Origin of the sequence: Mycobacterium sp. 852002-51971_SCH5477799-a (genome assembly GCF_001667145.1) — a bacterium.
Taxonomy (GTDB): domain Bacteria; phylum Actinomycetota; class Actinomycetes; order Mycobacteriales; family Mycobacteriaceae; genus Mycobacterium.
This window is the reverse complement of record NZ_LZIF01000116.1, coordinates 1-57,671: the sequence shown is the minus strand read 5'-3', so window position 1 is coordinate 57,671 and position 57,671 is coordinate 1. Positions and strand designations below refer to the sequence as shown.

At 66.9% G+C, this 57,671-nt stretch carries 50 protein-coding genes, 1 pseudogene and 1 riboswitch (1 of these 52 running past the window's edge); of the genes and pseudogenes, 15 read left to right on the top strand and 36 right to left on the bottom strand.

Annotation, left to right across the window (positions count from 1 at the left end; genetic code table 11):
• Nucleotides 1-757 carry the 5' portion of an ABC transporter permease gene (locus A5753_RS19330; protein WP_067131790.1) on the bottom strand. The gene continues 38 nt to the left of window position 1, outside the view, so 757 of the gene's 795 nt are visible here — the first part of the coding sequence; its start codon is at nt 755-757; the stop codon falls past the left edge of the window.
• A gap of 8 nt (nt 758-765) precedes the next feature.
• Complete coding sequence (gene modA / locus A5753_RS19325) at nt 766-1,542, bottom strand: molybdate ABC transporter substrate-binding protein (RefSeq protein WP_067131787.1); 777 nt, start codon at nt 1,540-1,542, stop codon at nt 766-768.
• Nucleotides 1,543-1,725: 183 nt separating this feature from the next.
• Here modA and A5753_RS19320 point away from each other — a divergent pair, with 183 nt between their 5' ends.
• From A5753_RS19320 to A5753_RS19310, 3 genes are all read left to right on the top strand, one after another.
• The gene (locus tag A5753_RS19320) at nt 1,726-2,397 is read left to right on the top strand and encodes an SDR family oxidoreductase (RefSeq protein WP_067131784.1); all 672 of its coding nucleotides are present in this window, start codon (nt 1,726-1,728) and stop codon (nt 2,395-2,397) included.
• Nucleotides 2,398-2,443: 46 nt separating this feature from the next.
• On the top strand, nt 2,444-3,367 hold the full coding sequence (locus A5753_RS19315) for an LLM class F420-dependent oxidoreductase (protein WP_197694753.1): 924 nt from the start codon (nt 2,444-2,446) through the stop codon (nt 3,365-3,367).
• Between the two features lie 182 nt (nt 3,368-3,549).
• Nucleotides 3,550-4,935, top strand: a complete 1,386-nt coding sequence (locus tag A5753_RS19310; RefSeq protein ID WP_067131778.1) for an NAD(P)/FAD-dependent oxidoreductase — start codon at nt 3,550-3,552, stop codon at nt 4,933-4,935.
• Nucleotides 4,936-5,001: 66 nt separating this feature from the next.
• On the opposite strand, the gene A5753_RS19305 is transcribed toward A5753_RS19310, so the two are convergent.
• Nucleotides 5,002-5,430 (bottom strand): PaaI family thioesterase, encoded by a 429-nt coding sequence (locus tag A5753_RS19305; protein ID WP_369829340.1) that lies wholly within the window; start codon nt 5,428-5,430, stop codon nt 5,002-5,004.
• Nucleotides 5,431-5,747: 317 nt separating this feature from the next.
• On the opposite strand from A5753_RS19305, the gene A5753_RS19300 reads away from it, so the two are divergent.
• The 10 genes from A5753_RS19300 (at nt 5,748) to A5753_RS19255 (ending at nt 19,335) form a co-directional block, all read left to right on the top strand.
• Nucleotides 5,748-6,167, top strand: coding sequence for a BlaI/MecI/CopY family transcriptional regulator (locus A5753_RS19300; protein WP_067131775.1), 420 nt, complete (start codon nt 5,748-5,750; stop codon nt 6,165-6,167).
• 14 nt (nt 6,168-6,181) lie between these two features.
• Nucleotides 6,182-7,132, top strand: a complete 951-nt coding sequence (locus A5753_RS19295; protein WP_067131772.1) for a M56 family metallopeptidase — start codon at nt 6,182-6,184, stop codon at nt 7,130-7,132.
• A 103-nt stretch (nt 7,133-7,235) separates the two neighbouring features.
• On the top strand, nt 7,236-8,705 hold the full coding sequence (gene gndA / locus A5753_RS19290) for an NADP-dependent phosphogluconate dehydrogenase (protein ID WP_067131769.1): 1,470 nt from the start codon (nt 7,236-7,238) through the stop codon (nt 8,703-8,705).
• Between the two features lie 52 nt (nt 8,706-8,757).
• Nucleotides 8,758-10,194, top strand: coding sequence for a GuaB1 family IMP dehydrogenase-related protein (locus A5753_RS19285; protein WP_067131766.1), 1,437 nt, complete (start codon nt 8,758-8,760; stop codon nt 10,192-10,194).
• 258 nt (nt 10,195-10,452) lie between these two features.
• On the top strand, nt 10,453-11,823 hold the full coding sequence (locus tag A5753_RS19280; RefSeq protein WP_067131763.1) for a hemolysin family protein: 1,371 nt from the start codon (nt 10,453-10,455) through the stop codon (nt 11,821-11,823).
• Complete coding sequence (locus tag A5753_RS19275) at nt 11,820-12,860, top strand: hemolysin family protein (RefSeq protein ID WP_067131761.1); 1,041 nt, start codon at nt 11,820-11,822, stop codon at nt 12,858-12,860. The genes A5753_RS19280 and A5753_RS19275 overlap by 4 nt, the downstream gene beginning before the upstream one ends.
• Nucleotides 12,861-13,140: 280 nt before the next feature.
• Complete coding sequence (locus A5753_RS19270; RefSeq protein WP_067131758.1) at nt 13,141-15,336, top strand: malate synthase G; 2,196 nt, start codon at nt 13,141-13,143, stop codon at nt 15,334-15,336.
• Between the two features lie 100 nt (nt 15,337-15,436).
• On the top strand, nt 15,437-17,560 hold the full coding sequence (locus A5753_RS19265) for a substrate-binding domain-containing protein (protein ID WP_067131755.1): 2,124 nt from the start codon (nt 15,437-15,439) through the stop codon (nt 17,558-17,560).
• Between the two features lie 192 nt (nt 17,561-17,752).
• Nucleotides 17,753-18,643, top strand: coding sequence for an oxygenase MpaB family protein (locus A5753_RS19260; RefSeq protein ID WP_067131752.1), 891 nt, complete (start codon nt 17,753-17,755; stop codon nt 18,641-18,643).
• A 47-nt stretch (nt 18,644-18,690) separates the two neighbouring features.
• On the top strand, nt 18,691-19,335 hold the full coding sequence (locus A5753_RS19255) for a TetR/AcrR family transcriptional regulator (RefSeq protein ID WP_067131749.1): 645 nt from the start codon (nt 18,691-18,693) through the stop codon (nt 19,333-19,335).
• A 19-nt stretch (nt 19,336-19,354) separates the two neighbouring features.
• Here the strand turns inward: A5753_RS19255 and gcvP are convergent, their stop codons facing one another.
• The 12 genes from gcvP to A5753_RS19195 all read right to left on the bottom strand — a co-directional run bounded on the left by gcvP (nt 19,355) and on the right by A5753_RS19195 (nt 32,969).
• Nucleotides 19,355-22,195: an aminomethyl-transferring glycine dehydrogenase gene (gcvP, locus tag A5753_RS19250; RefSeq protein ID WP_067131746.1), complete on the bottom strand. Its 2,841-nt coding sequence runs from the start codon at nt 22,193-22,195 to the stop codon at nt 19,355-19,357.
• Nucleotides 22,196-22,369: 174 nt separating this feature from the next.
• Nucleotides 22,370-22,467: riboswitch (glycine riboswitch) on the bottom strand.
• A 51-nt stretch (nt 22,468-22,518) separates the two neighbouring features.
• Nucleotides 22,519-23,148, bottom strand: a complete 630-nt coding sequence (locus tag A5753_RS19245) for a MerR family transcriptional regulator (protein ID WP_067131743.1) — start codon at nt 23,146-23,148, stop codon at nt 22,519-22,521.
• Nucleotides 23,149-23,424: 276 nt separating this feature from the next.
• Nucleotides 23,425-23,919: a bifunctional nuclease family protein gene (locus A5753_RS19240; protein ID WP_007771374.1), complete on the bottom strand. Its 495-nt coding sequence runs from the start codon at nt 23,917-23,919 to the stop codon at nt 23,425-23,427.
• A gap of 113 nt (nt 23,920-24,032) precedes the next feature.
• The gene (locus A5753_RS19235; RefSeq protein WP_067131740.1) at nt 24,033-24,779 is read right to left on the bottom strand and encodes a MerR family transcriptional regulator; all 747 of its coding nucleotides are present in this window, start codon (nt 24,777-24,779) and stop codon (nt 24,033-24,035) included.
• Nucleotides 24,779-25,240 (bottom strand): glycogen accumulation regulator GarA, encoded by a 462-nt coding sequence (garA, locus tag A5753_RS19230; RefSeq protein WP_007771376.1) that lies wholly within the window; start codon nt 25,238-25,240, stop codon nt 24,779-24,781. The genes A5753_RS19235 and garA overlap by 1 nt, the downstream gene beginning before the upstream one ends.
• A gap of 294 nt (nt 25,241-25,534) precedes the next feature.
• Nucleotides 25,535-25,933, bottom strand: a complete 399-nt coding sequence (gene gcvH / locus A5753_RS19225) for a glycine cleavage system protein GcvH (protein WP_067131737.1) — start codon at nt 25,931-25,933, stop codon at nt 25,535-25,537.
• 26 nt (nt 25,934-25,959) lie between these two features.
• On the bottom strand, nt 25,960-26,859 hold the full coding sequence (locus A5753_RS19220) for a DUF881 domain-containing protein (RefSeq protein ID WP_067131734.1): 900 nt from the start codon (nt 26,857-26,859) through the stop codon (nt 25,960-25,962).
• Between the two features lie 16 nt (nt 26,860-26,875).
• The gene (locus tag A5753_RS19215; protein ID WP_067131731.1) at nt 26,876-27,208 is read right to left on the bottom strand and encodes a small basic family protein; all 333 of its coding nucleotides are present in this window, start codon (nt 27,206-27,208) and stop codon (nt 26,876-26,878) included.
• A 55-nt stretch (nt 27,209-27,263) separates the two neighbouring features.
• A complete protein-coding gene (locus A5753_RS19210; protein ID WP_067131728.1) occupies nt 27,264-28,190 on the bottom strand; it encodes a DUF881 domain-containing protein in 927 nt (308 codons plus the stop codon).
• Complete coding sequence (locus tag A5753_RS19205; protein ID WP_067131725.1) at nt 28,183-28,812, bottom strand: CDP-alcohol phosphatidyltransferase family protein; 630 nt, start codon at nt 28,810-28,812, stop codon at nt 28,183-28,185. Before A5753_RS19205 ends, A5753_RS19210 begins: the two co-directional genes overlap by 8 nt.
• A 93-nt stretch (nt 28,813-28,905) precedes the next feature.
• Nucleotides 28,906-31,236 (bottom strand): accessory Sec system translocase SecA2, encoded by a 2,331-nt coding sequence (gene secA2, locus A5753_RS19200; RefSeq protein ID WP_067131722.1) that lies wholly within the window; start codon nt 31,234-31,236, stop codon nt 28,906-28,908.
• 89 nt (nt 31,237-31,325) lie between these two features.
• Nucleotides 31,326-32,969 carry an acetolactate synthase gene (locus tag A5753_RS19195; RefSeq protein WP_067131719.1) on the bottom strand — a complete coding sequence of 548 codons (1,644 nt, stop codon included), beginning with the start codon at nt 32,967-32,969 and terminating at the stop codon, nt 31,326-31,328.
• Nucleotides 32,970-33,040: 71 nt separating this feature from the next.
• On the opposite strand from A5753_RS19195, the gene A5753_RS19190 reads away from it, so the two are divergent.
• Nucleotides 33,041-34,960 (top strand): ABC transporter ATP-binding protein/permease, encoded by a 1,920-nt coding sequence (locus A5753_RS19190; RefSeq protein WP_067131716.1) that lies wholly within the window; start codon nt 33,041-33,043, stop codon nt 34,958-34,960.
• Nucleotides 34,961-34,966: 6 nt separating this feature from the next.
• Here the strand turns inward: A5753_RS19190 and A5753_RS19185 are convergent, their stop codons facing one another.
• From A5753_RS19185 to A5753_RS19175, 3 genes are all read right to left on the bottom strand, one after another.
• Complete coding sequence (locus A5753_RS19185; protein WP_067132502.1) at nt 34,967-36,460, bottom strand: FAD-binding protein; 1,494 nt, start codon at nt 36,458-36,460, stop codon at nt 34,967-34,969.
• 49 nt (nt 36,461-36,509) lie between these two features.
• A complete protein-coding gene (locus A5753_RS19180; protein WP_067131713.1) occupies nt 36,510-37,010 on the bottom strand; it encodes a VOC family protein in 501 nt (166 codons plus the stop codon).
• Between the two features lie 135 nt (nt 37,011-37,145).
• Nucleotides 37,146-37,829 (bottom strand): TetR/AcrR family transcriptional regulator, encoded by a 684-nt coding sequence (locus tag A5753_RS19175; RefSeq protein WP_197694748.1) that lies wholly within the window; start codon nt 37,827-37,829, stop codon nt 37,146-37,148.
• A 122-nt stretch (nt 37,830-37,951) separates the two neighbouring features.
• Between A5753_RS19175 and A5753_RS19170 the strand changes: the two genes are divergently transcribed.
• Entirely contained in the window at nt 37,952-38,407 is a 456-nt protein-coding gene (locus A5753_RS19170) for a nitroreductase/quinone reductase family protein (RefSeq protein ID WP_067131707.1), read from the top strand.
• A 6-nt stretch (nt 38,408-38,413) separates the two neighbouring features.
• On the opposite strand, the gene A5753_RS19165 is transcribed toward A5753_RS19170, so the two are convergent.
• From A5753_RS19165 to A5753_RS19080, 18 genes and pseudogenes are all read right to left on the bottom strand, one after another.
• Nucleotides 38,414-39,091 (bottom strand): hypothetical protein, encoded by a 678-nt coding sequence (locus tag A5753_RS19165; RefSeq protein WP_067131704.1) that lies wholly within the window; start codon nt 39,089-39,091, stop codon nt 38,414-38,416.
• A gap of 97 nt (nt 39,092-39,188) precedes the next feature.
• The gene (locus A5753_RS19160) at nt 39,189-40,133 is read right to left on the bottom strand and encodes a sterol desaturase family protein (protein ID WP_067131702.1); all 945 of its coding nucleotides are present in this window, start codon (nt 40,131-40,133) and stop codon (nt 39,189-39,191) included.
• Nucleotides 40,134-40,173: 40 nt separating this feature from the next.
• Nucleotides 40,174-40,890: an MgtC/SapB family protein gene (locus A5753_RS19155; protein ID WP_067131699.1), complete on the bottom strand. Its 717-nt coding sequence runs from the start codon at nt 40,888-40,890 to the stop codon at nt 40,174-40,176.
• Nucleotides 40,891-41,014: 124 nt separating this feature from the next.
• Nucleotides 41,015-41,332 carry a DUF732 domain-containing protein gene (locus A5753_RS19150; RefSeq protein ID WP_067131696.1) on the bottom strand — a complete coding sequence of 106 codons (318 nt, stop codon included), beginning with the start codon at nt 41,330-41,332 and terminating at the stop codon, nt 41,015-41,017.
• Nucleotides 41,329-42,729, bottom strand: coding sequence for a PPE family protein (locus A5753_RS19145; RefSeq protein ID WP_067131693.1), 1,401 nt, complete (start codon nt 42,727-42,729; stop codon nt 41,329-41,331). The genes A5753_RS19150 and A5753_RS19145 overlap by 4 nt, the downstream gene beginning before the upstream one ends.
• A gap of 181 nt (nt 42,730-42,910) precedes the next feature.
• Complete coding sequence (locus A5753_RS19140) at nt 42,911-44,149, bottom strand: PPE family protein (RefSeq protein ID WP_082971394.1); 1,239 nt, start codon at nt 44,147-44,149, stop codon at nt 42,911-42,913.
• 311 nt (nt 44,150-44,460) lie between these two features.
• Nucleotides 44,461-44,784 carry a DUF732 domain-containing protein gene (locus A5753_RS19135; protein ID WP_067131688.1) on the bottom strand — a complete coding sequence of 108 codons (324 nt, stop codon included), beginning with the start codon at nt 44,782-44,784 and terminating at the stop codon, nt 44,461-44,463.
• 121 nt (nt 44,785-44,905) lie between these two features.
• A complete protein-coding gene (locus A5753_RS19130; RefSeq protein WP_067131685.1) occupies nt 44,906-45,229 on the bottom strand; it encodes a DUF732 domain-containing protein in 324 nt (107 codons plus the stop codon).
• Between the two features lie 69 nt (nt 45,230-45,298).
• Nucleotides 45,299-46,693 carry a PPE family protein gene (locus A5753_RS19125; protein WP_067131682.1) on the bottom strand — a complete coding sequence of 465 codons (1,395 nt, stop codon included), beginning with the start codon at nt 46,691-46,693 and terminating at the stop codon, nt 45,299-45,301.
• Between the two features lie 68 nt (nt 46,694-46,761).
• Nucleotides 46,762-48,018, bottom strand: coding sequence for a PPE family protein (locus A5753_RS19120; RefSeq protein WP_067131679.1), 1,257 nt, complete (start codon nt 48,016-48,018; stop codon nt 46,762-46,764).
• Between the two features lie 839 nt (nt 48,019-48,857).
• Complete coding sequence (locus tag A5753_RS19115) at nt 48,858-49,202, bottom strand: DUF732 domain-containing protein (protein ID WP_067131676.1); 345 nt, start codon at nt 49,200-49,202, stop codon at nt 48,858-48,860.
• 16 nt (nt 49,203-49,218) lie between these two features.
• A complete protein-coding gene (locus tag A5753_RS19110; protein ID WP_231990111.1) occupies nt 49,219-49,758 on the bottom strand; it encodes a hypothetical protein in 540 nt (179 codons plus the stop codon).
• 147 nt (nt 49,759-49,905) lie between these two features.
• The gene (gene eccA5 / locus A5753_RS19105; protein WP_067131673.1) at nt 49,906-51,738 is read right to left on the bottom strand and encodes a type VII secretion system ESX-5 AAA family ATPase EccA5; all 1,833 of its coding nucleotides are present in this window, start codon (nt 51,736-51,738) and stop codon (nt 49,906-49,908) included.
• Nucleotides 51,735-52,931, bottom strand: coding sequence for a type VII secretion protein EccE (gene eccE / locus A5753_RS19100; RefSeq protein WP_067131670.1), 1,197 nt, complete (start codon nt 52,929-52,931; stop codon nt 51,735-51,737). Before eccE ends, eccA5 begins: the two co-directional genes overlap by 4 nt.
• 16 nt (nt 52,932-52,947) lie before the next feature.
• Nucleotides 52,948-54,825, bottom strand: a complete 1,878-nt coding sequence (locus A5753_RS19095; RefSeq protein WP_067131667.1) for a S8 family serine peptidase — start codon at nt 54,823-54,825, stop codon at nt 52,948-52,950.
• Nucleotides 54,803-56,314 carry a type VII secretion integral membrane protein EccD gene (gene eccD, locus A5753_RS19090; RefSeq protein WP_067132500.1) on the bottom strand — a complete coding sequence of 504 codons (1,512 nt, stop codon included), beginning with the start codon at nt 56,312-56,314 and terminating at the stop codon, nt 54,803-54,805. Before eccD ends, A5753_RS19095 begins: the two co-directional genes overlap by 23 nt.
• A gap of 261 nt (nt 56,315-56,575) precedes the next feature.
• Complete coding sequence (locus tag A5753_RS19085; protein WP_067131664.1) at nt 56,576-57,478, bottom strand: ESX secretion-associated protein EspG; 903 nt, start codon at nt 57,476-57,478, stop codon at nt 56,576-56,578.
• A gap of 104 nt (nt 57,479-57,582) precedes the next feature.
• Nucleotides 57,583-57,671, bottom strand: a pseudogene (locus tag A5753_RS19080) (type VII secretion protein EsxI); the annotation flags it as partial.

The window sequence follows — 57,671 nt, the reverse complement described above, 5'->3', positions numbered from 1 at the left end:
GGCCCAACACCACCAGGGCCGCCACCACCACCAGCAGGATCGACAGCGCCACAGCGGCATTGGCGTCGGTGACTCGTTGCAGGTAGATCTCGAGCGGCAGCGTTCGGGTCACCCCCTGCCGTGATCCGGCGAACGTCAGCGTCGCGCCGAACTCGCCCAGCGAACGGGCGAAGGCCAGCACCGCGCCCGAGACCACGCCCGGCAACAGCAGCGGCAGGGTGACGCGCCACCAGACGACGCTCGGACGCGCCCCCAGCGTCGCGGCCACCACCTCGAAATCGCCGCCCGCGGTGCGGGCGGCGCCCTCCAAAGAAATCACCAGGAACGGCAGCGAGACAAAGGTTTGTGCGAGCACCACGGCGGTGGTGCTGAACGCGATGCTCACACCGGCGGCTTCCAGGTAGCGCCCGAGCAAACCGAGCCGGCCGAACGCGTATAGCAGCGCGATTCCGCCCACCACCGGCGGCAGCACCAGAGGCAGCAGAATCAGCGGCCGAAGCAGCCGGATCACCCGCGCCGTACCGCGTGCCAGCACCAGCGCCATCGGCACCCCCAGCGCCACGCACAGCACCGTGCTGGCGGCGGCGGTCTTCAGGCTCAGCAACAACGCCGTACTCGACGATGAACTGGAGATCAGCGACCAGAAATGCGGCCAATCGACCTTGACCGCGATGGCCAGCAGCGGCAGCACCACGAAGAGGGTCCCAACCGTCGCGGGGACATATACCCACCGGGGCAGATCCGTCGGCCGGGGCATCCGCAGTCTCAGGGCTTCGCGAAGCCGGCCTGGGCCAGGACCTGCTCGCCGGCCGGTGACGTCACCAGGTCGACGAACTTCTGCGCTTGCGCGGCCATCGGGGCCTTCTTCAGCACCGCGATGGGATAGACGTTGACCGCGCTGGCAGCCTCCGGGAAGTTCACCGTCGCAACCTTGTTGCCGGCGGACTTGGCGTCTGTGACATAGACCAGCGCGGCGTCGGCCTGGCCGCTGGTGACCTTGTTGAGGGCATCCGTCACGCTGAGTTCCTCGCTGACCGGGTGCAGACGCACCTCAGTGCTGTCTTCGACGCGCTGCGCCGCCGCCCCGCACGGCACCGGTTGCTGGCAGATCACCACGTTGAGGCCTGGCTTGGCCAGATCGGCGAAGGAATTGATGGTCTTCGGGTTGCCCGGCGCCGTGACGATGACCAATGTGTTCGACGCGAAGTTCGTCGGGCCGCCGGTCAGCAAGCCGGCCCTGCTGACCTTGTCCATCTGGGCGGTGTCGGCCGACGCGAAGACGTCCGCGGTGGCACCCTGCGTCAACTGAGTGGCCAGGTCGGACGAACCGGCGAACTCGAAGTCGACGCCGATGCCGGGATTCTGGTTCTTGAACTGCTGGCCGATCTGGGTGAACGCGGGCTTGAGCGACGCCGCGGCGAACACCATGACCTTGCCGGATGCCGGAAAGGTCTGCGACGAGGGCGACTTCGGACTACACCCGACCAGTCCCGCCATCAGCGCAGCCGAAACCACCGCGGCCAGGATCCCGATCCGACGCATGGATGAACCCTAGCCCGCCGATGATGCGGCCGCCTTGCGGTTGAATCGCCGCAAGAAAGTAGCGGCCAAATAGTTACCCAAACGATCCGCGCGTCGCGCCGGGTAAAGTTTCGCCGACTAGCTACTGTCCAGTAACATATCTGGGACCGATGCCATAACGCGTGAACACGAGGAGGTCATGGCATGGAGGTGCTGGTTACCGGCGGAGACACGGACCTGGGGCGCACGGTAGCCGAGGGCTTCCGCGATGACGGCCACAAAGTGACCATCGTGGGCGCACGCAAGAGCGAGTTGGAGATCGCCGCCAAGGAGCTCGAGGTCGACGCGATCGTCTGCGACACCACCGACCCGGCCAGCCTCGAAGAGGCCCGTCCCCTGTTCCCGCACCATCTGGACACCATCGTCAACGTGCCGTCACCCACCTGGGACGCCGGCGACTCGCGCACCTATTCGATCGCCGACACGGCGAATGCCTGGCGCAACGCCCTTGACGCGACGGTGCTTTCGGCGGTGTTGACCGTGCAGGCCGTGGGCGACCACCTGCGTTCGGGCGGCTCCATCATCAGCGTGGTGCCCGAGAACCCACCGGCGGGAACCGCCGACGCCGCGATCAAGGCGACGTTGTCGAACTGGACCGCGGGCCAGGCAAGCGTTTTCGGCACCCGCGGTATCACGGTCAACGTCGTCGCGAGTGGACGCAGCGCCGAGGCAGGCTATGACGGACTCTCCCGCACGCCAGCGCCGGTGGCCGCCGAGGCCGCCCGGTTGGCGTTGTTCTTGACCACGTCGGCGGCTCGCCACATCACCGGCCAGACCTTGCATGTCAGCCACGGCGCGCTGGCTCGTTTCGCCTGAGGCGTAGCGCGCACCCTTCTCCGGGGCGAGGCCGATCGCTACGGTAATTCTCGTGGCTATTCGACTCGGTTTGCAGATTCCCAACTTCTCCTACGGCACCGGGGTTGAGCAACTCTTCCCCACCGTCATCGCCCAGGCCCGCGAAGCCGAATCCGCCGGATTCGATTCGGTTTTCGTGATGGATCACTTCTACCAACTGCCGATGTTGGGATCGCCCGATCAGCCGATGCTGGAGGCCTACACCGCCCTGGGCGCGCTGGCCACCGCCACCGAGCGGGTGCAGCTCGGCACGTTGGTGACGGGCAATTCGTACCGGAACCCGAGTCTGCTCGCGAAGACCATCACCACACTGGACGTGGTGAGCCAGGGCCGCGCGATTCTGGGAATCGGTACCGGTTGGTTTCAGCTCGAGCACGATCAATTGGGCTTCGAATTCGGCACTTTCACCGATCGGTTCAACCGCCTCGACGAGGCCCTGCAGATCATCCTGCCGATGATCAAGGGCGAGCGGGCCACCTTCTCGGGCAAGTGGTACCAAACCAGCGAGGCGTTCGCCAATCCCCGCTTCCGCGACCACATCCCGCTGATGATCGGGGGCAGCGGGGAGAAGAAGACAATCCCGCTCGCCGCAAGGCATTTCGACCACCTCAACGTGATCTCGGGTTTCGACGAGCTGCCGCGCAAGCTGGACGCGGTGCGCCGGTCCTGCGAGGAGGTGGGCCGCGACCCCGCCACCCTGGAAACCAGCACGCTGACCACCGTGATGATCGACGAAAACGCGAGCCTGGACCAGATTCCCGCCGAGATGACGCAGCGGATGGTGGTCGGCACGCCGGATTCGGTCGCCGATCAGATCAAGACCAAGGTGATCGACGCGGGCATCGACGGCGTGATCATCAATCTGCCCTTCTACACGCCCGGCATCATCGAGGCGGCCGGCGAAGCGCTGCGTCCGCTCGTGGGCCTGTAGGGCGTCAGTAGCAGCTCAGCGCACCGCCCGGTCGAACATGACGAGTATCACGTCCGGCGACCAGCAGTGATACTGGTGATGTGTTTGATTGCACATGTTGCCAGTTAGGTTTGCGGGTATTTGCCTGACTAGCGTGGTGGCTGAGTGCAGTCGCGTCCAGAAGCGTCAGGAGCAGCGGAAACATGAGCCCCCAGCCACAGACCCACGCTGGACCGGAGCGCCGTCACCAGGTCGTCATCATCGGCTCCGGCTTCGGTGGTCTGAACGCGGCCAAGAAACTCAAGCACGCCGACGTCGACATCAAACTGATCGCGCGCACCACCCATCACCTGTTCCAGCCGCTGCTGTACCAAGTGGCGACCGGCATTGTGTCCGAAGGCGATATCGCACCGCCGACCCGTGTTGTACTGCGCCGCCAGCGCAACGTTCAGGTGCTGCTCGGCGATGTCACCCACATCGATCTGGAGGGCAAGTTCGTGGTGTCCGACCTGCTTGGGCACACCTATGACACTCCCTACGACAGCTTGATCATCGCCGCGGGCGCCGGCCAGTCATATTTCGGCAACGACCATTTCGCCGAGTTCGCCCCGGGCATGAAGTCGATCGACGACGCACTCGAGGTGCGGGGCCGAATCCTGAGCGCGTTCGAACAGGCCGAGCGGTCCCGCGATCCGGAGCGACGTGCCAAGCTGCTGACGTTCACCGTGATCGGGGCCGGTCCCACCGGCGTCGAAATGGCCGGGCAGATCGCCGAATTGGCGTCCTACACGCTGAAAGGATCCTTCCGGCACATCGACTCGACGAGGGCGCGGGTGATCCTGCTCGACGCCGCGCCCGCCGTGCTACCACCGTTCGGCGACAAGCTGGGTCAGCGCGCCGCGGCCCGGCTGGAGAAGATGGGCGTAGAGATCCAGCTGGGCGCGATGGTGACCGACGTCGACCGCAATGGCATCACCGTCAAGGATTCCGACGGCACCGTCCGGCGTATCGAATCGGCCTGCAAGGTCTGGTCCGCCGGCGTATCGGCCAGCCCGCTGGGCCGCGACCTTGCCGATCAGTCGTCCGTCGAGCTGGACCGGGCCGGCCGGGTCAAGGTGCTGCCCGACCTGTCGGTTCCCGGCCACCCGAACGTGTTCGTCATCGGCGACCTCGCCGCCGTCGAAGGCGTGCCGGGAGTGGCGCAGGGCGCCATCCAGGGCGCCAAGTACGTCGCGAGCACCATCAAGGCCGAACTCGGCGGTGCCAACCCGGCCGAGCGGGAGCCATTCCAGTACTTCGACAAGGGCTCGATGGCCACGGTGTCGCGGTTCTCCGCGGTCGCCAAGATCGGTCCGGTCGAATTCAGCGGCCTGTTCGCGTGGTTCGCGTGGCTGGTGCTGCACCTGGTTTACCTGGTCGGGTTCAAGACCAAGATCAGCACGCTGCTGTCCTGGACTGTGACGTTCCTGAGCACCCGGCGCGGCCAGCTCACCATCACCGAGCAGCAGGCATTCGCACGCACCCGGCTCGAGCAGTTGGCCGTGCTCGCGGCCGAGACCAAGCGGCCGGCGGCCAGACGCGCCAGCTAGCCGCGGGCATCCTCCAATAAGGGTGCGGGAGAGCGTGTTTCACCAAGGGCCGCGCGCCGCGGCTGATCAGCCTTCGCGAATCTCGAGATTCTGCAGTCGCACTTGACCGCGGGCGACGACCCGGTCGTCGCTGTCGGTGATGGTGACCAACCACAATTGCTGGCTTCGGCCGCGGTGGATGGGCTCGACGCTGCCGTACACCATGCCCGAGCCGATGGAGCGCAGGAAGTCGGTGTTGTTGTTGACGCCCACCACATTTCCGCCGCCGCGGGTGGCCAACCACGTGTAGGCGGCCACGCTGGCCATGCTCTCGATCATCGAGCAGTAAACGCCACCGTGAACCAAACCCATCGGCTGCAACAGCTTGGGCGTCACCTCGAGCTGGGCGCGCGCGCCGTCGGGGCTGAGTTCCGTGAATTGCAGCCCGATCTCACGGTCGAAGGGTGCGGCGAAGTCCGGCGGGAGGATCGTTTTCTGCGGGTCTGGCACGTCCATGTGTCTACACCATGGCCGCCGCAAGCACGCTCGCGGCGGAAGGCGAGCTCCGAAAACGGCTGAGCCCCGCACCCTTAGGGCACGGGGCTCGCCGATCGAGTAGACCGGGGGTCGCTGCAGCCCTCAGGACACTCACACGGTCCGTATCGCTCGACTCGATAAGCATAGGCAAGGCTGCCCTAACTTTGCAAGCGGTATGGTTCTTGTGTTCGCGGCGGAGCCCACGGCGGCCGACACAGTGATTTGTCAGCCTTCCGTACGACCGTCGGTAGTAAGCCGGAGTACTCTTGATTCGACGCTCAGGAGATGAACGAACTATGGCCAAACTGACACGGCTGGGGGATCTGGAACGGGCCGTCATGGACCATCTGTGGTCCACGCCCGACCCTCAGACCGTTCGCCAGGTCCATGAGGCGTTGTCGGCACAGCGCGACCTGGCCTACACCACGATCATGACCGTGCTGCAGCGGTTGGCTAAAAAGAACCTGGTGTCCCAGATTCGCGACGATCGGGCGCACCGGTACGCACCGGTGCACGGTCGCGACGAATTGGTCGCCGGACTCATGGTCGACGCGCTGGCCCAGGCGGAAGACCCTGGCGGCAGAAAGGCCGCACTGGTGCACTTCGTCGAACGTGTCGGCGCCGACGAGGCGGAGGCGCTGCGGCGCGCACTGGCCGAACTGGAAGCCAATCAACGCAAGAACTCGACATCTGCTGGCGCTGGCCCGGAGGGCTGAGGGACACTGACAGTGTGTCCGCGCTGGCTTTCACCATCATCGCGGTGCTACTGACCGGCCCGGTGCCGGCGATGTTGGCACGCGCGCGCTGGCCGCTGCGCGCTCCCCGCGCCGCAATGGTGCTCTGGCAGGCCGTTGCACTGGCCGCGGTCCTGTCGGCGTTCAGCGCCGGCATCTCGATCGCCACCCGCTTGCTGGTGCCCGGCCGCGACGGGCGGCCCACGACCAGTATCGTCGGCGCGGCCGACCGCCTCGGCTGGCCGCTGTGGGCGCTCTACATCAGCGTGTTCGCCCTGACCTTGCTGGTCGGCGCCCGGCTGACGGTCGCGGTAGTCCAAGTGGCCATCGCCAACCGGAAGCGACGGGCCCACCACCGCATGGTCGTCGACCTGGTCGGGGTCGGCCACGGCGCCGCGAAGTCCCAGCCCTGCGCCCGCACCCGCGATCTGCGCGTGCTGGACGTCCCGCAACCGCTCGCCTACTGCCTGCCGGGCGTTCGCAGCCGCGTGGTGGTCAGCGAGGGAACGCTGAGCACGCTCGCAGATCCCGAAGTCGAGGCGATCCTCACCCACGAGCGCGCCCATCTGCGGGCGCGGCACGACCTGGTGCTGGAGGCGTTCACCGCCGTGCACGCGGCCTTCCCGCGGCTGGTCCGCAGCGCCAACGCGCTCGGTGCGGTCCAGCTTCTGGTCGAGCTGCTCGCCGACGATGCGGCGGTCCGCGCCGCGGGTCGCGCTCCCCTGGCCCGGGCGCTGGTCGCATGCGCATCGGGACGGGCCCCGTCGGGCGCACTCGCGGCCAGCGGCCCGAGCACGGTGCTCAGGGTGCGACGGCTCGGCGGCCGCGGCAACAGCCCGCTGTTGTCGGCGGCCGCATACCTGGCCGCGGCGGCGATATTCGTGGTGCCCACGATCGCGCTGGCCGTCCCGTGGCTCACCGAGCTGGAACGCTTGTTCAACCTCTGAGGCCGCCGAGAGCCGATCACCCCGGACGCCCGAGTGTTCGCTGTGCCACAGTGTCACCGAAGGCTTTTGCCGAAAGAGGTTCTCCTAATTGAGAGGCGAAAACATGAGTTCGTCGGATGCCCACTCCGGATCCAAGACCGGCAGCGCGCAGATCGGCGTCACGGGCCTGGCCGTGATGGGTTCCAACATCGCCCGCAACTTCGCCCGGCACGGCTACACCGTGGCGCTGCACAACCGCTCGATCGCCAAAACCGATGTGCTGCTCGAAGAGCACGGCGACGAGGGCAAGTTCGTGCGTTCGGAATCCATCGCGGAATTCCTGGATGCGCTGGAGAAGCCGCGCCGGGTGCTGATCATGGTCAAGGCCGGCGACCCCACTGATGCCGTCATCAACGAGCTCGCCGACGCCATGGAAGAAGGCGACATCATCATCGACGGCGGCAACGCCCTCTACACCGACACCATCCGCCGCGAGAAGGCGATGCGCGAGCGCGGGCTGCATTTCGTCGGCGCCGGCATCTCCGGCGGCGAGGAGGGAGCGCTGAACGGGCCGTCGATCATGCCGGGAGGCCCCGCCGAGTCCTACAAGTCGCTGGGCCCGCTGCTCGAGGAGATCTCTGCCCACGTCGACGGCGTGCCGTGCTGCACCCACATCGGCCCCGACGGCGCCGGGCACTTCGTCAAGATGGTGCACAACGGCATCGAGTACTCCGACATGCAGCTGATCGGCGAGGCCTACCAGTTGTTGCGCGACGGGCTGGGCAAGTCCGCCCCCGAGATCGCCGACGTGTTCGCCGAGTGGAACAAGGGTGACCTGGACAGCTTTTTGATCGAGATCACCGCCCAGGTGCTGCGCCAGACCGACGCCAAGACCGGCAAGCCACTGGTCGACCTCATCCTCGACGAGGCCGAGCAGAAGGGCACCGGACGCTGGACGGTGAAGTCGGCGCTCGATCTCGGTGTGCCGGTGACCGGCATCGCCGAGGCGGTGTTCGCCCGAGCCCTATCCGGCTCGGTCGCCCAGCGCAAGGCCACCACCGGCCTGGCCTCCGGCAAGCTGGGCGAAAAGCCAAGCGATGCAACGCAGTTCATCGATGACGTGAGCAAGGCGCTGTATGCGTCGAAGATCATCGCCTACGCTCAGGGCTTCAACCAGATCCAGGCGGGCAGCGTCGAGTACGACTGGGGCATCACCCCGGGCGACATGGCGACCATCTGGCGCGGCGGTTGCATCATCCGCGCAAAGTTCCTCAACAGGATCAAGGAGGCGTTCGACTCCGACGCCGACCTGCCGAGCCTGATCGTCGCGCCCTACTTCCGCAGCGCCATCGAGGAATCCATCGACAGCTGGCGCCGGGTGGTGGTGAAGGCCACCGAACTCGGCATCCCGATCCCGGGGTTTGCCTCGGCGCTGTCCTATTACGACGCGCTGCGCACCGAGCGGCTGCCCGCCGCGCTCACCCAGGGGTTGCGGGACTTCTTCGGCGCGCACACCTACGGCCGGATCGACGACGACCCGGAGAAGCGCTTCCACACACTGTGGAGCGGAGATCGCACCGAAGTGCCCGCGTAGCCGGGCGACACGCGAGGGCGTGAAGGGGGCTTGAATTGGTGGGACGACTGCGATGAGATTTCTCGACGGGCACAGTCCCGCATACGATTTGACCTACAACGACGTGTTCGTGATGCCGAACCGTTCGGAGGTCGCGTCCCGCTTTGACGTCGACCTGTCCACCACTGACGGCTCGGGCACGACGATCCCCATCATCGTCGCCAACATGACCGCGGTGGCGGGGCGCCGGATGGCCGAGACGATTGCGCGGCGCGGCGGCCTCGTCATCCTGCCGCAGGATCTCCCGATCACCGCGGTGCAGCAGACGGTGGGGTTCGTCAAGAGCCGCGACCTGGTGCTCGACACCCCGGTGGTGCTCGCGCCCGACGACTCGGTATCCGACGCGACGGCGCTGATCCACAAGCGCGCGCACGGTGTCGCCGTGGTCGCCTTCGAGGGCCGACCGCTGGGTCTGGTGAGCGAATCGTCGTGCCTGGGCGTGGATCGCTTCACCCGGGTGCGCGACGTCGCGCTCACCGACTTCGTCGCCGCCCCGGTGGGAACCGAGCCGCGCAAGGTCTTCGACCTGCTCGAGCAGTCGCCCATCGGCGTCGCGGTCGTGACGAATGCCGACGGAACGCTGGCCGGCGTGCTGACCCGTACCGGTGCCATCCGCGCGGGCCTGTATACCCCTGCCGTCGACGCCCGGGGCCGGCTGCGGGTGGGCGCGGCCGTAGGAATCAACGGCGATGTCGGAGCCAAGGCCCGATCGCTGGTCGAGGCAGGCATCGATCTATTGGTCATCGACACGGCGCACGGGCATCAGGTGAAGACGATCGAGGCGATCCGGACGGTCGCGGCGCTACAGCTGGGTGTGCCGCTTGCCGCTGGCAACGTGGTCTCGGCTGAGGGCACCCGCGATCTGCTGGGCGCCGGCGCGAACATCGTCAAGGTCGGTGTCGGCCCGGGCGCGATGTGCACCACCCGGATGATGACCGGCGTCGGCCGCCCGCAATTCTCCGCCATTGTCGAATGCGCTTCGGCGGCAAGAGAATTGGGCGGGCATGTGTGGGCCGACGGTGGCATCCGGCATCCGAGGGACGTGGCGCTGGCGCTGGCCGCCGGGGCATCCAACGTGATGATCGGGTCGTGGTTCGCCGGCACCTACGAGTCGCCCGGAGACCTGATGCGCGACCGCGACGACCAACCGTACAAGGAGAGCTACGGCATGGCCTCCAAACGGGCGGTGGTGGCACGCAGCGGCGCCGACACCGCGTTCGATCGGGCTCGCAAGGCGCTGTTCGAGGAAGGCATTTCGACGTCCCGGATGGGGCTGGATCCGGCCCGCGGCGGGGTCGAGGATTTGCTCGATCACATCACCTCGGGCGTGCGCAGCACCTGCACCTATGTCGGCGCCGCTAACCTGGTCCAGCTGCATGAGCGGGTCGTGGTCGGGGTGCAGTCGACGGCGGGCTTCGCCGAGGGGCATCCGCTACCGCTGGGGTGGTGACACGGCGTAGCGACGGCGTGGCCCGCACTGGGCAGCGCCGCGGGGGCGTGACCCGGGCTAGCATGAGACAGCAAAGACGGAAGTAACCGCGACCGCCCCACCACCAGGCAGCGAAAGGATCGACGTGCCGCAGGCACCCGTGCCAGCCAACGGCGTGCGGGCGCACGGACCGTCAGACGAATCGCCCGATGGGGAGCCTCCTGCGGCGCCGTCTCCGCGCATCAAGCCTGACCCCTCGGCCGGTGGGCGGCGCAGGCCATGAACGTCACGGTCACCGTTGTCAGCATTGCGGCGATCGCGGTGCTCATCTTCGGCAACGCCGTCTTCGTCGCCGCGGAGTTCTCGCTGACCACCCTGGACCGCAGCGCTGTCGAGGCGAACGCGCGCGGCGGTGGACGCCGCGACCGATGGATCCGCCGCGCGCACCACCGGCTGTCGTTCCAACTGTCGGGCGCCCAGTTGGGCATCTCGATCACCACGCTTGCGGCCGGTTACCTGACCGATCCAATGGTGGAAGACTTGCCGCACCCGTGGCTGGACGCGATCGGCATACCCGACAGGGTCGGCGACGCCGTCATGGCCTTCCTGGTGTTGCTGATCGTGACGTCGGTGTCGATGGTGTTCGGCGAGCTCGTTCCCAAATACCTGGCGGTGGCGCGTCCGCTGTCGTCGGCCCGTGCCGTCGTGAGCGCCCAGCTGTTGTTCTCGCTGCTGCTCACCCCGGCGATCCGGTTGACCAACGGTGCGGCGAACTGGATCGTGCGCCGGCTCGGCGTCGAACCGGCCGAAGAACTGCGGTCGGCTCGATCGCCGCAAGAGCTGTTGTCGCTGGTGCGTTCGTCTGCGCGCAGCGGCGCCCTGGACGCCGCCACGGCGGCCCTGGTGCGGCGATCGCTGCAGTTCGGCGCCCTGAGCGCCGAGGAATTGATGACACCCCGATCCAAGATCGTGGCGCTACAGACCGACGATACGGTCGCGGACCTGGTGACCGCGGCCGCCGAGTCCGGATTCTCTCGCTTCCCCATCGTCGACGGCGACCTCGACGAGACGGTCGGCATCGTGCACGTCAAGCAGGTGTTCGCCATCCCGCGGACCGAACGCGCCCGCACGCGGCTGATCACGGTGGCCCAACCCGTGCCGAAGGTGCCGTCAACTCTGGACGGCGACGCGGTGATGGCTGAGATCCGGGCCAACAGCCTGCAAACCGCGCTGGTCGTGGACGAATACGGCGGTACCGCCGGCATGGTGACCGTCGAGGACCTGATCGAGGAAATCGTCGGCGATGTTCGCGACGAGCACGACGACGCGACTCCGGACGTGGTGCCCGCGGGGACCGGCTGGCGGGTATCGGGTTTGCTGCGCATCGACGAGGTTGCCACCGCCATCGGTTTCCGGGCGCCCGAAGGCCCCTACGAGACCATCGGCGGATTGGTGCTGCGCGAGATCGGTCACATTCCGGTCGCCGGCGACACGATCACGCTGCCCGCGTTGGACGCGGACGGCTTGCTGGCTGAGGTGACGCGTTGGCAGGCAACGGTTATCCGGATGGACGGACGCCGGATCGACCTGGTCGAACTCGTCGAACTGAGCAGTCATGGTGAAGTCCCCGCGGCGGGGGCACACCGATGAGCGACACCTTGGGACTGCTGCTGGCCTGCCTGCTGATCGGGGTGAACGCGTTCTTTGTCGGCGCGGAGTTCTCGCTGATCTCCGCGCGGCGCGACCGCCTCGAGGCGCTGGCCGAACAGGGCAGAGCGGCGGCGGTCACCGTGATCCGCGCCGGAGAGCAACTGCCGTCCATGCTGGCCGGCGCCCAGTTGGGCGTTACGGCGGCGTCGCTGTTACTCGGGCGGATCGGCGAGTCCGCGGTGTCCAATTCCCTGCGAACGGCGCTGGGGCTCACCGGGATTCACCCGGCGCTGCTGCACACGCTGTCGTTCGCGATCGCCCTGGCCATCGTGGTGACGCTGCACGTGCTGCTGGGCGAGATGGTGCCGAAGAACATCGCACTGGCCGGCCCGGAGCGCACCGCGATGTTGCTCGTTCCGCCATATCTGGCCTACGTGCGCGCCGCCCGGCCGTTCATCGTGTTCTACAACAAGTGCGCCAGCGCGGTGGTGCGCGCGTTCGGCGTCGAACCCAAGGACGAGCTGGAGATCACAGTCTCCCCCGTGGAGCTCAGCGAGATGATCGCCGAATCGGAGTCCGAAGGCTTGCTGGACCGCGAGGAACGCACCCGGCTCACCCGGGCGCTGCAAATTCGTCACCGCGTCGTCGGTGACGTGGCGGTCCCGCTCGCCGACGTGCACGCCGTCCCGGTCGCCGCGGCGGGCTCGGGTCCGACCGTTGGGGCCGTCGAGCAAGCCCTGGCCCAGACCGGGTACTCCCGGTTCCCGGTGGCGAGCATCGGTGGCGCCTTCCTGGGATATCTGCACATCAAGGACGTGCTGACGCTCGGCGACGATCCGCACACGGTGATCGACCTTGCGATGGTGCGGGCGCTGCCGCGGCTGTCGCGATCACTGCCCCTGGCCGACGCCCTGTCGCGGATGCGGCGCAGCAACAGCCATCTGGCCTTGGTGACCGGCGAAGGCGGAGGCGTGGTCGCCATGGTGGCGATGGAAGACCTGGTTGAAGACCTAGTCGGCACCATGCGGGACGCCTAGTGACACTGGCCGGCCGGGGCGGCTGCGCGCAGCCCGTATGATCTTCACGGCTACCAGTTAAGAAAGTGCTGGAGGGCGCAGCACCGTTTGGGCGCGGAACATGCGTTGCTGGAACCGATCCCGGTGCTCGCCCGCAGCGTCGTTCGTGGGGCTGTCAGCGCGGCCTGACCTGCTGTGGCGGATCGTGCGGATAACGCTCACCAGGCTGCGCTCGGTAGGCTTATGACATTGCCAATCTGGCCCGACGATGGTCCGGTGCGGCCCGTGATGGAGGAGAATCATGACTGATCGCGTGTCGGCGGGGAACCTGCGCGTCGCCCGAGTGCTCTACGACTTCGTGAACAACGAGGCCTTGCCCGGCACCGACATCGACCCCGACAGTTTCTGGGCGGGCGTCGACAAGGTGGTCACCGACCTCACCCCCACGAACCAGGACCTGCTGCGTCGGCGTGACGAGCTGCAGGCACAGATCGACAAGTGGCACCGGCAGCGTGTCATCGAGCCGCTCGACATCGAGGCGTACCGTGAGTTCCTCGCCGAAATCGGTTACCTGCTACCCGAACCCGCGGACTTCACCATCACGACTTCCGGTGTGGACGACGAGATCACCACGACCGCCGGCCCGCAGCTGGTGGTGCCGGTGCTCAACGCGCGGTTCGCGCTGAACGCCGCAAACGCCCGTTGGGGCTCGCTCTACGACGCCCTCTACGGCACCGACGTCATCCCCGAGAGCGACGGCGCCGAAAAGGGCACGAGCTACAACAAGGTCCGCGGCTACAAGGTGATCGCCTACGCGCGCAAGTTCCTCGACGAGGCCGTGCCGCTGGAATCCGGGTCGTGGGCCGACGCAACGGGGCTCAGTGTCGACGACGGCCAGCTCCAGGTCGCGACCGCCGACGGCTCCGTCGGCCTGGCCGATGCGAAGCAGTTCGCCGGCTACACCGGCGAGCTCGGATCCCCCAACTGGTCGGTGTTGCTGGCCAACCACGGGCTACACATCGAGATCCTGATCGACCCGGAATCGCCGATCGGCAAGACCGACTCCGCGGGCATCAAGGACGTGGTCCTGGAATCGGCCATCACCACGATCATGGACTTCGAGGACTCGGTGGCCGCCGTCGACGCCGACGACAAGGTGCTCGGCTACCGCAACTGGCTCGGGCTGAACAAGGGCGATCTGTCCGAAGAGGTCAAGAAGGACGGCAAGACCTTCACCCGGGTGCTCAACGAGGACCGCACCTACAAGACACCCGACGGCGAGGGCGAGCTGACGCTGCCGGGCCGCAGCCTGCTGTTCGTCCGCAACGTCGGTCACCTGATGACCAACGACGCGATCGTCGACGCCGAGGGTAACGAGGTGTTCGAGGGCATCATTGACGCGCTGTTTACCGGGCTGACCGCGATCCACGGCCTCAAGACCGGTGACGCGAACGGCCCGCTGGCCAACAGCCGCACCGGGTCCATCTACATCGTCAAGCCCAAGATGCACGGACCCGACGAGGTCGCCTACACCTGCGAGCTGTTCAGCCGCGTCGAGGACGTCCTGGGCCTGCCGCAGGGCACCCTGAAGGTCGGCATCATGGACGAGGAACGGCGCACCACCGTCAACCTCAAGGCCTGCATCAAGGCCGCGGCCGACCGCGTCGTGTTCATCAACACTGGCTTCCTGGACCGCACCGGTGACGAGATCCACACCTCGATGGAGGCCGGGCCGATGATCCGCAAAGGTGCGATGAAGAGCACCGCGTGGATCAAGGCCTATGAGGACGCCAACGTCGACATCGGCCTGGCGGCCGGCTTCAAGGGCAAGGCCCAGATCGGCAAGGGCATGTGGGCGATGACCGAGCTGATGGCCGACATGGTCGAGCAGAAGATCGGCCAGCCGAAGGCCGGCGCGACGACCGCGTGGGTGCCGTCGCCGACGGCGGCCACACTGCACGCGATGCATTACCACTACGTCGACGTGGGCGCGGTGCAAGAGGAGCTGGCCGGCAAGAAGCGCACCAAGATCGAAGAGCTGCTGACCATCCCGCTGGCCAAGGAACTGGCCTGGGCGCCTGAGGAGATCCGCGAAGAGGTCGACAACAACTGCCAGTCCATCCTGGGCTACGTGGTGCGCTGGGTCGCGCAGGGCGTCGGGTGCTCGAAGGTGCCCGACATCCACGACGTGGCACTGATGGAAGACCGTGCCACGCTGCGCATTTCGAGCCAGCTATTGGCCAACTGGCTGCGTCACGGCGTGATCACCGAGGAGGATGTGCGGGCCAGCCTGGAGCGGATGGCCCCACTGGTCGACGAGCAGAACGCTAAGGACGCGGCGTACCTGCCGATGGCGCCGAACTTCGACGACAGCCTGGCCTTCCTCGCCGCGCAGGATTTGATCCTGACCGGGACGCAGCAACCCAACGGTTATACCGAGCCGATCCTGCATCGGCGCCGGCGCGAAGCCAAGGCACACGCCGCGCAGTCGAATTGAGCCTGCGCTCAAATCGGGTGCGAACGTGTCATAGTGCCGGCGATGACTAAAATCGGCGCCGAGTCAACGATGGATCGACGGAAAGGCCGCGGGCACTGCTATGGGTAGGCACAGTGCGCCCGACCCTGACGACTTCCTCGACGAACCTTCTCGCGACGACGTCGTCGACGAGCCGTCGCGAGGTGAAGAGGCGGGTTATCGCCACCGGAATCCCGGCGACGACGAGGAAGCCGACCTCTATTCGGATGAGGGTGACTATTCCGACGAGGGCGACTACTCGCAGGACGATCACTTTTCCGACGAGCGTCGCCATCGCGACGACGAGGGCTTCGCTTCGGACGACGACAGTCTCTACGCGGCTGAGGATTCATTCGTCGACGGCGCCGCCGATGACTACCCGGAGTTCCCGTCCCGGCGGGAGACCGCGCCGAGTTCGGAACCGCCGGCCTCATCGCCGTCGCTGTTCAGGGGCGGGCATCGTGGGCTGGCCGATCGGCTGGGCGGCCATCGCAGTAAGGGCGGCCGTCGCGGCGTCAGCATCGGCGTGATCGTCGCGCTGATCGCGGTCGTCGTCGTAGTGGGATCGGTGATCTTGTGGAGCTTCTTCGGTGACGCATTGTCCAAGCGCTCGCACACGGCCGCCGGCCGCTGCGTGGGAGGCCAGGAGACGGTGGCCGTTGTCGCCGACCCCTCCATCGCCGATCCCGTTCAGCAATTAGCGGAGAGTTACAACAAATCCGCCGGGCCGGTCGGTGACCACTGCATGGTGGTGAGCGTCAAGCCGGCCAACTCCGATGCCGTGCTGAACGGCTTCATCGGCAAGTGGCCCGCGGAGCTGGGCGGCCAGCCGGCCCTGTGGATTCCGAGCAGTTCGATCTCGGCCGCGCGGCTCGCCGGGGCGACGGCCCAAAAGACCGTCACCGAGAGCCATTCGCTGGTCACCTCGCCGGTGGTTCTGGCCATCCGGCCCCAACTCGCGCCGGCCCTGTCCAACCAGAACTGGGCGGCGCTGCCGGGCCTGCAAACCAACCCGAATGCGTTGGCTGGGTTGAACCTACCCGGGTGGGGTTCGCTGCGGTTGGCGCTGCCGATGAACGGCAACGGGGACGCATCTTTTCTGGCCGGAGAGGCGGTTGCGGCCGCCTCGGTACCGCCTGGCGCCCCTGCGACGCAAGGCACCGGCGCGGTGCGCAGCCTGTTGAGCGCACAACCCAAACTGGCGAACAACTCGCTGACCGAGGCGATGGACGTGCTGCTCGGACCCCCTGACGCGGCGACCGCACCGGTGCACGCGGTGGTCACCACCGAGCAGCAGCTGTTCCAGCGTGGTCAATCGTTGCCAGACGCCAAGGGCGCCTTGGGATTCTGGCTCCCACCGGGGTCTGCGGCGGTGGCTGACTACCCCACCGTGCTGCTCAGCGGTTCGTGGCTGAGCCGAGAACAGGCGTCGGCGGCCAGCGAGTTCTCGCGCTTCATGCACAAATCGGACCAACTGGCCAAGCTGGCGAAGGCGGGATTCCGCGTCAACGGCGTGACACCGCCGAGTAGTCCGGTCACGACCTTCCCGGCGCTGCCCGCTGCGCTGTCGGTGGGCGATGAGCCGATGCGGGCCACCCTCGCCGAGGCGATGGCGAGCCCGTCGAGCGGGCAGGCGACGACCATCATGCTCGACCAGTCGATGCCCGCGCAGGAAGGCGGCAAGTCCCGGCTGGCCAGTGTGGTGGGGGCGCTACAGGACAAGATCAAGGCGCTGCCCCCCACCGCGGTGGTCGGCCTGTGGACGTTCGACGGCCACGAGGGCCGCTCGGAGGTGGCGAGCGGCCCGCTGTCGGATGCCGTCAACGGCCAGCCTCGTGCGGCGGCGCTGGCCGCCGCCCTGGACAAGCAGTACTCGTCGGGTGGCGGTGCGGTGTCCTTCACCACCCTGCGGATGCTCTACCAGGATATGCAGACCAATTATCATGCGGGCCAAACGAATTCGATCTTGTTGATCACCGCAGGGCCACACACCGACCAGACGTTGGACGGGCCGGGGCTGCAGGACTTCATCCGGAAGAGCGCTGATCCTGCCAAGCCCATCGCGGTGAACGTCATCGATTTCGGAACGGACCCGGACCGGGCGACCTGGGAATCGGTCTCCCAACTCAGTGGCGGCAGCTATCAGAACCTCCCGACGTCGGCGTCCCCCGACCTCGCCGCGGCGGTGAACGCCTTTCTGAGCTGACGGCGTTCGTCGGCAGCACTGGCCTTTTGATGGCGGCCGGTGCCGGCGCACGTCGCCGATCCAATGTCGCCCGGTGAAACCTCGGCCGTTACACCGGCCCGGACGAATCCCTCGTCGTGTCTGTCCAACGGCCTCGGATTGTGCGAGACTCGACGATAGAATTTGTGTCGATTTCTATCAGAAGGCGGCGGCGTGGCCCATCCTTCACCCATCGATCCCGAACTCGCGACGGTCCGGCCGGATCGGCGCGCCCAGCGGGCGGATACCGATTCCGCGGACACCAGGTTTTTGGCCGAGGAGATGTCGCCCTGGTTGACCCCGGCGTATGGGGCGGCGAACGTCGTCATGCAACTGGCGAATTCGGGCGTGGCATATGGGGTGATGGAAAGCAAAGTCGACAGCGGCAACCTGCACAAGCACCCTTTTAAACGGGCCCGCACCACGTTCACATATATCGCCGTGGCCATCGCAGGCAATGCGCAGGACCGCAGGGTGTATCGGGACGCCGTCAATGCCGCGCACGCTCAGGTGCGCTCCGGTCCGCACAGCCCGGTGCGCTACAACGCGTTCGACCCCCAGTTACAGCTCTGGGTGGCCTCCTGCATGGCCGCCGTCTTCGAGGACACCCGCAAGCTGCGGGGTGGCCGGTCGCGCCGCGACCCCGAAGCGGTTCACCGGGCGGCATCGGTGTTCGCGACCACGCTGCAGGTGCCGCCGGAGATGTGGCCCGCCGACCGGGCGGCCGCCGGCCGCTACTGGCAGGACCAACTCGATCGACTCGACTTCGACGAGCGGATGCGCGGCTTTCTGATCGGCATCGCGCGCCTGAACTTCTTACCCGCTCCCATCCCGCGGATGTTCGGCAGCTGGAACCTGTTCATGACGCTGGGCTATCTGCCGGTGCAACTGCGCGACAAGCTCGGGTTCGGATGGTCGGACGCGCAGCAGCGCCGATTCGACCGCTGGCAGCGTTGCTTGGGAGTGCTGGACCTGTTCACGCCGCGGTTCTTGATGCGACTGGGTGCGCGAGCGGTGGTGTGGGACATGCGGTTGCGGCACATCACCGGCGCAACCGTGGTATGACGACCCAGAGGGAGCGACACGGCGATGCCCGACCACTTGTAGGCCAGATGGAAGACCCCGCGATGCTGCTGGGTGCGGTGCCCGACGGTCTGGTCACCCTGGATCCGACGGCGCGCACCATCGTCACCGCCGCACGCACCTGCTTCACCGAGCGCGGGTTCCAAAACACCACCATGCAGGACATCGCCGACACCGCCGGCGTCGGTGTGGCCACGGTCTACCGCCGCTTCCGGCACAAGCGAAACCTGGTGCGGCTGACCATCATGGACGAATCACTGCGACTGAGCATTCTGGTTTCCGAGGTTGCGGGCCGGGCGACGACACCGGAAGAAGGGATCGCCGAAGTCTTCGCGGCCTTCGTTCACGAGGCCTCCGCGCCCAAGCTGCTCACCCGCAGCATCCGCGAATCACCCGCCGCCGGTGAGCTTTCCGCCTACCTGACCGATGAGAATCTGATCGTCATGACCCGCGGCTACATCGCCACCTGGCTTCGCCGCTGGCAGGAACGCGGCGAACTGTCGGCCGATCTGGACACCGACGTGGTCGGCGAGGTGATCGGACGGCTGATCATCTCGCTGATCAACACGCCGAAGTCCGTTATCCCGATCTACAACCCGAGCCGGGCCCGTGACTTCGCCCGCCGCTTCCTGGTGCCGCTGGTGCTGCAGGCGCCCGCGACGACGCTCGGCTGAGTCTCGGCCGGCGGGATCGTCAGGCGAACGCCTCCACCGGCGGGCACGAGCACACCAGGTTGCGGTCGCCGTATGCCCCGTCGATGCGACGCACCGGCGGCCACACCTTGGGCCGAAACTCCTTACCCAGTGGGTAGGCCGCCTGCTCCCGGCTGTAGGGGTGGTCCCAATCGCCGATCACCAGGCACTCGGCCGTGTGCGGCGCGCCCCGCAACGGGTTGTCGTCGACGGGCCACTCCCCCGCGCCCACCCGGTCGATCTCGCCGCGAATGGCAATCATGGCGTCGCAGAATGCGTCGACCTCGGTCAGCGTCTCGCTCTCGGTGGGCTCCACCATTAGCGTGCCGGCCACCGGGAAACTCATGGTCGGAGCGTGAAAACCGTAGTCCGCCAAGCGCTTTGCCACGTCGTCGACGGTGACACCGGTGGACTTTGTGATCCCCCGAAGGTCCAGGATGCATTCGTGGGCGACCATCCCGTTCTCGCCGGTGTAGAGCACCGGGAAGTACTCGTCGAGGCGCCGGGCGATGTAGTTGGCTGAGGCGATCGCGGTCAGCGACGCCGCGCGTAAGCCCTCGGCGCCCATCATCCTGATGTAGGCCCAGCTGATCGGCAGGATCGAGGCCGACCCGTACGGTGCCGCCGACACCGGATGGCCCTGGGGCAATTCGGGTGCGTGCGGGTGCCCCGGCAGGAACGGCGCCAGGTGCGAGCGCACCGCCACCGGCCCGACGCCGGGTCCGCCGCCGCCGTGCGGAATGCAGAACGTCTTGTGCAGGTTCAGGTGGCTGACATCGCCGCCGAACCTGCCCGGCCGCGCCAGCCCCACCAGGGCGTTGAGGTTTGCGCCGTCGACGTAGACCTGCCCCCCGGCGTCGTGCACGGCCGCACAGATCTCGGCGATGTCGTGTTCGTAGACGCCGTGCGTGGACGGATACGTGATCATCAGCGTCGACAGCCGGTCGCGGTGTTCGCCGACTTTGGCGCGCAGGTCGTCGAGGTCCACGTCGCCGTTGGTGTGGCAGGCCACCACGACGACCCGCATGCCGGCCAGGGCCGCCGACGCCGCGTTGGTGCCGTGCGCACTGGACGGGATGAGGCAGATGTCGCGGTGCGGTTCCCCACGGCTGGCGTGGTAATCGTGAATGGCCAGCAGCCCGGCGTACTCGCCCTGCGAGCCGGCGTTGGGTTGCAGCGAGACGGCGTCATAGCCGGTGATCTGCACCAGCCAGGTCTCCAGGTCGGCGATCAGACGACGCAGGCCGGCGGTGTCCGACGCCGGCGCGAATGGGTGCTGACGGGCGAATTCCGGCCAGGTGATTGGCTCCATCTCCGCGGTCGCGTTCAGCTTCATGGTGCACGATCCGAGCGGGATCATGCTGCGGTCCAAGGCAATATCCTTGTCGGCCAGCGCACGCAGGTAGCGCATCATCGCCGTCTCGGTGCGGTACTGGGTGAACGCGGGATGGGTGAGGAACTCCGATGTGCGGGTGACGATGCCGGCGCGCCGGGGCTGGGCCGGTTGCACGCCGAAGGCCGCGAGCACCGCGGCGACATGCTCCTCGGTGGTGACCTCGTCGCAGGCCACCGACACGTGGTCGGCGTCGACCCGCCACACGTTGATGCCGTTGGCCTTGGCCGCGGCGATCACCTCGTCGGCGCGTCCGGGCACCCGGGCCAGGACGGTGTCGAAGTACTTGTCGTGGACCAACGCATCGCCGAGCGCGGCGGCGATTGCCTCGGCGTGACCGTGCACGCGGCGCGCCATCGCGGTCAGCCCCTCCGCGCCGTGGTAGCTGGCGTACATCGCGGCCATCACCGCCAGCAGCACCTGTGCGGTGCAGATATTGCTGGTCGCCTTGTCGCGGCGGATGTGTTGTTCGCGGGTCTGCAACGCGAGGCGGTAGGCGGGCGAGCCGTCGGCATCCAGCGACACACCGACCAGCCGGCCCGGTAGCTGACGGGCGTGGTTGGCGTGCACCGCCAGGTATCCGGCGTGTGGCCCACCGAATCCCATTGGCACGCTGAATCTTTGGGTAGTTCCGAAGGCGACGTCGGCGCCGATCTCACCCGGTGGCGTGATGAGCGTCATGGCCAGCAGGTCGGCGCCGATGGCGATCAGCGCGCCCCGGTCGTGCGCCTGCTCCACCAGATCCGACCAGTCGGTGACCCGGCCACTGGCCCCGGGCAACTGGGCGATGACGCCGAAGAAGTCACCGTCGGGAAGACCGCTGCGTAGGTCGGCGGTGACGATCTCGATGCCCAGCGGCTTGGCCCGGGTGGCCAGGATGGCGGCGGTTTGGGCGAAGACGTCAGCGTCGACCGCCAGGCGGTTGGCGCTGTTCTGCGACGCGCGACGCGTCGCGGATCGGTGCATCAACGTCATGGCCTCGGCCGCCGCCGTGCCCTCGTCGAGCATCGAGGCGTTGGCGACCTCGAGGCCGGTGAGGTCGGCGACCATCGTCTGGAAATTCAGCAGCGCCTCGAGCCGGCCCTGGCTGATCTCCGGCTGGTAGGGCGTGTAGGCGGTGTACCAGGCCGGGTTCTCCAAGATGTTGCGCAGCAACACCGGAGGCGTGAGCGTGTCGTAGTAACCCTGCCCGATCATCGACACGGCCACCGTGTTGGCCTCGGCCAACGACCGCAGCTCGGCCAGTGCCTCGGCCTCGCTGGCCGGAGGCGGCAGCCGGTCGAGACCGGGCGCGGCGCCACCGTCTGTCAGCCGGTCCAGGATGCCGTCCGGAACCGCCTTGGCGGCGAGCTCGTCCAGCGAGTCCACACCGATGACGGCGAGCATGGCGGCGACGGCGTGGCTGTCCGGACCGATGTGCCGAGCAGCGAAAGTGAATTGATCGGACACTGGAGCTCCTGAGTAGGCGAACGAAGACATATCACGGCAGAGGACTATCGGCCCTCTCCCTCTGTCTTCACCCGTTCGCCGGGCGCCTGAGAGATTCGGCGCCGATGCTGCCTGCGCGCCTTTCCCCATCGGCGGGTGCGGGCCGCAGGGCCCACACCGCTTTCCAGAGGCATCGAGATTCGCGCGGTCCGGGTGCCTGAGAGGTTGACGGAGAGGTGTTGCTCCTTCGGCGTTCGTGACTGGCAGCCACGAAACTCTCCCGCTCGAATGCGATGCGCAGCCCAGCTTACCCGGCTGCTCGAGGCGCGGGCGCGGGCGCGCCGTCAGCCGATCTTGCGGTCGCGGTGCTTGCGTCGGTGCGCCAGCTCGTCCTCTGGCTCGGCGATCGACTCGCCGCCGTCGGCCCGCTCGCCGGGAAAGTCGGCGATGACGCCGGTCAGCTCGCGCATGGCGCCCGACACGGCGATGCCGAAGACGCCCTGCCCGCCCTGCAGCAGGTCGACGACCTCTTCGGCGGACGTGCACTCGTAAACTGTGGTGCCGTCGGAGAACAGGGTGATGTTGGCCAGATCCTGGACACCACGCTGACGCAGATGATCGACCGCGACGCGGATGTTGTGCAACGAAATCCCGGTATCGAGCAACCGCTTGACGATCTTGAGGACCAGGATGTCCTTGAACGAATAGAGCCGCTGGCTGCCGGAGCCTGCCGCGCTGCGGATCGACGGGACCACCAGCGAGGTGCGTGCCCAGTAGTCCAGCTGTCGATACGTGATGCCGGCGATCTGGCAGGCACTCGGACCGCGGTAGCCGACCAGCTCGTCGGGCACGGAGTCGTCCGGGAAAAGTCCGGGCTGCACGGGTGCGCTGGCTACGGTGACGCTGCGGTCACTGGTCGCCGGGCTGCCGGTCTCAGCTAGATTGAGCTGCTCTTGGCGTGGCTGCTCGCTCACGGTGGTTCCTCTCCGCGATCGCGCTCTCGTCGTTAGCTGCGTCCCTGGCTGCTGTGCAGCCACGTTTGCTCAGGCCGAGTGCTAGTAGAGCTTACGCTTTCCGATAGCCGCCGCGCCTGTAGTCGCGAACAAAGTATGGCCGCCGCGAGGCGATGTGGGCGGGCTATCAACCAGCGTGTCGACATCTAGGTGTGGTTTGAGACGGATCCGTGATGTCGCTTTCCAGGCTAGACCAGCCGCCCCGCCGTCCCAAGTGCTGGTCGTAACGGGTTTGCGCTAGGTGGCTTTGAAATCGTCCGGAGACACGCTGTCGAGGAATTCCTTGAACTTCTCCACCTCGTCCTCGCGCACGGCGGTGCCGCCTTCCTCGTCGCTCTCGTCCGGGATCAAGAGCCCGGCCTGGGCGAGCACGCCTTCTTCGACGTAGATCGGAACGCCGACCCGCAGGGCGATCGCCACCGAGTCGGACGGACGGGCCGACACGGTGATGTTGCGGTCGAAAACCAGGTCGGCGTAGAAAGTGCCCTCTTGCAGATCGACGATCCGCACCTCTTTCAGCGAATGCCCAAGCGCGGCAATAACATCCCTGATCAGATCGTGCGTCAACGGGCGGGGGGGCTCGACGCCCTGCTGCTCGAGCGCGATGGCGGCGGCCTCCGACTGACCGATCCAGATCGGAAGGTAACGGTCACCGTTCGTTTCGCGCAGTAACAGCACCGGCTGGTTTTGCGGCTGCTCGACGCGAATGCCGACAACACGAACCTCACCCATTTGTGTCTGCCCTCCGCATTAGTGGCGCCGGTTGCATTGGTAGCCGCCAGGGACGGCGAGGTCAAAAGTCCGCCCTACTGCCGAAAACCAAGCTGTCGACCGAAGTCTAGTCCTCAGCGATCCAGAACGTCGCGAACGGCGGATTTGACCAACGACGTGTGCAACGTGATGGCGAGTGCCGCGACTTCGCGCGCCAAATCGTCGGCGCGATCGCGGGCGCCGGCCTTGCCGGCTTTGACTATCGGACCGGCAATTTGCGCGATCAGATCCGACTGCCGATCGGCGGCCGAGCGGAACGCGCGCAGATGCCGCGGCTCGACACCGTAATCCGACAGCGCCCGCGCGCATTGCAGGATGACGACGGCGTGCTCGTCGAAGAAACCGGCGGGTCCGGTGGTGATGACTCCGGCCTTGAGGAGCGCGGTGAGCAGGTCGTCGTCGACGCCGGCGCGATTCAGCAGTTCTTCGCGGCTCAGCCGGACGTGGGTCGGGGCCACCGCAGAGCTGTCCGAGCCCGAATCCGCGGCCTCCCCGGTTGCCGCTACGGACACCAGGCGCGGGGGGGAATACGACGTTCGGACGGGCGGCAGCTCGCCGTCGGGTTGGGCGTCCAGTTGCGCCCTGATGACCTTCAGTGGCAGGTAGTGATCACGTTGCGCGGTAAGGATGAACCGCAACCGCGCGCAGTCGTATGCGGTGAACCTTCGGTATCCCGACGCAGCCCGCTGCGGCGTCACCAGACCCTCGGCCTCCAGGAAGCGGATCTTGGAGATGGTGACATCGGGGAAGTCCGGCCTCAGCAGTTCCAGGACCGCCCCAATCGACATCCCGGCCAGTGCCGAGCTATCGGGTGCGCTCACTAGCCTGAAGATCCTCCATCCTCACCCTGCTTGGGTCCGGTCAGAAACACCAAGCGGAACTTGCCGATCTGCACTTCGTCACCGTTGGCAAGCACCGCCGAGTCCACGGGCTCACGGTTGACGTAAGTGCCGTTGAGACTACCAACGTCGACCACGCTGAATTCGTTGTTTTCCAACCTGAATTCGGCGTGCCGACGACTGACGGTTACGTCGTCGAGAAAAATGTCGCTGTCGGGATGGCGACCGGCGGACGTGGTGGGCTGGTCCAGCAAAAAGCGAGAACCCGCGTTCGGTCCCCGCTTGACGACCAGCAACGCCGAGCCGGCGGGGAGTCCCTCGACTCCGGATACCGCACTCTCGGTTCCCGCTTGTGCAGGAGCGTCCAGCTCGTTGAGGAAGTCGGCACGGAAGACAGAAGTCGTCTCTACCGTGACTTCGTCCGAATTCTGGTCGTTGTCCATGTCCGTCACCCGCTGCTCCTCACTGGCTGCTGTGGCGTTGTCTGTCCGGGCCGCTCGGCCGGCTTTCGCACCAGGTTTCTTTGCCCGGTATGCCGATTACTGCCGTCTTCTACTTGCAAGTGTCTTTCACGTGTCTTTCAGCGATCTACGAAGGTTCTCAAAGGTCGATGTGTCGACGGTACCGCGCACCGGCTTGCAATGCGCCCACCACCTGACGATCCGAAACTTCGACTCCCCCGCACCCCGGCCGCACCGCTCGCGCGCTGTGCGGGGCTGCAGGGACACTAGCAATCGTCATTCGGTCAGCGTTCCGCGGTAGGCCTCAGCGTCCAGTAGCGAAGCAATCGCCGACTCCAATTCGCCGACTTCGGAGACCTGCACATCCAGCAACCAGCCGGCCCCGTACGGGTCGGAGTTCACCAGTTGCGGGCTGCCGTCCAGATCGGTGTTGACCGCCGACACCGTGCCCGACACCGGGGCGTACAAGTCCGACACCGATTTCGTCGACTCGACCTCGCCGAAGGATTCGCCCGCGGTCACTTCGCTGCCCACGTCGGGCAACTGAACGAAGACGACATCGCCCAACGCCGACTGCGCAAAATCGGTGACGCCCACTCGCACGGTGTCATCCCCGCTGCGGCGAACCCATTCATGTTCGGCGGTGTAGCGCAGGTCGGGTGGGATATCGCTCACGGGTGATCCTGTTCTGTTGATGGCGCTCACTTGACGGGCTGAGCGTATTGGTGCGGTTTTGGTTGCCGCAAGGTGGTCACGTCCACGCGGTCGGCCTGCTGGACGGACATTCGCGCACCGACGCGTTTGACGGTGTCCTGCGCGCCACCGGGAATGTTCATGGCCGCGGCGAGGGTAGGCGGATCGCCAATCGCCAGAATCGAATACGACGGAGACAGTGTCTTGGTGTCGATGATCAGCGACCCAGGCGTACCTACCACCCACGTGTCGACACCCACTCGCACCGATTGGTGCGCGTCGTTGACTTCGATCGCCTCGGCGCCGGCGGCGCGCAACTCGTTGATCACGTCGAGCATCGCCTCGGGCGACACCCCGGGTGCGGGGTCGTCGATGGTGACCGTGACGCCAGGCCCGGTGGCGCCGACCGCCCCGACCAGAATGGACAGTGCCGCCAGCCGGGTCTGTGCGGATTGGATGGCGGCCTGGTCGTTGTTTCCGGACGCCTGCAATGAATTCAGCGTGTTCTGTAGCTCGTTCACCTCGGTGTTGAGCGTGCCTTCGCGCTGTCGCAACGAATCCAGCAGCACCAGAAGGTCTGCGGGACGGGCCGTCTCGAGTGAGTCACCCGACTCGGTCTGGCGGACCTGGGTGACGATGGCGAGGCCCAGAAGCAGACACAGCATGGCGGCCAGCGTGCCGAAGGCCATCCGGGACCGCCCGCCGCGCACCACGCCGGATAGCACGGTGCGGTGCACCGGGCCGATTTCGGGACGAGGACTTGTCGCGGCCAGTTCGTGGCGGCCGTGCGGCGCACCCGGCTCAGCCGTCGCATCGGTCCCCGAGCGACCGGGCTTGGTTGGCCCGTCACCACTTTGGCCGCCGCCGGCGCCCTGGCCGGCGGTGCTGTCTGGCGGATCCTGGCTCACGTTGACCTCAACTGCGTTACGCCCCAAACAGCCTACGGCGCAGGGCGGCGGCATTGCCGAAGATGCGGATACCCAGCACGACGATGATGGCCGTGGACAACTGCGTGCCCACGCCCAATTGATCGCCGACGTAGACGATCAGGGCAGCGACGAAGACGTTGAACACGAAGGAGATCACGAAGACCTTCGGGTCGAAAATCCGTTCCAGGTACGCACGTAATCCGCCGAACACCGCGTCCATCGCCGCGACCACCGCGATCGGCAGGTAGGGCTGGACGACTTCAGGCACCGCAGGGTGAAAAACCAGGCCCAGCACGATGCCGATCGCCAGCGCTGCGATACCGATCATGTTTGGTTTTCCGGTCGCATCTCACACAGGGGAACGTGTCTGTTGAGGACTTTTCTCACTGTGGCCCAATCTGCTTGGCGAACTTGACATCCCGTATCGATCCGGCAGGCAGCGTCAGACCGTCTGCGGCGTCCACCGTAACCACGACACCGTAGGAGATCTGTAGCAGCCTCAGCCGCTGCATGCCGGAGCTGTTGTCGAAGACATCGCGCATCGCCCGCGGCGGTCCGATCGCCAGGACGCTGTACGGACTGCTTGTCGGGCTGTTGTCGACCAGGATCGCGCCGCCGGCCTGCCGAATGGTCACATTCGGCCCGATCCGCACGCCGCCGACGGAAATGGCCTCGGCGCCGCTCGCCCACAACGAGTTGACCAGCAGCTGCAGATCGCGGTCCAGGATGATTTGCCTGCTGCCGTTGACCCGCTGCTTGGATACGTCGGACAGGTTCGGGCCGGCACCGGGATCGGTGACGGTCACCTTCAGGCCGGGCCCGATGACCGCGCTGCTGGCGGCCGCCAGGCTCAGCGCGTCAAGCCGTTTCAGCAGCCGTTGTCCCTCGGCGTCTTCGGCCAGGGCGTGGCGTCGCACGTCGTCGACGCGCGTCGCCAGCTCGCTGCGGCGCTGGTTCAGCTTGGCCGCGGAGCCTTCCGTCGACCGCACATTGCCCAACAGCAGCTGCTGGGCGGAGCGCACGCCGGGGGCCACCGAGCGGGCCTGCGCGACGGCGGCGGCGAAAACCGTCGCGATCAGCAACGCCGCCGCGGCCTGCCAGAGCCAACCGAAGACGCGCCGGCGTCCGCTGCGCGCTCGGCCGTCGGCGCCGCGTTTGGCCGCCGCCGCGGCATAGCCGGGATCGAGGTGCTCCGACAGCAGGGCGCGCAACAGCGACGGCACCGGGATCAGCGTGGGCCGCGACGCCACATGCGCGCCGCGACCGGCATGGGGGTCATAACCGCCGAGCAGGCGGTCCGCGTCAGCCATGGTCAGCCACCTTCGCCGCGGCCGACGGGCGAGAACCGCGGTCGACCTTGGGCATGCGTCGCAGCACGAGGGTCATCTGCACCGCATACTGCACGAACGCCCACAGGTACGCATACATACCCCAGATCAGGAAAGCCCAGCCGCAGGCCCCGATCACGCGGCTCCACAGCGCCTCCCAGGCGCCCAGCAGCACCAGCGGAAAGCCGGACATCAGCGCGAACGTCGCGGCCTTGCCGATGTAGGTGACCGGCAACGCGGACAGCCCCCGACTCCACAGCAGGGGCAAGGTGGTTGCCAACAGACCGTCGCGCGCGAGCAGGACGATGACGAACCACCACGGCACGATCCCGCCGAAGGCCAGCACGATGGGCACCGCGACCATGTAGAGCCTGTCGACCGCCGGGTCGAGCAGCACACCCAGCCGCGAGGACTGATTGAGCAGGCGCGCGATCTTGCCGTCCGCCCAGTCCGAGGCGCCGCTGAACATCAGAATCGCGACCGCCCACCCGTTGGCGTGCTCGAACACCAGGGCGTAGACGAAGACCGGGATCAGCGCCAGGCGGACAGCGCTGAGCACGTTGGGCACCGTCAGCACCCGGTTGGGCGGAAGCACCGGCTCCATGAGCCGTGACCTTAGCCCAACGGCGCGTGCGCGGCTGGCCGCAATTCGGGCGTCGGCATGCGGCCGCACGCACATTCGGCGCAGCTGCCGGCTTTAGCGGAACACCCCGGGCAGGCTCAGGGTGGACAGCGTGTCGTCCGACAGCGGGTTGTCGTTGACCATGTAGGTCCACGTCGACGTCGGCCGCGCCAGCTTGGACAGGTCCAATCCGGGCTCTTCCTCGAGCACGTTCGCGGTTTCGAACGTCTGCTGGGCCGCCTCGATCGCGTCCGCGGCCAGCGACGCGAACGCATCGACGGCCAACCGGTGGAATTCGTCCAGCGGGTTTTGCCGGCCCAGCGCCCGCAGATGGATGCTCTCCCGGATGTCGGCCAGGTACGCCAGATGGTCGGCCCAGCCGCGGTCGAGGTGATAGAGCATGATCTGGCGGCAGATCGTCTCCAGGCGCTTTTCGGAGATTCCGTCGGTCTCGGCCAGCTCCTCGTAGCGCTTGGGCGCCAGCGCGGCGAGTTCCTCACGCGCGGTCGCGGTGCGCAACAACGTATTACGGCGATCGACGATGATGGCGCGCTGCTGGGCGATCAACTGGTTGTAGCGCCAGGTGTTCGCGTGCACGTCCAGCATGCGGCCCTCCGCCACGCGCTGTGCGTGGTCGAGCAGGCCCGCCGCCTTGGGGCTGACGATCTTGCCGTCCTCGTCGGTTTCCGTCGGCAGCTTGTTGTGGTCGAGGTTGGCGGCCACCACGTCGTCTTCCCAACTCGAGAAGAACACCGACGACCCCGGGTCGCCTTGGCGCCCGGCGCGCCCGCGCAGCTGGTTGTCCAGACGCTGGGTGTGGTGTCGCCCGGTCCCGACGACGTGCAGCCCGCCAAGCTCGGCAACCCTGTCGTGGTCGGCTTCATCGGAGCCGCCGAGGCGGATGTCGGTGCCGCGCCCTGCCATCTGCGTCGAGACGGTGACGACGCCGAACTTGCCGGCCTCGGCGATCACCTGGGCTTCCTCGGCGTCGTTTTTGGCGTTCAGCACCACCGCGGGCACGCCGCGGCGCAGCAGCCGCTCATGCAGGTCCTCGGATTCGGCCACATCGCGGGTGCCCACCAGCACCGGTTGCCCGGTCTCGTTCACCTCGGCGATGTGGGCGACGATCGCGTCGTTCTTGGCCGCGGCGGTGATGTAGACCCGGTCGGATTCGTCTTCACGAATGTTGGGCTCATTCGGCGGAATTGGTGACACACCGAGCTTGTAGAACTGGCGCAGCTGCTCACCGGCGGCCAGCGCGGTGCCCGTCATGCCGCACACCGTGGCGTAGCGGTTGATCAGCGCCTGCACGGTGATGGTGTCCAGCACCTCGCCCGTCTCGGTGGTCTCGATGCCCTCCTTGGCCTCGACGGCGGCCTGCAGGCCATCGGGCCAGCGCTGCAGTTGCGCGATGCGCCCGCGCGCGGCGTTGATCAGGTGCACCGCGTCGTCGCGGACGATGTAGTGCACGTCGCGCTGCAGCAGCACGTGCGCGTGCAGCGCGACGTTGATCTCGGTCAGCGTGGTGACGACGTGTTCCTCGGAGTACAGATCGATTCCGCCGAGCGCCTTTTCCACCTTGCGGGCGCCGAGCTCGGTCAGGTGGACATTGCGGCTGTCGGCGTCGGTGTCGTAATCGGTGCCGGCCTCCAGCTGGCCGGCCAGCTCGATGATCTCCAGTCGCGGCGTCTCCCGGTGGGTGGTCCCGGCCAGCACGAGCGGCACCAGCGCCTCATCGACCAGCACCGAGTCGGCCTCATCGATCAGGGCCACGTCGGGATTGGGCGATACCAGGTCGGCGACGTCGGTCACCAGCTGATCGCGCAGCACGTCGAAGCCGATCTCGTTAACCGACGCGTAGGTCACGTTGCAGCCGTAGGCGGCCCGGCGTTCGTCGCTGGTGGACTCGGCGGTGATCCAGCCGACGGTCAGGCCCATCGCCTCGATGACGGGACCCATCCATTCCGCGTCACGGCGGGCCAGGTAATCATTGATGGTCACGACGTGCACGTGCCGCCCGGCCAGCGCGTACCCGGCCGCGGCGATCGCGCCCGCGAGCGTTTTGCCCTCACCGGTGGCCATCTCGATGACGTCGCCCGCCAGCATGCGCAAGGCGCCTAACAGCTGAACGTCGAACGGCCGCAATCCGCTCGCCCGCTCGCCCGCCTCCCGGGCGATGGCGAGGAACTGCGGGACGTCCTCGGAATCCGCGAGGTCATCGAGATTGAGCAGCCCGGCGGCCTTGCGCAGCTGCTCGTCGGTAAGACCGGCCGCCTCGTCGTCGTACTCCGACGAGTCGTTGACCTGGGTGAGGGAGCGGCTGCGATCCTTTTCGGTGCTGGCGCCGAGCAGCTTCCAAAAGCGGCTGCTCAGCCGGCCGGGTTGAGCGCGAGTCGTCTTAGGCACAGGTCAACGGTACGCGGTGGGCCGCCGCGTGGACTCAGGCCAGTCGGTGACGATGCAGGCCGCGAGCGGCGTGAGGAGGAGCCGACTCATCAGGCGAGGTTGGAGCGGCGTGGATAAGCGACGTCGGGGTCGGTGAGCACATTGACGACGGCGGGCAGCCCGCTGCCGAAGGCGCGGTCCAGCGCAGGCCGCAGCTCGCCGGGCGCGGCGACCAGTTCGCCGTGGCCGCCCAGGGCGCGCGCCACCTCGTCGTAGCGCGTCCCCGCGCGCAGCTCCGCCACCACCGAATAGCCGTACAAGGCCTCCATGGGGTGTTTCTCCAGACCCCAGATGCCGTTGTTGCCGATCACAGACACCACCGGCACGTTGTGCCGAACCAGGGTCTCCCATTCCATCCCGCTGAAGCCGAACGCGCCGTCGCCCTGCAGCAGCACCACCTGACGGTCCGGGCAGGCCAGCTTCGCCGCCAGTGCATAGCCGGGCCCCGAGCCCAGGCACCCGAAGGGCCCGCTGTCCAGCCAGCAACCCGGTTGATAGCTGTCGATCACACGTCCCGCGTACGACCCGAAATCGCCGGCGTCGATCACGACGATGGCGTCGCGATCCAGCATCGGTGCGAGTTCCGCATAGACCCGCATCGGATGCAGTGGGCTGCGATCGTCGGCGAGTTCGGCCTTTTCCTCGGCGCGCGACGCGGTCTCGGCGGTTCGCAATTCGTCGATCCACCCCTGATGGTCGGTGCTGGTGGCGGGGGCCAGCGCCGCGAGAATCGTCAACAGGTCGCCGTAGAGCTCGGCCTGCACCGGCCGCGGATGGCGCCGTTCGGGTTCGGCCCGGTCCACCACGATGAGCTGGGTCTGCGCCCCGAACACCGCGCCGAAGCCGAGCCGGAAATCCATGGGCACGCCGACGATCAGCGCAACGTCGGACTCCCCCAACGCTTTTCCGCGAACCCGGGAGAACGCCAACGGGTGATCGGCGGGAACGGCGCCGCGGGCCATCCCGTTCATCAGCACGGGGATCTGAAGTTCTTCGGCAAGGCGTAGGAGGGCCGCTTCGCCGTGCCCCCACCAGACGTTGGTGCCCGCCATGATCACCGGCCGCTTCGCCGCGGACAGCACGGCGGCGGCCCGGCCCAGGGAGTCGCCATCGGGTGCGGGCCCCGGCGGCAGGTCGACGAGGGCGCCGGGCCGGCCGTCATCGTCGGACATGGAAAACACGTGATCCATCGGGAAGTCGACGAAACTCACGCCCGAGGGCGCACCGACCGCGGCGCGCAGCGCCTCGTCAACGAACCGACCGGCCTCGTCCGCCGACTGCGCGGTGGCGGCGAAGCGGGCCAGCGGCGCCACGAATGGCACGTGGTCGATCTCCTGCAGCGAGCCCATTCCCCAGCGCTGCGCCGGGGCCCGGCCGCCCAGCACCACCAGCGGCGACTGGTTCTGCTGCGCCGCCGCCATCGCGCTCATCCCGTTGGTGACGCCCGGCCCCGCGGTCAGCGCGGCCACGCCGGGCGACCTCCTCACTTTCGACCAGCCTTCGGCGGCGAAGGTCGCGGTCTGTTCGTGGCGTGTATCGATCAGCCGGATGCCCTCATCGCGGCAGCCGTCGTAGATCGAGAACAGGTGACCGCCGGACAGCGTGAAGACGGTGTCGATTCCGCTGGCTTTGAGCCGGCGCGCGATGAGTCGGCCGGCATGTACGGTCTGGCTGGACGGAGCGTCGATGCTCATCTGCGCAGCCTATTCGAGAACCGCTCGGGTAGCTTGCGGGGAAGTGCCGACCGCAGAAGGAGACGCCGAAATTGGACTCGAAGCTGTTCAAACCGTCCATCGATTGGTCGTCGGCATTTCAGGATTCCCTGCGGTGGCTCGCCATCGCCTGGGCTATCGGTGCCGTCTGTCTGCTGGCCGCGCTGGTCGCCGCCCGGTATCTGACCCCGTGGGGCCGCCAATTCTGGCGGATCACGCGCGGCTACTTCGTCGGGCCGACCAGCGTCAAGGCATGGCTGGGGCTCGGTGTGCTGTTGCTGCTGGTGCTGTTCTCGGTCCGGCTCAACGTGCTGTTCAGCTACCAGAGCAACGACATGTACACGGCGCTGCAGGTGGCATTAAAAGGGCTCGCCACGGACAACAACGCGGTCAAACAGTCCGGGATCCACAACTTTTGGGTCTCGCTCGGGATTTTCATCCTGCTGGCGGCCATCTTCATCGCCCGGGTGATCCTCGACATCTACCTGACGCAGCGGTTCATCATCGCCTGGCGCATGTGGCTGACGGGCCATCTCACCGACGACTGGCTCGCGGGCCGGGCCTATTACCGGGATCTGTTCATCGACAACACCATTGACAACCCCGACCAGCGCATCCAACAAGACGTCGACATCTTCACCGCCGGGGTGGGCGGTACCCCGAACATCCCGTCCAACGGGACGACCAACACCCTGTTGTTCGGGGCCGTCAATGCGGTGGCATCGGTGATCTCGTTCGCCGCGATCCTGTGGAATTTGTCCGGGGACTTCGATCTTTTCGGCGTGACCGTGCCGCGTGCGATGTTCTGGACTGTCCTGATCTATGTCTTGATCGTGACGGTGGTCGCGATTTGGCTTGGGCGCCCGCTGATTTGGCTGAGCTTCAACAACGAGAAACTCAACGCCGCGTTCCGTTACGCCCTGGTGCGGTTGCGCGACGCCGCGGAGGCAGTGGGCTTCTACCGCGGCGAGCGCGTCGAGCGTACGCAATTGTGGCGACGCTTCACGCCGGTCATCGACAACTACCGCAGGTTCGTCCGCCGGACCATCATCTTCAACGGATGGAACTGGTCGGCGACGCAGACCATCATTCCGCTGCCGTTGGCAATTCAGGCGCCGCGCCTGTTCGCCGGGGAGATCGCCTTCGGCGACGTCACCCAGACCGCGCAGGCTTTCGGCAACATCAACGACTCACTGTCGTTCTTCCGCAACAACTATGACGCGTTCGCGGCCTTCCGGGCGGCGATCATCCGGTTGCACGGCCTCGTCGACGCCAACAGCAAGGGCCGCGCGCTGCCCACCATCTTGGTCAAGCCCAGCGAGGAGACCACGGTGGAGCTCCGCGGCATCGAGGTGCGCACGCCCGAAGGCGACCAGCTGGTCGACTCGCTGGACATCCAGCTCGATTTGGGCGACAGCCTGGTGATCACCGGCCGCTCGGGAGCCGGCAAGACGACGCTGCTGCGCAGCCTTGCCGAACTGTGGCCGTACGCCTCCGGGACGCTGTGCCGACCGGGCGGCGACAACGAGACGATGTTCTTGTCGCAGTTGCCGTATGTGCCGCTCGGCACTTTGCGCACGGTGGTGTGTTACCCGAATTCACCGGACGGCTTCGCCGATGACCAGCTGCACGACGTGCTCACCAAAGTGGCGCTGGCGCCGCTGATCAACCGGCTGGACGAGGACCACGATTGGGCCAAGGTGCTCTCGCCCGGCGAGCAGCAGCGCGTCGCCTTCGCGCGTATTTTGCTCACCAAACCAAAGGCGGTCTTCCTCGACGAGGCCACCTCCGCGCTGGACGAGGGCCTGGAATTCGCGCTCTATCAATTGATTCGGGGCGAGCTGCCGGAGTGCGTCATGGTCAGCGTGAGCCACCGCCCCACGGTCGAGCAACACCACGAGCAGCAGCTGCACCTGCTCGGCGGCGGCCCGTGGCAGCTGGGCCCGGTCGACAAGGAACCCGCGCAGGTCTAGCGGCGACTACGCTCCCCCGGCGCGTGCGGCCGCGTGCGCTCCGGCGCGGCGCCCGAAGAACGAACCCTCCCCCAGCTGCGTTCCGCTCGCGTAGCCCTTGCCGTCCTGGGCGAGGTTGGACGCGCACGCGCCCGCGGCATACAAACCAGGCACCACGGTGCCGTCGGCACGCTGCACCTCGCCATCGAGCGTCACCGCGAGGCCGCCGATGGTGAATCCCGAATACATCGCCCGCCCGAGCGACAGATCGAACACCGCCCAAGGCCCGTTGTCTTGTGGCGCAAGGAATTCCGGCCGTTTATGGAAATCCGGGTCCTCGCCCGCGGCGGCGTGCGTGTTATAGCGATCCAGCGTGGCCGCGAGGTTGCCCGCCGGAATGCCAAGCGCGGCTTCCATTTCCGCAATGGTTTCGTATCCGTCGAGGAAGCGGATCAGCGGCATGGCCGGCATCTCGGTGTGCGCCTCGTCGACGATAAGGTATGCCGTCTGGTCGGGCTGCTCCAAGACGAAAGCCGAAGTGCGCGAGTGGTAGGAGTCCTCGGTGACGAAACGCCGGCCCTCTTTGTTGACGATCACACCGGTGAGCAGAATCTCGGGCGGATACGCCGCCGCGGTGATGAACAGCTCGTCCATGTTCTTGGTCGCGCCGCCCGCCGACACGCCCATCCGGATGCCCAGTCCGTCGTCGTTGGGGTTGCCCAGGATGTAGGGGGCCACGACGCCGTGATGCTTGGTGCGCCGCTCCTGACCCAGCGCGGGCGTGTGCTCGGCGACCATTTCCGGGTTCATCGCGAATCCGCCCGCCGCGATGATGACGGATTTGGCCTTGATCGCGCCGGTGTCGGTGAAGTGCTTCCACGCAACGCCGACCACAGTGCCCTCGTGGTTCAGGACCAGGTTGGTGGCGCCGGTCTCGTAGCGGATTTGCACGCCCAGCGCGTCCGCGCGCTTGAGTAGCAGGTCGACAACCATGCTGGCGCCGCCCAATTCGCCGGGCACCGGCACCGAGTGTCCGCGCGGTGCCGGCTTGGCCCGCTCACAGAAGGGCCAGACCTTTTCATTGCCGGTGTAGCTCAGTCCCTCGGTGCCCGGCGGAACGACGACCTTGCCCGGGTAGTAGCTGCGTTCGAACTGAAAACCCAGGTCTTCCAGCCATTTGAAATGCTCGACGCTGCCATCGCAGTAGGCCCGGATCTTGTCGAGTTCGGGTTCGCGCGACACCTCGACCAGATACTTGTACATCTCCTCGACGGAATCGTCTTGACCGGTCGCCTGCTGCACCGCCGTCCCGCCACCGAGGTAAAAGTGGCCCCCGGCAAGCGAAGTGGTGCCGCCCGAGGCGGCCGCGCGTTCGAGCACCAGCACGCGCGCGCCGGCGGCCGCCGCGCTGACGGCAGCGCAGCCGCCCGCGATGCCAAACCCGATCACCAGGACGTCGACGTCATCCGACCATGTGGTCACCTCGTCCGCACTGACTGTTGCCGGTATCTCCGTGCTCACTGGCGCCACTCCTCCTCATCGCGGCGCCGCGCACCGTCGTCGGCGTGGCTCACCGCTGCTCCTGTTTGATGTAGTCGTAAAACGCCCTCATTTCGGGCGAAACATACGCAAGCTCGACATACGGCACGCCTGCCTGCGGCGCTGAGAGGTAGACGAATTCGATGCCGCCGGGCATCACGCCTCGCTGAACGACCGCGGCGCCCCGCCCGGCGGCCTCGGCCACCGCTGCCTCGAGTTGCTCGGGGCTTTCGACCTCCATGCAGATGTGGTGCAGACCCGGGCCGCCATCGGCCAAGAAGTCACTATAGATGTTCTCACCGCGCAGGGGTTGGATCAGTTCCAGTTGCATGTCTGCGAGGTAGCTCAGCGAGATGCTGGCAAAGAAGTCGGCGGGCTTGCCACGGTAGCTGCACGTATCGGGAGCAAAGTGCACGTCGGGTATGCGGACCCACTTCGGCACGCCTAACAAGCCGGTGAGGGCCGTTTCGGTGGCATCGAGGTCCGCGGTGACCCAGGCGATCTGCGCCGGTGATCCAACGGGAAGCGTCATCGTCTCGCACAATAGTCCAGTCGCGGCTCCGTCAGAAAGGGCCTATCCGACTTTGCCATGGCGAGTCCGCCCAGCCGAGAAATCGGTGGGTGAACACGTTCTAATTCTGGTTTGCCCGTAGCCGCCGGCAAGCCATCAATGCCGGCTCAGGACGTCGACCAGCAGTCGCAGCTGGGCCTCGAAGACGGATTCTGGGTCGGTCAGAGTGTCGGCGCCGTATTGGCCGAACACCTCTAGGCTGATGGCGCCCAGCACCGCGGCCCACAGCAGGAAGCACTTGGCCAGGACCTGGTCATCACCGGGGAACCCGAATTCGTGGCGGATCCGTTCGAAGTCGGATGACATCGGTTGCGGGGCAAGGTCATTCGTCAGCCGGATATCACCTGTGGCGATCCCGGCCGCCACCGCGTCGAACAGCACCGCGACAACCCGCGTGCCGACCGCGACCGTTCGCTCTGGCGGTGCGTCATATCCGGGAACGGGACTGCCGTACAACAGCGCCCAACCGGCCGGGTTTGCGACGGCCCAGCCCCGGGCGGCCCGCGCGATGGCGACGACATCGTCGCTCCACAGGTCTCCGACCGTCTCGCGGGCGCGATCCACGGTGTCGGCCAGGTCGGAATAGGCGTCGACCAGCAGCAAGGTCAGCAGTTCGTCGCGGCTGGACACGTAGCGGTATACCGCCGAGGAGACCATTCCCAGGTCGCGGGCAATAGCGCGCACCGACAATCCGTCCGCGCCGCGCTCGACCAGCTGACGGCGACCCAGCTCGATGATGCGTGCCTCAATCTGCTCGCGCGATTCCTGGCGTTTGCCCACGCGGCCAGTCTGGCACAACCGAGAACACCGCTCTTGCTTTCCGTCGCGGCTTGTGGCAGCGTGTTCGATTCAGAGAGCACCGCTCTCGCAAGTTCGACCAGGATTCGCCGAGAGGCCGCATCATGCCCACCCGATACGAAGAACCGAACCGGGCCGCCCGCGCCGCGAACGGAGTCGTCCGCCGGCTCGCCGAGGTGGGGATCAGCATCGCCGGGACGCGAGCGCTGCGCGTCCGCGGCCGCAAATCCGGCAAGCAACGCGCGGTGGTGATCAACCTGTTGACCGTCGACGGCGTGGACTACCTGGTATCGCCGCGCGGCAATACCCAGTGGGCGCGCAATGTCCGGGCCGCATCCGTCGTCGAGGTGGGTCCCCGCTGGCGGCGGCGGCGCATGCGGGCGGGCGAGATCGACGACGCGGCCAAGCCGGAGCTGCTGCGGCGTTATCTGGCCAAGTGGTATTGGCAGGTCAAGGGCTACGTCGCCGGGTTGACCCCGGACAGCACCGACGAGCAGTTTCGCGCCGCCGCACCTTCGATTCCGGTGTTCGCGCTGACCCCGGCGGGCACCGGCGGCTGACCGCCCCTAGTGCGCGTTGTCGCGTACTCCGAGATCCTCGCGCGCCTCTTGCGTCGTGGCTCCCCACGACACCGCGGCCGGGAAATCACCCCACACGCTGTTGAAGATGCCGACGAGCTGTCCGGGCCCGCCGTTGGGCGCCAGGTAGACGGGTCCCCCCGAATCGCCGTTGTGGCTCTGCACGCCGTGCGACATGGTGAACCAGCCGTTGTTCACGCTCTCCACCGTCCCGCAGGTTTCCCCGGTGATCACGCCGAAATGGCAGACGGGCTGACCAGGCGCGAGCGCCAGACCGGGGTCCGAGACCAGCGGCCGACCGCCCGGCAGCACGTTGTTCGGCGTAACGCTGTTGTCCAGCACGATCGCTTCGTAATCGCTGATCGTCTCGGTCGTGGACACCGTCGTTCCGGAAGGGGTGTTGTCCCGGAAGGCCGCCATCTGGCCGATGACGGCGCCGCCGCGGTCCGTCACCACTCCGGTGCCGCCCCGGCAGTGTCCCGCGGTGAACGCGATCTTCAGGGCGGGGTCGACATATCCCAGCGTGCACACGCGGTTGCCCTGGCGGATTTCCATGCCCGGATACACGACGACGTCGGCGTGCGCCGGCGCACCCGGCAGCAAGGAGGCCAACGCTGCGACAGCTGTCGACGCCGCAACTGCGCGCCCTGCCAGACGACGATGCACCCTGAACTCCGATCCATCGGGCCGATACCGACGGGAGGCCGAGGTCACGGCGTAACCGTCCTCCCCGCTCAGCTTTTCGCGCCCGCCTGGGCGAATGTTACAGCGAGGTCACGGCCGGGCTGGTGGTAGCGGTTAGACGGGCCGCTCGCGGCAGCCAGCCGGGCGGCCCAAACACGTAACCCAATCGGTCACGCAGGCGCCGCGCCGATCGCCAGTCGCGGGCGATCGCAACGTATTCGCGGGTCTGCAACGTCCAGATGTTGAACGTATCCACGCGTTTGGTGAGGCCATAATGCGGCCGGAACAGCTCGGCCTGAAACGTTCCGAAGAGCCGGTCCCAGACGATAAAAATGCCGCCGTAGTTTTTGTCGAGATACACCTGGTCCATCCCGTGGTGCACCCGGTGATGCGATGGCGTGTTGAACAGGAACTCGAACGGCCGTGGCAGCTTGTCGATCCGCTCGGTGTGTATCCAGAACTGGTAAATCAAGTTCAGGGAGAAGCTGAAGAACACCATCCACGGCGGAATCCCCAACAGCGGCAACGGAATCCACATCAAGACTTCTCCGCTGTTGTTCCACTTCTGGCGCAGCGCGGTGGCGAAGTTGTAGTACTCGCTGGAGTGATGGGCCTGGTGCGTCGCCCAGATCAATCGGACCCGGTGCGCGATCCGGTGATAGGCGTAATAGAGCAGGTCCACACCGAGAATCGCGATGGTCCAGGTGTACCAATGCGCCGCCGACAGGTGCCACGGCGCCAGGTACGCATAGATCGCCGCATAGCCCAGCAGCGCCAGGCTCTTCCAGCCGGCGGTGGTCGCGACCGAAACCAGTCCCATCGAGATGCTGGCCATCGAGTCGCGGGTGAAGTGCGCCCCCGACGGCGGTCGCGCCGGGTCGGCGGCCCCGGCCGTGAGGTGTTCCAGTTTTCGGGCCGCGGTCCATTCGAGGGTCAACAGCAGCAGGAAAAACGGGATGGCGAACAGCACGGGATCGCGCATCTGCGGCGGCAGCGCGGACAGGAAGCCGGACAGGGCACTCACACCGGTAAGACTACGACGCGAGCCCGGGGCCAGTGCGCCCTCAACGACGATCGTCGGACTGTGCTTCGTCTCCGGCATACCACTGCACCGCGCGGACACCGGGAAGCAGCGACAGTTCGGCCACCAACCGCTCCAGGCGGGCCGGGGCGTCGCCGTTCATCAGCAGGTGAGCGGTCAGGGTGACCTCATCGCCGGCCGGGTTGCCGGTGTGGATCCCGCGAAGTGTGATGTCGTTGCTGCCGGCGTGCTGAACGATCTGCGCCCGCGCGTACTTCTCGTGTTTGGCACGGCAGACCACCTGCACGAGGTAGGGCATCAGGCTCTCGTCTTCTTCGGCGCTGTTGTCGCGGTCGATCAGCCGGCCGAGCGGGCGCCCCAGCAGATGGATGCCGATGACGGTGCCGGTGCCGATCAGGGCGAACACCAGGTGACCGGAAGCCGCCAGCACGCCGATCGCCGCCGAGCACCACAGGGTTGCGGCGGTGTTGAGGCCCCGTACGTTGACGCCCTCCCGCAGGATCACCCCACCGCCGAGGAACCCGATGCCGGAGACGACGTAGGACGCGACCCGGGTGGGGCTGGCATCGGAGGTGGCCGCCGCATAGAGGACGAACAGTGTCGCGCCGCCGGCGACCAGTGCGTTGGTGCGCAGGCCGGCCCGGCGGGCCCGCCATTGCCGTTCCAGGCCGATGAGCGCGCCGCAGCCCACGCCGACCCCCAGCCGGAGCGTGAAATCGACAGCGTTCAGCGTCTCCAACGACTCACTCCTTCCCCTGGTGCCAGACGGCGAAGGGAGCTAACCAAATCCGGGTTAACCGCAAGTGGAGCCCGACTGAACCGCCGACGCCGGAAGCGTCTCCCCGCGCGCGGCGAGTGCCAGGCTAACCGGATTTGGGCGTCAGGTGGTGGGGGCAGTACGCGCTCGATGCGAGCGCCGCGAATGTGGCCGCGGCGTCCATCGTCATGCCGGGGTTTTGATCCTTGATGTCACTGACAACCTGCAAACCCGTTTCGCCCCTGCCCATCAACCCGCACACGGCTTTGGCGGAAGCGATGACTTGACCGGGACTGCTGTAGGTGATGCCGGAATTGCCGAGGTTGGCCAGGAACGCCGCATCGTCGCCCTCCGGCTCCGCGTGCGCGAGCGCCGTGAAACCGCTGGCGGCGAAAGCGCCGAGCAGCGCAAGTAGGCGCCTCATACCGTCCCCGCCTTTCCGAGGTGGGCGTCGGGCAAGGTCACTGTGGGCTTGTCTGCGCTGGAGACATGCACCGCATGGATGCCGGGTTTTTTGGACAATCGGTCGAGTAGCGCGTCGAGTCCGGCCTTGTCGACGTTCCAGTGCTGCACTGCTTCCGGCTGCTTTTGCAGCTTCGCGATGACGTCGTCGAGTTTGACGGGCTCTGCGGGCTTCGTCGCACCGCCGGCGCGGACCCGGGCCCCCCGCCCGCTCACGACTTCCGGCGCGACGGCGCCGAGGGCGCCTCCGGTCAGGCTTCCCAGCGCCATCTGACCGAGCAGGTTTCCCGGGATCCCGGCCGTGGGGGTCGCGGCCAGACTGGCGGTGGGCAGGCTGCTGGCCAACCGGATGGCGGGGGTCGCCGACGCCCAGGTCGGCGGCACCGATAACTTGCCTACCACGTTCGCCTCGCCCAGGCCGGCCGATACCGCGCTGGTCAGGCCCGCGGCGGCGGAACGCACGCCGAGCCCGGCGCCGAGCGCGGACTTCGGGATCTCCAGGCCCTCGACCGGGGGCTTGTAGAACATCTTGAACTCGGTCATGGCGAGGTTGATCGGGCTCATGCTGTCGTTGGCGACCGTGCTGAACCGGCCGATGTCGGCGAGGATCCCGAAGGTGTTCTGCCACGTCGCCCCGGCCAGCGGGGAGCCCGTGAGGCTATTGAGCACTCCATCCCAGAACTCCATGTAACCGCGGGAAGCGTTGCCGAGGGCCTCGAGCAGCTCGCTGATGACACCGGACGTCGGGGCAGCGGCGGCCGCGGCCCCACCGGTACAGCTGGCCAGGGCGCTGGCCTGGCCCAGCGCGGCCGACTGAGCGGCGATTCCCGTCGCATTGGTGGTCTGGGGCGGCTCGGCGAATGGGGCCAGTCGCGTCGCGGCCGCAGACGCGGTGGCGTAGCCGAACATTGCGGTGGCGTCCTGCGCCCACATTTCGCCGTATTCGGCCTCGGTGACCGCGATTGCGGCGGTGTTCTGCCCGAAAACGTTGGTTGCGGACAGCATCGCCAGCCGCATGCGGTTCGTCGCGATCTCGGCTGGCGGCACCACCGCAGCAAAGGCGGTCTCGTAGGCACCCGCGGCCGCCGTGGCTTGGACGCCCGCGTTCTTGGCTTGTGCGGAAGTCGCCGACAGCCATGCCGCGTAGGGCGCGGCCGCGGCGGCCATGGCGGCTGCCGATGGGCCGGCCCACGCCTCGTTGCCCAGACCCTCGACGATCGAGTGGTAGGACGACGCAGCGGACTGCAATTCGGCCGCCAGGGCGTCCCACGCGGCGGCGGCCGTCAGCATCGGTCCCGCCCCCGGACCTAGGTACATCTGGCCGGAGGTGATTTCGGGTGGCTGGAACGCGAAGTTCATCCCTGTGCCCTCACCGCGCCGGCCGCACCGGTGACTGCCTGCAACGGGTGGGCCCCGGTCACCGCAGTGCCGGCAAACGCCCTGAGCGGCGGTGGCGTTTGCGGCTGCGCAGTCCAAGAAGGTGTGGATTGTCCGGTCCGTTGGATCAGTGCCGTTTGCGAGGTCATTGTCGAATGCCCCGTCAATCCGCCGGAACCACGATGATCGTGGCCGTGGTGGCAACGCCATCGGCCACCACGGCAGTGGCGCCGGTCGTGCCGTTGCCGGCGGTGCGCACACCGACGCCCGCCAAAGTACGTCCGGCTAGGCTCGCCGCGGCCATTTCGCCGAACGCGGCTCCCTGCGAGGTTGCCGGAATCGCCGGGACAGCCCCCCAACTCGTCCCGGGCAGCACCGAAGCGACCGTCTTCATCACGGGTGCGGCCGTGGCCCAGCCCTGCGGGACCGACAGCGATCCCACCATCGTCGCGCGGCCCATCGATCCCGCCACCCCGCCTATCTCTGGCGTCACCGCGGAGATGTAGCCACCCCGCAACGGCGCCAGCGGCGATAGCCCGCCGGCGATGGCCTTTCCGCCGCCGAGCAGTTCGGCGACACCCGGCGAGTTCTGGGCCAGACCCAAGGCCTGCAAAGACAGCAGCCACCAGCCGCCCGGCAGGATGATTGCGCCAATCGGGCTGTAAGCGCCGGTAAGCGCGGCGAAAAATGGCCTGAGGGCGGCCGTGATGGGGTAAATGGCTTCGATGATCGATGCCACCGGCGTCGCCGCCGAAGGGGTCGCTGCCAGGGCTTGCAGCATCGTGGGCGTTGAGGTGATCAGCGCGGACAGCTGCGATGAGCTGTCCGACGCGGCACTTTGCGCCATCGCGGCGGATTGTCTTGCCACCCCGGACGGATCGGTGGTCTGGGGCGGCTCAGTGAAGGGTGCTAGCTGCGTGGCCGCCGCCGACGCGGCGGCGTAGGCATACATCGCTGCGGCATCCTGGGCCCACATTTCGGCATACTCAGCTTCGGCGGCCGCGATGGCGGCGGTGTTCTGGCCAAGGATGTTGGTGGCGATCAGGGTCATCAACAGGCTGCGGTTGGCGGCGATCACCGGTGGCGGCACAGTGGCTGCGAACGCCGTCTCGTAAGCTGCGGCAGCGAGTTTCGCCTGCATCGCCGCCTGCTCTGCCTGCGCCGCCGACTCGGTCGCCCACGCCACGTACGGGGCAACCGCGGCGCTCATCGACGTCGCTGCCGGTCCTAGCCAGGACCCCACGGTCATGCCCAAGATCGTCGAGCCATAGGCCGCCGCGTACGAATGCAGTTCGGCTCCCAGCGCATCCCATGCCGCGGCGGCGGCCAGCAAGGGTCCCGATCCGGCACCCACGTACATCCGTCCTGAATTGACCTCTGGTGGCAGCGCCCCGAAGTCCACCCCGTTGCCTCCGTCCTGCTCTGACGCCAGGGTAGGAGCGGATATGCGACCAGCCCGCAAATGAACTGCGGCTCAAATGAAATTCATGAGATCCCTCGGGTGGACATATTTGTGTTTCATGTGCCTACTGACAGCGCTGCTCACCGTCCGTCGGCTGAAAGCTGCTCAGGATCGGCTTCTGGCGAGGGCTTTTGGCGACTGCAGCAGAAATTAAAGATCAAGCTATTTGTTGGTGAAACCGAAATCCGCTCGTCGGCAACGGTTCTGCGCCACGCGCTGGCGCGAGCAGACCACCGCCGCCTGGTCCTGCGCTACCGCTTGTTGAGTCGCTGCGGGCAATAGTATTTCGCCGCGATCGCCACGAACGATGTTGCGTGATCGTTGGTTAGCCCGGGGTTCTCGCTCTTGAGTTCGTCAACCATTCGAGGGCCGAACTCGGCGTTGCCCAGGGATACGCACACAGCTTCGGCGAACTTGATCGCACCATCGGGGGTCGAGTAGGTGATGCCCGCACTCCGCAGCGAGGCAAGGAAACCGGGCTCGTCGGCCCCGGGCGTCCCCGGGTCCGCATCCGCGAGCGGGGCTACTCCGATCGCGGCCGAAACGAGCACGCTGAGCGCCGGCATCAGTCTCACGGCTGCTCACTGACTGATGACGCGGCGTCGTTCGCGCCGACCTCTGGTATTTCGCAGTTGTGTTCAGCCGCAGGGCGTTCGAGCTCAGCGGTGCCCGCGATCCCCACCCGCACGCCGCGGCTCACGCCTTGGAGAGCTGCTGAGGGCAGTAGTACTTCGCCGAAAGCACAGCGAAGTTCGACGCCATTTCCATGTCCATCCCGGGATTGTGAGTTTTCACGTCATGCACCAGCTCCAACCCCGACTCGCCGTTGTTCAGGCAGGAGCACACCGCCCTGCCGGCGGCGACCGCCGAACCCGCGCTGTTGAAGCTGAAACCCGCTTGCTGCAAGGCGGCGACGAAGCCTCCATCGTCGCCGTCCGGCGCGGGCGGAGGATCGGCGTGTGCCGGGGCGGCGAGGCCGATCATCGCCAACACAACAAGTAGCGCCACTAGTCGTTTCATCTTTTACCCTTTCCGTTGCGAGCCGGAAACGTATTGCTTTGCCGGGCTGATTTGTCTTGTCCCCCAACCTCACTGGGCATCGGCGGGGATGACCCTCGACTTCTCGCCCTTCTTCAGGTGCACCGCATGGATGCCCGGCTTCTTGGCCAGCTGCTCGAGAAGCGCGTCGAGATTCTCTTGATCGACGTTGTGGTGCTGTACGGTTTCGGGCTTGTCCGAGATCTGGGCGACAAGGCGTTTCAGCTGTTCCGGCGATTGTTTGTCTTTGAGGTCTTTGATCGGAGTCATCCGATTGCGCACACCCGCGCGCGCCACGGTGGGCCCGCCAGAGCCGACGGCACTGCCCAGCATCCCGGCCAGCCCCATCGAACTGAACAGACTCCCCTGGCCCAACGCGGCCGCTGGCACGGCTTCGGATCCGGCCGCCGACAGGGCGGCAGCGACGGTCCTGATGGCGGGTGTGGACGTGGCCCAGCTAGGCGGGATCGAGAGCTTGCCGACCAGGGTTCCGGCATTGCCCATGCCGGCGATCGGGCTGACCGAGCCGTACAGCGTGCCGCGGCCAAAGCCCAGTGCACCCAGCCCGGCGCCCAGCGCGTCTTTCGGCAGCGCCCCATACCCGACGGGCGGGGCGAACTTGAGCCACTGTGACAAGGGAAAGTTGATCAGCAATCCGACGTCGTTGAATTGGGTGGTCAGGCCCAGCGGCACCTTTACGGCGTTGTACATGGCCGTGTAGAAGCTGGCCCCACCCGGGACGGTGTTGAACAGATCGGTCATGAACGTCTGGTAGAGGTAGGCCAAGTTAGCCGGACCGGAAAAGGGCCCGCTGTACGGCAAGGTGGTGGCCGCCGATGCCGCGGCGTTGGCGACATTGGCGCCCGGGGTGCTCGCCGCCGAACTCGCCGCGGCTGCCTGCGTCGCCTCGGCGGCATCATTGGTGGCTTTCGGCGCCGGGCTGAATTGCATCAATTTGTTGGATGCGGTTGCCGACGAGGCGAAGTAGGTGTCCATCGCCGTGGCGTCCTGAGCCCAAAATTCGCTGTATTGGGCCTCATTCGCGGCGATCGCGGAAGTGTTCTGCCCGAACAGGTTTGTCGCCACCAGCTGTGTGAGCAGCGCGCGATTCTCTGCGATCACCGCAGGCGGTACGTGCGCGGCGAACGCCGTCTCGTAGGCGGCGGCCGCGTCGATAGCCTGGGCCGCGGACTGTGCGGCCTCCGCGGCGGTTTGCTGCATCCAGGCCACGTAGGGCGCGGCTGCGCTCGCCATCGCGATCGAGGACGGGCCCAGCCAGGGCCCGGCCGTCAGGCTCGACAGTACGGATGAGTACGACGTTGCGGTGGACTGCAATTCGATGGCCAGGTTCTGCCAGGCCGTTGCCGCGGCCACCAAGGATCCCGCTCCCGGACCGCTGTACATCCGGCCCGAGTTGAATTCCGGCGGAAAGGCTCCGTAAAACATCCTTGGTACCTCCTACCTGGCTGCCTGGGTCGACAGCGCTTGGCTGCCATACGGTTTGGTCATCGCCGTCACTCCTCGACGTAAGGGATCACGATGATGGTGGCCGCGGCCGGATCAGCCTCGGCGGCCACGCCGCCCAACGAACCCGCCATCGAGGCGGCGCCGCCGACCGGCCGAGTCGCGGCGGCCGCGACGGCGCGTCCGGCCAGGCTGGACAGGGCCATCTGGCTGAACACCCCCTCCTCACCGGCTATCGCGGCAGGCGCCGCTGAAATGCTGGCCGGCAGCGCCTGCGACAGTGTTCGGATCGCCGGGGCGGCTTCGGTCCAGCCCTGCGGCACCGACATGCTGCCCACGACGGCGGCTTTGCCCATCGACCCCGACACCTGCCCCGCCCCCACCGCGGAGCTGAGCATGGGCTTGGCAGCATTGGCGCCACTGGTCAGGGGCGCCAACGCGCCGGAAATGGCTTTCGGCCCAGCCAGATACGCTGCCGCACCCTGACCGTTCTGCCCCCAGGCATACGCCTGGCCGAACGACAGGAACGGACCGCCGGGGATGGTGCTCCATGACTGGGGCGAGAAGGGCCCGGTGACCACCGACCAGAATTCGTTCCAGTTGGTGATGAAACTCGGTACGGTAAGTCCGCTGCCCGATGTCGGATCAGCCGCTGTGGTTGCGGCTTGTGCCGCCGGCTGCATGGTGGTGCTCAGCTGCGACACCTGAGCAGCGCTGTTCGAACTCGTTTGCGCAGTGCTTCGACTGACCGCGGCAGCTTGCGAAGGACCGGCCGAGTCGTTGGTGGTCCGCGGTGGCTCGGCGAACGGAGTGAGCTGCGAGGCACTCGCCGACGACCCGGCGTACGCATACATCGCGGCGGCATCCTGAGCCCACATCTCCATGTAGTGCGCCTCGGTGGCGGCGATCGCCGGGGTGTTCTGGCCGAGGATGTTGGTGGCGACCAGCATCGCGAGCAACGAGCGGTTAGCGGCGATCACCGGCGGCGGAACCGTCGCCGCGAACGCGGCCTCGTAAGCACCGGCTGCGAGTTTGGCCTGGGTACCCGCCTGCTCGGCTTGCGTGCCGGTGGCGTGGATCCACGCCACATACGGTGCTGCCGCGGCTGCCATTGCGATGGACGAGGGACCCGTCCACGGACCCGTCGTTAGAGTTTCGATAGTCGAGCTGTACGACGCCCCAGTGCTTTGCAGCTCCGCTGCCAATTCATCCCACGCCGCCGCAGCGGCCAGCAGTGGCCCCGATCCCGCTCCGACGTACATGCGGCCCGAGTTGTATTCCGGCGGATAAGCCCCGAAATCCAACATTTAAAACCTCCGGTCCCTGTTTCGGCGGCCGTGGTAGGCACCGCTTCGCAACCCCGGCATCGACATAGGCGCAGAATTCATCGAATCTGCTAACGGATCACATGTGCGGATTCCCTGTGTTGCAGATAACAAAGCCATGCTGCTCCCAGCTCTGAATCGGCGCCTAAATGGCGTGCGAACGACTAGTCAAGCAACGCTGCTATCGCACTGACGATGGTGCCCAAGTCTTATTTCACGGAGCGTTCCTGTCAGGTAAATCGCTGTAAAAAATATGTGTTCGCACGACCTTGACCAGTGTGAGATCGAGCCGTAGCGGCGGTTTGAATAGTGGTGTAAATCACGGCAAGGCACGTGTGGGCAGCATTCGATATCGGATCAACGCAATCATTCCGTCAATCCGAAGGTGCAATGGATGCCGATGGCGATCCGCCATTCTTTTGCGCCGATAAACCGCGTCAGAACTTATCGCTGTTGTGCCAGATCGCGAAACCCTGGCAACCTCCTATATCGATTCAGGGAAAGTGCTCAACCGGTTTGCCGGAATCGCACTCTATTGTGCTGCCGGCGAGCTCAGTCGATGCGGTTCGGCACTACTGCGGTGGGTAACTGGACTTGGCGACAGCGCTCCATGGGCCCGGCAACGGGCGGCACATCACGAACGACTGCTTATCTTCAGCCTCCGTAAGCGCGGCTCGGGCGCGGATCGGGGCACCAGGGGCGTCTACATCGCCCAATACGTAAATGACAGTCACACCCTTCGGCTCGAGTTCACCTACATGAGTAGACGCGGCAAGTCTGCTGTAGCTCTGGTCAGCAACTGGCAGTTTCCTGCAAGGCGTTCAATGGCACCGCGCTGTGGTGGTGCGCGCCTCAGGGACCCAGGCTGGTGGATAGACGTTCGGGCAGTAAGCGCCGGCGACGGCCTGGACGAACAGGGCGGCTTTACCCATCGCGAATGCCGGATTGAACTCGTGCAGATCCTTGATGATCTCGGCCTCTGAGGTGCCAGAGTTTGCCAAATCGCACACCTTTTGGGCCGCCCTTATCGCGCGGTCGGGGTTCTGATAAGTAATACCGGACTTTCGGAGGGCGGCGAGGAACTCGTCGTCATCGGAGTCCGCGTGCGCCGGTATTGCCACGCCGACTAAGACAACGATGCTGGCCAGAAACGGTAGGAACCTCATCGCTAACTCACGATCCCTAGCCGGCGGCCGGTGGGCGACCCATGATGCGAAGGCGGAAACCGTACATCGGCTCAGAGAATTCGTCCTCATGGCCGCCGGGGATGCCCGCCACCGGCACACCCGGCATGCTTACTGCCCCAGCCTCTTCCATCACCATCGGGGCGGCCGAACCGAAGTCATGGTAAGCACCTAAACCGACCTGAGTCGTCCCCGGCAAAGGCGTGATTGCCGCTCCGGCCGCACCCCAGGCCGGCGGAACTGGCAGGGCGCCAACCAGACTCGCCTGCCCCACGCTCCCCGCCGCTGCCGCGCCGGGCGCGGTCACCGACGCCAGGTTCGCCGTACCACCAGGGCCGGCAGCCAGCACCCCCAGCCCCGACGTGCTTGAGTCAACTGCGTTCAATGCATTGATGGAGTTCCGGTTGACCGCCGAGTCAACGAATGTCGTCGGGTTCAGCAGCCCGCTGGTGGTGAAGGCGTTGGACAAGTTGGCAACCGAGGCGTTGTTCAGGAAGCTTCCGAACACGTTCCCGTCGGATCCATCCAAAAAGTTCATGGGCCCCGCGAGCCCGGGCAGGCCGGGTCCGTTGGTTTTGGGCGCGAGTCCTAACCACGCAAGCAGTCCCCCCGATGGGTCGCTGGCATTGGTCGCGTCGTTGGCTTGAGCGACCGTGGCGGCTTGCTGCGCAACGCCGTCGTTGGGTCAGTCCGACTTTTTCTCGGCGACCGCCGCGCTGAGGCCCTCGGCCAGATCCTCCTGGGTCAGTTCCTTGAAACGCAGCAGTTGACGCTCGCTAAACTCGGTCACATCGCTGGCCAGCACCGCGTCCAGGTCCTCGTCGTCCAGACGGAAACTACGGTGATCGCGCGCCTTCTCCACCACGTTGCGCACGAAACCCGCATTTCCCAGCGTATCGATGCCTCGGATCAGATCGCCGTCCTCCGAATAGCTTTCGTCGAGATAGAACTTCGTGTACGACGGCAACAACGCGTGTGCCGATTCATCGGTGATGACGTCTTCGTTCTCCTGCCCCATCAGCCGGGTCAGCGCGACCAGCTCGTCCGGGGTGTAGCTGAAGAACTCGATGACGGTCGAAAAACGCCGTCGCAGGCCCTGATTCACCTCGAGCATCTTGTCCATGGCCTTGGCGTAGCCCGCGCCGAACACAACCAGCTCGTCGCGATGATTCTCCATGTACAACAGCAACGTATTGATGATCGCGTTGCCGTACGGGTCGCCCTGCTGGTAGCCCTTCTCGTGCAGCGTGTGCATCTCATCGAAGAAGACCGCGCCGCCCAACGCCCCCTCCAGGAGCTCCTCGGTGTTCTTCTCCGCGTCGGCCATGTAGCGACCCAATAGCTTGGTGCGGCTGGTTTCGACAACCACGGGCTTGCGAAGCACGGTCAACCCGCACAGCTGCTTGCTGAAAGCCCTTGCCACCGAAGTCTTTCCGGTGCCGGGCGGACCGAGCAACAACGTGTGACGCGACGTGACCGGCACCGGTAGGCCCATCTTGGCGCGCGCCAGATTCACCTTGGTCGTCGACTTGATGAGCTTGATCTCGCGCTTGGCGCGTTCCATGCCGAGCATCGCGTTGAGCTCGGCGTCGCCTTCGGCCAGGTACTTGGCCGCCTCTTCGGCGTGGCGAGCGGCCTCGGTCTCGGCCCGGGTTGGCGCGCTGCCCGGGTCCCACGGATCGGTTCGGGCCTCGATCGTTTCGGGATCGGTCAGCACCAGCCGGAAGTTGGGGTTGTCCAACGCCTCGCGGGCCGGTGTGAACTTCGGGTCCCGCGAGTACACCCGCCGCAGCAGCTCGACGGCCTCATCCTCGCGGCCCAGGTGCCGCAAGCACATGCCCTGGGTGTAGAGGGCGATGTTGGCCGCGCCCGGCACGCGATCGCCTTCGATGGCCTCCTGCCCCCGGCGCAAAGCCTCCTCGAACACACCAAGCGATGCCAGCGCCGTGGTGGCCATCGCCGCGCCCGCCGCCTTCAGTTCGGGCTGCCGCCAGGTCTTGCCTTCGGCGAACTGGTTCAGCACATCCGGCCACCGGGCCGTGCGGAAGTACAGCACGCCGCGCACGTAGCTGACCAGTTCCTCGTCGACGGGTTGGCGGGGCTCGACGCCGTCGATCAGTTTCGCGGCTTCCTCGTAGCGTTTCGCCTCCGCGAGAACCGCGGCGTACGCGCACGCCAACGTTTCCACGCTGGTGACCGCCAGCCGCAGGAACAGCCCGTCGGAAACCTCTGGGCGGAACTGCAACTCGGTCACCCCGAGGCGGCGCGTCTCCCAACCGAAGGTCCGGATCGCGGACCACGCACCGGAAAGCACATCGATGCTCTGCTCACCCGCCAGGATCCGCGCCAGCCAGGCGTCACACATCGCCGGATCGAGGTTGGTCGCCGTCGTGAACATCTGCGACGCCACCTGCGGATTGTGGCTTGGCTGCAGCCCATTGACCGAGACGCCGGACGCCAACAGCCCGGCGACCATCGCGTTACGGGCGCCTTCAGCGGTGGATTGCGGCCTCGTCATTGCGCCGCAGGCACGGCCGCCGAGCTCGCTGGCAACCGATCGACCGACAGCGCGAGGTCGTCATCGTCGGCGCGCAGCGGACGGCTCGGCACGACCAGAAGGGGGCGCGCGGTTGGGGCCGGCAGGCTGGCTCGGACCGCGGCCAGCTGGCGGCCGGTGAGACGGTTGAGGCCCGAGGAGACGTTGCGGCGCAACCGCTTCTCGGTGTGGTAGCGCACCCATGCCGATACCTGCGGTCGGCCGCCGCGCGAGGTGAGCCGGATCGTCAGCACCGTAGCGACGGTTTCGTCCTCCCACAGCTCATCCAGCTTGTCGGTGGTGATGTCGGACGGCGACAACCACAGGCTGGTGACGAACCCGTTGAAGTGCTTGAGACGCCGCCAGCCGGGGCGGCTCCAGGTCGGTTCGAGATCGGCCAGCACCGCGCGGTCGACGTCCGCGAGCTCCTCCGCGATCAAGGGCCGGGCCGCGCAGGTCAGCCCGTCGAGATCCTGGGCGAGCCGCTCGGTGGCCGCCACCAGGGTCGACGCCAGCGAATCGCGGGCCGCCACGGCGGCGACGTTGCGCTGCGGGTTCATCCGCAACACCAGCCAGGTGCGCCGAATGTAGCTGGGCGCCTCGTCAGTTGCTTCCCGCTCCTCGGGCCCCGAGTCGTCCAGCCTCGACAGCTCCGTGCCATCGCCACCCCGGCGGAGCTTCACCGACACGATGTCGATGTTGTCGAGGTGGATGTCGAACTGGCGCAGGCCCGAAGCGACGGCTGACACCAACAGCGTGGGCGCTGAATGCCGGTGACGAAGGCGCGAGGCCGAGTCGTCGTCGCCGCCGCTGATGCCGATCACCGTGACCAGTTGGCCTTCGTACTGCCGCACACCGACCTTGTCACGCCCGTACTTGCGCTGATGATCGAGCGCCGGGGTGCGGCCGGCGGCCAGTGCGGAGCCCGGGTCGGCGGACCAATCCCACAGCCACGTCGCCAACCCCGTCGTCACCGTGAGGCCGTGGTAGGTGACCAGCGACAGCAGCGTCACCAGCACGGCAAGGGCAACACCCACCCAGAACGCGATGCGATACGTGCCCTGCCAGGATTCGGGGCAGTGGCTGGCCACCACCATGATCACGATGTCGACCAGGAACACGGTGGTCAGCCGCGGCCACGATAAGGACAACCCAAACCTGCGCTGACGCTTCATGAAAGCTGCTCCGCCCCTACTGCTGTTTCCGCGATCGCTTCATCAGCGTCGCCGTACCGAACACTCCGCCGCCGATGAGTAGCGCCCCTAGCAAGCCCCCGGCGGCCACCCACACTGGCACCATATCCCGGCGCGGGGCGGGTTTCGGAAGGTTCAGCGGTGCCGACAGTTGCTGCGGCGGCTTCACCGGACCGTCCGGTACATCCCAGGTCAGTGCCGCTACGGGGTCGACGACACCGTGACCGACCTGGTTATCCACGCCCCGCGCGGGCGCCCGGGCGGTACGGGTCAGCCGGTTGATGACCTGATAGGCCGATAGCTGCGGGTACCTGGCCCGCACGAGCGCCGCAACGCCGGACACGATTGCCGCCGAGAAGCTGGTGCCCGCCGGGACCAGCAGCGTGTTGTCCGGTCCGTCGATCGCGTTGATCAGGCCGTCGTCGCGGGGCGAGAGTCCAATGACGTCCGTTCCGGGCGCGGCGATCCCGACCCACGGCCCGGCCACGCTCGTCGACGCCTGGCCCTGGTTGCCCTGGCTGAGCGGGCGGCCTTCGGTGTCCACCGCGCCGACGGTCAGGACGTAGTCGCTGAACCAGGACGGCGTCACGACCGTGGTGACCGCGTTCCAGTTGCGAGGATCGTTGGGCTGCAACGGATCATGCGGCGGGTTTTGCTTGCAGTCCTTCTTGCTCGTGTCACCGGCGGCGGCCACGATGACGGCGTTCTTGTCGACGGCCGCGTAACGCACCGCCGCGCCCAGCGACCGCTGGTCGATGATGTTGCGCGCGCTCATACAGGTCACGTCGGAGATGTTGATGACCTGAGCGCCCATGTTGGCGGCATGCACGATCGCCCGCGCCATCGTCTGAACGCTGTCGATCTTCGCCGAGGTCTGCGGGTCTTCGTCACCGGTGTAGGCGTCCTTGAGGCCGAAGGCCTGGCTGGACTGCCGGATCGCGATGATGTCGACGTCCGGAGCCACCCCGCTGAACGCGTCTGGACCGCCCTTCGGTGGTGGCGGCGGCGGTGGCGGTGGGTCGAGTGGGCGCGGGCCGCGCAGGTTGTCGATGTTGGCCACATGCCCGCCACCGGCGTAGCCGGGGATGGTCACCGTGCCGCCGCCGTGGCTGGCCGCCGGCGCTTGCGCGTTGGGGCCCTGCCCACCCTGCGATGGTCCCGGGGGCGGGCCCGCGGGCGCCGGAGCGGCCGGAGCCGCGGGCGCCGGCGCGGCCGGAGCCGCCGGTGCGGGCGGCGCCCCGAAGGGACCCTGGGGCGGCGCTTGTTCTTGAGACTGCGGCGGTGGCGGGACCATCGTCACGGTTTGAGGCAGCGGTGACAGGGTCACGGTCTGCGGCGGTGGCGCTTTGGGCGGTGGCTCCGTGGTGGGGATGGTGACCGGTTTGCGCGGTGCCGCAGGCGGCACTCCCGCCCCGTTGGCCGGCGCCGCCCCGATCATGGACGCCACGATGGTGCCGTGCGCGTCGCAGTCGGACAACCCGTCGCCAGCCATGATGTAGTCACCGCCGGGAATCAGGTGCGGAAACCTTGGGTGCGGCGTCACGCCGGTGTCGATCACGGCCACCTTCACCCCGGCACCCCGACCGAACTGCCACGCCTCCTGCAGATTCAGCATGTCCATGTACTTGGGCTGCAGCCGGAAATCCGTCCCGGGCAGCACACCGACCTCGGTGCAGTACGAGTTCTGCTTCATCGGCGCCCCGGGTCCCGGCGGACCGTCCGGCGGAACCGCGCCCGCGTCGATCGTCGGCGGCGAGATGGCGTAGGCGGGCGGCAAGCCCGCTAACGCGCCCGACGCCAACAAGGTGGCGGCAACGGTCGCGGCGGACGCCCGACCACCCCACACCTTGCCCTTAGCGATAGCGGATTGCTGCATAGACATTCATCAACCACAATGCCAGCGGGAAAATCGGCATCAGGCAGAGGTATTCAATCCATTCCACGAATTTGCGGAATAGCGGACTGTAGACGGTGTTCGGCACGACGGCCGCCGATGTCAGTCCCGCGGCCGGCAGTAGAACAAGGATCGCCGCGCTGATCGACACCGCCAGCGGGGTTTGCAATACCAGCGCGTAGCGCAACACGACCGCGCCGACGATCAGCACGGCGGTTCCGGCCAGGGTGATCGCCTGCCAGCGGTCGACGTAGGAGCGGCCGCGCAGCATCAGGAATCCCGCGCTGAATCCGGCCAGCAAAAGCGGCAGCCAGCGCTGTCCGGTGTGCGGGTCCGACAGCGCGGTCAGGGAGACGATCATCAGCACGCCGAGCCCCATCAGCAAACCCGACAGGAAGGAGCGGGCGCGTTCGGCCTGGGTCAACACGTCGCGCACCGAGGCGGGGCCCTCCAGGACCGGAGGACCACCGTCGGAGCGCACCACGGTGGTGGGCAGGTCGGGCCGGGCTTCGAACACCCAACGGCTAGTCGCCGACGGGAAGACGGGCAACCGGATGCCCGCCAGCCGCCGCGAGATCGCCGGTGCGCTTTGGTAAATCATGACCGACACCAGCACGGTGCAGGTGAACAGCGTGACGGCGCTCGTCATAGCGACCATGCGTGCGAGCGCGGCCACGGCCGTGATCAGACTGATGGTGACGATGGCGGTGTAGATCGCCAGCCGGCGACCGGTGAACCGCAGGGCGAGGATCGCGCCGACGGTGAGGACGCCGAAGCCCAAAACCGCGTGCGGCGATCCGACGCCGCCCGGCGGCGCCGACGCCGCCGCGATCGACACTGGTGCGAGGCTGCTCAAGAGCATGGTGTCGGCGACGCGCCGTTCCTGCTGCGAGTGCGCCCGCATCAACAGCATCAGCGCAACACCCAAAGCCACGGCGCCGATCACGCCGGCGTACACGGTCGGAAGCCATGAGTTGTGGTGCCAACGCCACCAGCCGAGCAGGCCGGCGGCGGTCGTCACCCCGATGGCCACCATCGACGCACCGACCTGCACCGCGATCACCGGGTCGATGGCGGCGAATCGCTTGCTGAGGTCCGCAGCGACCGCGGTGGAGATGTGCTCGATGACCTGCGAGCGGTGCTCGGTGTCCGGGATGAACCGGATCCACAACCGATCGCCGTCGTAGACGTCCTGCTCGCTCAGCGATTGGGTGGCCCGCAGCGGCGAACCATCCACGAGGCACAGCGCCCAGCGACCCCGGCCCGACGCCTCCAGGGGAGTCTCGCCGAGCTCCCGCAGCCGGCTGTTGACCACCTTCAGCAACGGGTCGGTCATCACTGAGACCGGGGCGTTGGCGTCCAGCAAGACGCCGACCTGAACACCCGCGCCGGCCATCACGCCGACGACGACTGCCTGAGGCTGGGAGACTCCCTCTACGTCAGGCTGTGGGACTTCAACTACCGCAGTCATCGCCTTGCACTCCTTGTGCTGAATGTGTGAGCCCATGGCGCCAGTCGCGCGCGGGCGTGCGCCGGTGCACTCGTCGAGGGGATGTGGCCCCCCGCAAAGTGCATTCCGACCAACTGCAATTCCATCTGCTTCGCCTTGCGATTAAGAGTTGTCGTCGACACCTGGATTTGCTGATGTCTTTGAGAGAAGTATGCCGTGCTCGCAGCTCAACCGCATGTTGAGTGCAAAGACATTGATGAACTCTGCGTTTCGCGGCGAATGTCAGACCCTGCTGTGGGTTTTCCACTCGCCGTAGGGAAGTGTGTCCAGCACGGTCTTGACGCCCACCTGCACGAGCTGAGGGGTCGCCGGGCAAATGGCCAGCCACGCCTCCCCCGAACCCGCGGTGCGGGCCTGCTGGTAGAGCGCGATGCGGCCGCCGGAGCCGTCTTTGAGGGACAGCACCGACGCACTCGGGCCCTTGGCGTCGTCCTGGTACTGGCGGGCGTACACCGCGACCTCGGCGGCCGGGTCGGACAGCGCCTGACCCAGGGCGGCCACGGTGGCGGCGCTGATTCCCATCCGGCGCAGGTCTCCCCCGGAGAACACGTTGAACCCCGACTCCTGCCACGACTTCGTCGCTTCCAGCATTTCCTCCAGCGGCACGTTGACCGCGTTGATTGCTGCGGGCTCCGCGTGGTGGATGGATTCCACGGCGTCGATCACCAGGGAGGCGATCGAGGCGCTGTCCGCGACGGCGACATCGTCGACGGTGATCTCGCCGCCCACCCGAACGGCTGACACCCAGTGCTGGCCGCGGCGGGCCAGGACCACCCGAAACTCGTTGTCGGGAATATCACGGGAACCCGGGGCCTGATTCTCGTCGTCGAGGACGCCGTAGGCCAGCTTGCCTCGGGACAACAGCGCGACCACCTCGAGGTCGGGCGCCGCGAGCACCCTCATCCGCGCGGCCACGTGCTCGTTCACCTCGTCGTTCTCGACGATGCCCTGCTCGCGCATCACCGCCATTCCGGGATGCTCGTTGAGCCAGTCGCTCGAGTCGGTCGACACGTATGGCCGGCACCGCAGCTCTGGCGCGACGTGGCGAATGTCCAGCAGCGCCTGGAGCATCCAGAAACCGTCGACGTTGACAGTGATGTCGGTGCGGGTGCTCTGTTGGTCCATCAAATCCCCAATTGGTCCCTAATACCTCAAGCCAAATTGCACGGTAACCGCAGGACGCGGCAGCACACCGACGGGTGGTGTGCTGCCGCGCCTGAAGTTGCGGGTCAGGCCCAGGAGGACCCGACGGCGCTGTCGGTGCTGGCCATGTTGCTGCCCGCGGACTGAACCTTCTGTCCGTGCGCGTTGGCCTGCT

Bases quoted from the DNA above. Each gene is read 5' to 3' on its own strand.
- A5753_RS19280 (WP_067131763.1), top strand. From the start codon at position 10,453: ATGAACGTCACGGTCACCGTTGTCAGCATTGCGGCGATCGCGGTGCTC.
- A5753_RS19195 (WP_067131719.1), bottom strand. From the start codon at position 32,969: ATGAGCATCGACGCTCCGTCCAGCCAGACCGTACATGCCGGCCGACTC.
- A5753_RS19205 (WP_067131725.1), bottom strand. From the start codon at position 28,812: ATGGAGCCGGTGCTTCCGCCCAACCGGGTGCTGACGGTGCCCAACGTG.
- A5753_RS19300 (WP_067131775.1), top strand. From the start codon at position 5,748: ATGGCCAAACTGACACGGCTGGGGGATCTGGAACGGGCCGTCATGGAC.
- A5753_RS19095 (WP_067131667.1), bottom strand. From the start codon at position 54,825: ATGCAGCAATCCGCTATCGCTAAGGGCAAGGTGTGGGGTGGTCGGGCG.
- A5753_RS19130 (WP_067131685.1), bottom strand. From the start codon at position 45,229: ATGAAACGACTAGTGGCGCTACTTGTTGTGTTGGCGATGATCGGCCTC.
- A5753_RS19270 (WP_067131758.1), top strand. From the start codon at position 13,141: ATGACTGATCGCGTGTCGGCGGGGAACCTGCGCGTCGCCCGAGTGCTC.
- gndA (WP_067131769.1), top strand. From the start codon at position 7,236: ATGAGTTCGTCGGATGCCCACTCCGGATCCAAGACCGGCAGCGCGCAG.
- A5753_RS19320 (WP_067131784.1), top strand. From the start codon at position 1,726: ATGGAGGTGCTGGTTACCGGCGGAGACACGGACCTGGGGCGCACGGTA.
- A5753_RS19240 (WP_007771374.1), bottom strand. From the start codon at position 23,919: ATGGGTGAGGTTCGTGTTGTCGGCATTCGCGTCGAGCAGCCGCAAAAC.
- A5753_RS19170 (WP_067131707.1), top strand. From the start codon at position 37,952: ATGCCCACCCGATACGAAGAACCGAACCGGGCCGCCCGCGCCGCGAAC.
- A5753_RS19215 (WP_067131731.1), bottom strand. From the start codon at position 27,208: ATGATCGGTATCGCAGCGCTGGCGATCGGCATCGTGCTGGGCCTGGTT.
- A5753_RS19110 (WP_231990111.1), bottom strand. From the start codon at position 49,758: ATGAACTTTTTGGATGGATCCGACGGGAACGTGTTCGGAAGCTTCCTG.
- A5753_RS19150 (WP_067131696.1), bottom strand. From the start codon at position 41,332: ATGAGGCGCCTACTTGCGCTGCTCGGCGCTTTCGCCGCCAGCGGTTTC.
- A5753_RS19275 (WP_067131761.1), top strand. From the start codon at position 11,820: ATGAGCGACACCTTGGGACTGCTGCTGGCCTGCCTGCTGATCGGGGTG.
- garA (WP_007771376.1), bottom strand. From the start codon at position 25,240: ATGGACAACGACCAGAATTCGGACGAAGTCACGGTAGAGACGACTTCT.
- A5753_RS19125 (WP_067131682.1), bottom strand. From the start codon at position 46,693: ATGTTTTACGGAGCCTTTCCGCCGGAATTCAACTCGGGCCGGATGTAC.
- A5753_RS19305 (WP_369829340.1), bottom strand. From the start codon at position 5,430: ATGGACGTGCCAGACCCGCAGAAAACGATCCTCCCGCCGGACTTCGCC.
- A5753_RS19210 (WP_067131728.1), bottom strand. From the start codon at position 28,190: ATGGCTGACGCGGACCGCCTGCTCGGCGGTTATGACCCCCATGCCGGT.
- A5753_RS19145 (WP_067131693.1), bottom strand. From the start codon at position 42,729: ATGAACTTCGCGTTCCAGCCACCCGAAATCACCTCCGGCCAGATGTAC.
- A5753_RS19180 (WP_067131713.1), bottom strand. From the start codon at position 37,010: ATGACGCTTCCCGTTGGATCACCGGCGCAGATCGCCTGGGTCACCGCG.
- A5753_RS19255 (WP_067131749.1), top strand. From the start codon at position 18,691: ATGGAAGACCCCGCGATGCTGCTGGGTGCGGTGCCCGACGGTCTGGTC.
- A5753_RS19265 (WP_067131755.1), top strand. From the start codon at position 15,437: ATGGGTAGGCACAGTGCGCCCGACCCTGACGACTTCCTCGACGAACCT.
- A5753_RS19085 (WP_067131664.1), bottom strand. From the start codon at position 57,478: ATGGACCAACAGAGCACCCGCACCGACATCACTGTCAACGTCGACGGT.
- A5753_RS19115 (WP_067131676.1), bottom strand. From the start codon at position 49,202: ATGAGGTTCCTACCGTTTCTGGCCAGCATCGTTGTCTTAGTCGGCGTG.
- eccA5 (WP_067131673.1), bottom strand. From the start codon at position 51,738: ATGACGAGGCCGCAATCCACCGCTGAAGGCGCCCGTAACGCGATGGTC.
- eccE (WP_067131670.1), bottom strand. From the start codon at position 52,931: ATGAAGCGTCAGCGCAGGTTTGGGTTGTCCTTATCGTGGCCGCGGCTG.
- eccD (WP_067132500.1), bottom strand. From the start codon at position 56,314: ATGACTGCGGTAGTTGAAGTCCCACAGCCTGACGTAGAGGGAGTCTCC.
- A5753_RS19285 (WP_067131766.1), top strand. From the start codon at position 8,758: ATGAGATTTCTCGACGGGCACAGTCCCGCATACGATTTGACCTACAAC.
- A5753_RS19120 (WP_067131679.1), bottom strand. From the start codon at position 48,018: ATGTTGGATTTCGGGGCTTATCCGCCGGAATACAACTCGGGCCGCATG.
- A5753_RS19310 (WP_067131778.1), top strand. From the start codon at position 3,550: ATGAGCCCCCAGCCACAGACCCACGCTGGACCGGAGCGCCGTCACCAG.
- modA (WP_067131787.1), bottom strand. From the start codon at position 1,542: ATGCGTCGGATCGGGATCCTGGCCGCGGTGGTTTCGGCTGCGCTGATG.